Raw genomic sequence first — 56,316 nt, 5'->3', positions numbered from 1 at the left:
TATTCCAATTGGAACGAAAGTATCGATTGTGAAATCGAAAAAAACATTTCAGCAATTGGCGAAGGAAAAAGGGGCCATAGTATTTGGAAAAGTCAACGAAACGGTTGGCTTTTTCTTTTATTATAAGTTGTCTTGACATGTGTACATAACCATGCGTTAATGAGAATATATAAAGATAATTGAGTAAAGGGGTTGCTCATATGTATTTAAATCCAAAAATTTCTTACATGCAGTTTTGTGTTGGTTTTCTATTTGTTATTACATTCATATTGGCAACTTTTAATATATGTTCTTACGTTGTAGCGATTGTATTTATGGCATTACTCAATCTTACTTTTGTTATTGGGGCATTTCAGCAGAAACAATATACAAGTTTTGTAATAGCACTTGTAATGGCCTTTTCCTTTAGCATTGTAGCAATTGTAATATATATAAAATAAAATGTTCATTACAAGATAGACTATTTCGATTTCGAGATGGTCTATTTTGTATGTGTAAGCAGTAAAAAAAGGACGAGTGAATCGTCCTTTTTACCAAAACATACTTGCGCCAGTAAGTAATGTTGTTACAAGCATAGAAATTAGCATTATATAAACCATAATTTTTTGAGCTTTTTTATGCATCGTTAAACCTCCTTGCAAATCAGTACAATTTCATTGTAACGAGAAATGAAATTGTGGACAAGGGGAGAGAAAGGACAAAATTCGGGAAGGGGGTGCAAAATATTACAGGAAATTTGAGCATACGTAGAGAATATGTTAAAAGATAGATTATTAATTTTTTTTATGCAAGCTGAAGAATGGAGATACAATGATGAAAATATACGAGACAGATCGTTTACATTTAAGAGAAATTGATGAGTCGTATGCGGAAAAAGTTCTTCAATATTACGACAAAAATCGTGAATTTTTAAAAGCGTGGGAAGAGTATAGACCGGAGGGGTTTTTCACGTTAGATTATCAAAAGAAAAAGTTACAAAAGGATAGAAAAGAGTTCGCGGAAGGCAAGATTATCAGGCTTTGGATTTTTAAAAAGGGTGATGATACAAAAATTATTGGATGTATTTCATTTAATCTAATTGTTCGCGGAATTTATCAATCTTGTGTACTCGGTTATAAATTAGATAAGGAAGAATTGAATAAAGGTTACACAACAGAAGCGCTTAGAAAAGCAATTCAAGTTACCTTTGAAGAATTTCATTTACATCGTATAGAAGCACCAATTATGCCACGAAATTTAGCATCTATACAAGTAGTGACGAAGATAGGATTTCAATATGAAGGTGTATCTCGAAAAATGCTAATGGTAAATGGCATCTGGGAAGATCATATGCGCTGGGTATTGTTAAACGAGTAATAGAAGGCAGATGGGTATCTAGATGTGTTAACCATCTGTTTTTTGTCTTGTATTTCGAAACTTTTGCGAAATTCTGTTATAATTAATGTTGTTATATACATAATGGTAGTGCAGGAGGCGCAGTCTTATGATTAATCAAGAACGTTTAGTAAATGAATTTATGGAGTTAGTACAAGTAGATTCTGAAACAAAATTTGAAGCAGAAATTTGCAAAGTGTTAACAGAGAAATTTACTGCTTTAGGTGTAGAAGTATTTGAGGATGACACGATGGGTGTGACTGGTCATGGTGCAGGTAACTTAATTTGTACTTTACCAGCAACAAAAGACGGTGTTGATACAATTTATTTCACTTCTCATATGGATACAGTAGTTCCTGGTAATGGAATTAAGCCTTCTATTAAAGATGGATATATCGTATCAGATGGTACTACAATTTTAGGAGCCGATGACAAAGCTGGATTAGCATCTATGTTTGAAGCAATTCGTGTCTTAAAAGAGAAAAACATTCCTCATGGTAAAATTGAATTTATTATTACAGTTGGAGAAGAATCTGGTCTTATTGGCGCAAAAGCGTTAGATCGCGAGCGCATTACAGCAAAATATGGTTATGCATTAGATAGTGATGGAAAAGTTGGTGAAATTGTAGTTGCAGCGCCAACACAAGCGAAAGTGAATGCGATTATTCGCGGGAAAACAGCTCATGCTGGCGTAGCACCAGAAAAAGGTGTATCTGCAATTACTATCGCAGCAAAAGCAATCGCAAAGATGCCACTTGGTCGTATCGATTCTGAAACAACTGCAAATATTGGACGTTTTGAAGGTGGTACACAAACAAATATCGTTTGCGATCATGTTCAAATCTTTGCAGAAGCTCGTTCTTTAATAAATGAGAAAATGGAAGCACAAGTTGCAAAAATGAAAGAAGCATTTGAAACAACTGCAAAAGAAATGGGTGGTCATGCAGACGTTGAAGTAAACGTTATGTATCCAGGATTTAAGTTTGCTGCTGGCGATCACGTTGTAGAAGTTGCGAAACGTGCAGCTGAAAACATTGGTCGTACGCCTTCTCTTCACCAAAGTGGTGGCGGAAGTGATGCGAACGTAATCGCAGGACATGGTATCCCAACAGTTAACTTAGCAGTTGGTTATGAAGAAATTCATACAACAAATGAAAAAATTCCTGTTGAAGAATTAGCGAAAACAGCAGAATTAGTTGTAGCTATTATCGAAGAAGTAGCGAAGTAAGTAATAAAGTCAAAAAGACGTGTGAACCAATTATGGTTTACACGTCTTTTTTTATTTTGATTCAATTGCTTTCACAAGGCGGATAAGCCAATATAGGAAAATCCATGGCAGTATATAGGTTGTTAGGATACTTAGTAAGCGTGGAAGGAGCCCTGCTACGTTTATATCAAAAATAGGAAGTAATAAATAATTAATTAAGAGGACTAATATAATAATGAGAAATGTATAGTTGAGTTTACTATTTGATTTCACAATAGATCACCCTTTTTACAATAATATCCATATTCAATATAAAGTATAGCAAAAATAAGGATAAAAAAAAGAATAAGTAATTATTATATTGTACATGAATTTGATATAATGAAAGAACAAATGTTCTTTGGAAGGGGTGAGTATAATGCGAGAAATGTATCCGAAAAATGGACGTGTTATTTTACATGTAGATATGAATTGTTTTTTCGCATCTGTTGAAATTGCTCATGACCCATCATTACAAGGAAAGCCATTAGCGATTGCGGGGAATGAAAAAGAGAGAAAAGGGATTATCATAACATGTAGTTATGAGGCGAGAGAATATGGAATACGTACGACGATGCCTCTATGGGAAGCGAAGCGATTATGCCCGCAATTAGTTGTGAGGCACCCTAATTTTACATTATATCGAGAAGCTTCATTTCAAATGTTTCAAATTCTTTCCCGTTTTACAGAACAAATACAACCGTTTTCTATAGATGAAGGGTATTTAGATATTACAGATTGCTATGCGCTCGGTTCGCCTCTTGAAATAGCGAAGATGATTCAACAAGCGTTACTAACAGAGTTACAGCTTCCATGTAGCATTGGGATTGCCCCAAACCTTTTCCTAGCAAAGACTGCTTCAGATATGAAAAAACCTCTTGGAATTACAGTACTTCGAAAACGTGATATCCCAGAAATTATTTGGCCACGATCAGTTGCAGAGATGCATGGAATCGGAGAGAAAACAGCTGAAAAACTAAAAGACATTCATATACATACAATTGAACAGTTAGCAAAAGGAGACGAGCATATCATTCGCGCTAAAATTGGAAAGCACGGTGTTGATTTACAAAAACGTGCAAAAGGTATGGATGACAGGGAAGTTGATCCGAATCAAATGGGACAACATAAAAGCGTTGGAAATTCGATGACTTTCTCAAAGGATATGGACGAAGAAAAAGAATTACTTGATATGTTAGAAAGATTATCGAAATCAGTAAGCAAAAGGCTACAAAAACGAACTCTCGTTAGTTATAACATTCAAATTATGATTAAATACCATGATCGTCGCACGGTAACACGGAGTAAACAATTGAAAAATGCAATATGGGAAGAACGGGTTATTTTCCAAGCAGCATCACGTTTATGGAAGCAACACTGGGATGGTGATTCTGTTCGTCTGTTAGGTGTTACAGCTACTGAATTAGAGTGGAAGACAGAATCGGTGAAACAGTTAGATTTGTTTTCATTCGAAGAAGATGCGAAAGAAGAGCCGTTACTTGCTGTTATTGATCAAATTAATGAAAAGTATGGAACACCTCTTTTACAGAGAGGTAGTCAATTATTGCGTAAGCAAGAAAAGTCGTTTCAGCAAAAATTAGAAAATAAGTTTATGTAGAAGGTGGCATGAAGCAGTAAATATCATGCCACGATATACATTTGACCAGGGTCTATCTTCATGATTAGACTTTGCTGCTGCTGATGCTGCAAAGCTTGACAAGGCTATTCCTGCTGTTAAAGTTAGAACCGTTATTTTTTTCATTTATACTCCTCCTATTCTTTTACTTGTAAGCCCTTAAAAAATATAGCATATAAAACAAAATGATATATATATAGATTTTTAAATGTTAATATTTCTTTAATATTAACTATAACTTTTTAACAAATATCTTATAAAAAATATCATTACACAAAGTTTTTCAACCAATAAAAGCTGTTTTACTTATAGATATTAAATAAAAACAAGATATTTACAAAAAAAATACAATATAGTTGCTTCAATTGCGCTACAAGTAAAAGGATTATTTAATAAATCAAGTGAAAAGATAATTTTAGATGAATTTGATCGAAGTATGTATACAGATTTTCGGACAGAAGATGATTGTTTGTTAAGTAAGTATAAATAAAAAAGCACTGTAACCAGTGCTTTTTATTATAGATTATGAGATTGTAGGATTTTCAAAAATAACAATTTCTGAGTTACTTGTTGTTGAAACGCGTTGTGCGTAATATGTTAAAGCTGAAGAAATATATGTTGGTAACGTCTCATTTGTATGTGATGTTGTATATTCATGGATTAATTCTTTTAAAGTCGTCCATTCTAATTGTGCTGGGTGATCAGAAACGAAAGAACTTACCCAGCGATCAAATGAAGATGAAAAATCAGTTTGTAAACGAAATACTTCTTTCATAATAAAACGCTCCCTTAAAATGTAGTATAATCATTTTAACATAAAACACGAACGATTACTAAGTTTTTTGAATATAACGTTCGTGTTATATAGTTGTCTAGATGATTGGTTATGTAAATTCGATTTGCCATTTGAAATAACATTCCGTAAGATGAAAGATAGATTATATAAAGAGCTGGAGGAAAGAAAGTGGAATTTGTATTTTTAGGAACTGGTGCAGGTGTTCCTTCGAAAGGAAGGAATGTTTCAGCAATTGCTTTGCAGTTGTTAGAAGAACGAGGACAGACTTGGTTATTTGACTGTGGCGAGGCGACGCAACATCAAATATTACATACATCAGTACGTCCACGCCGCATTGAAAAAATATTTATTACGCATTTACATGGCGATCATATTTTTGGATTGCCGGGTTTATTGGGTAGCCGTTCGTTTCAAGGTGGAACAACAAAATTAACAGTGTACGGACCAAAAGGAATTAAACAATTTATTGAAGTGGCATTATTAGTAAGTACGACACATGTTAAATATCCACTTGAAATCGTTGAGATTACGGAAGAAGGTATTGTGTTTGAGGATAATGAATTTTGTGTAGAAACAAAAAGGTTATCACATGGAATTGAATGCTTCGGATATCGAATTGTAGAGAAAGATATACAGGGAGCTCTTTTAGTGGATAAGTTACTGGGAATGGGTGTGAAACCTGGTCCCGTTTTTAAACGCTTAAAAGATGGTGAAGTAGTTGAATTAGAGAATGGCACAGTGTTAGATGGAAAAGATTTTATTGGCCCGCCTCAAAAAGGAAGAGTTATTACAATTTTAGGCGATACACGATATTGCGAAGCGAGTAGAGAGCTTGCGCAAGATGCTGACGTACTTGTTCATGAAGCGACTTTTGCGGCAGAAGATGAACAACAAGCGTATGATTATTTTCATTCCACATCTAAGCAAGCTGCGAGTATTGCACTTCAGGCAAATGCAAAACGCTTAATATTGACTCATATTAGTTCTCGTTATCAAGGAGATACATATAAGGAATTATTGAAAGAGGCAAGAGAGCTATTTTCTAATACAGAAATAGCTACGGATTTAAAATCATTTCCAGTAGAAAGATAATAATGTTGTGAAAAAATGGTGACGATAGGTTGCCATTTTTTTTATTTCTAAAAAAAATTAAAAATAAAACTGTTATCATTTTATTTTTATATAGGATGACACAGAAAGTTTTAATGATGTGAAGATATAGGATAAAAATACATAATACCGATTATTTAGAAAAACTGTTATATAAGTCAGACGACATACGAGTGGTACAAGTAGCGAAAATGGATTTTTATTCAGAACTTTTAAAATTCATTAAAAGTAAGCGTTTTATTAAAAACAAGCTATAATGAGGGCAGATTATAATTTATTGTAGGCTACATGCGTTTTAGCCATTTGTCATAACAAGTGAAGTTGACTAAATCGTGAGAGAGCAACATGGAAATTATAATAGGAAGGATATTACTATTATTTGTACTAAGTCTTTTTTCACTTTTTAGCTTTAAAATATCAAAAGGTATGAAAGCAATGGGAGTTTCACTTGTTTATGCTATGCTTGTAAGGGGTTCTGTGTTAAACTTTGGATTGCTACCAGACTTTATTGTGGACTATCTTATATTATTTTTAAATGCAGGTAATGCTAAGTTTCTTATTTATTATTATAACTGGTATTATTTCAGGATATATTGCTTCACTGTTATTCAAAAACTATCCAATTCTTACAGCGGAACAAATTCGTGGTACGACTGGAACAGCAACCGATTCGGTAGCTTAATAGAATAGTAAATAATTTTTTCATAGAGGTTTAGGGGGAGTTATGATGAAGTATCGCTCAGTGTTTGATATTATTGGTCCGGTTATGATTGGTCCATCAAGTTCACATACAGCAGGCGCGGCAAGAATGGGGCAAGTTGCTCGTCAGCTGTTTCGTCATGAACCAGAGAGAGTTAGCATTTCATTATATGGTTCATTTGCAAAAACATACCGTGGTCACGGTACGGATGTAGCGCTAATCGGTGGAATACTAGGATTTGAAACAGATGATTTACGTATTCCAAGTGCGTTAGATATTGCAAAAGAACGCGGGATTGAAGTGGAATTCATTGAAGAAGATGCAAATGCTCCGCATCCAAATACAGCGAAAATTCGTCTGTATAAAGGTGAAGAGGAAATTGAAGTTGTTGCTTGCTCAATTGGTGGCGGTAAAATTGAAGTTGTAGAATTAAACGGATTCGATCTTCAATTAACAGGCACGAGTCCAGCACTACTTATTGTAAATAACGATCGCTTTGGTGCTATCGCAGCTGTAGCTTCAATCCTTGCTAAGCATGAGATTAACATAAGTACAATGAGTGTTTCTCGTAAAGAAAAAGGAAGAAGAGCGCTTATGGTCATTGAAACAGATGAATTATTAGCAGATGAAGTAATTGCGGAAATAAATGGGCAACAAAATATTTGTCAAGTAACTATTATGGATTAATTGCAGGGGGGACACACCATGTTTCGGAACGCAGCGGAACTAGTGGCGCAAGCTAAAGAGCAAAATGTAAAAATCGCAGAAATTATGATTCAATGTGAAATGCAAACAAGAAATATCTCACGTAAAGAAGTAATTGCTGGAATGGAAAAGAACTTAGTCGTGATGGAACAAGCAGTAGAACGCGGTATTCGTGGTGTAAAATCACCGACTGGTTTAACTGGCGGGGATGCTGTGAAAGTCCAAGCGTATATGCAGAGTGGAAAAGGCTTATCTGGAGATACGATTTTGGACGCAGTGAGTAAAGCTGTTGCGACAAATGAAGTAAATGCGGCGATGGGAATTATTTGTGCAACACCAACAGCAGGATCTGCTGGAACAGTGCCAGGTGTACTGTTTGCACTGCAAGAAAAATTACAGCCGACACGCGAAGAAATGATTGAATTTTTATTTACAGCAGGAGCTTTCGGTATGGTTGTTGCGAATAATGCTTGTATTTCTGGCGCGGCAGGAGGTTGCCAAGCTGAAGTAGGTTCAGCAAGTGGAATGGCAGCTGCAGCAGCAGTTGAGATGGCTGGTGGAACACAAGATCAAGCAGCTACAGCGATGGCGATTTCATTAAAGAATATGCTTGGTTTAGTATGTGATCCTGTTGCAGGGCTTGTAGAAGTACCTTGTGTAAAACGTAATGCAGCAGGAGCTGCGAATGCCATGATTTCAGCTGATTTATCATTAGCTGGTGTAACGAGTACAATTCCATGTGATGAAGTCATTGAGGCGATGTTTAGAATTGGACAAACGATGCCAGTAGCACTTCGTGAAACAGCAGAAGGTGGCCTTGCAGCAACACCGACAGGTCGTCGTTTGCAAGAAGAGATTTTTGGTAAGAGTAATAACTAAAAGCATATCATATGATTAAAGTAAAAACGGAGCTCAAATAAAGTTGAGCTCCGTTTTTTATTTTTCTTTTGCTATTTCTTCTAATGTTTTTCCAAGATCGTGTGATCGTTTCGTTGCTTGTGTAATACATGAGATTAATGCTTGTTGAAAATTATGCTCCTTTAATACTTCAATACCTGCTTCAGTTGTTCCGCCAGGAGAAGTAATTTCTTTTCGCAAAATAGAAGGGTGTTTTTCGCTTGCTTTTAGCATTTCAGCAGAACCAATCATTGTCTGAAGAATAAGAGATTTTGCAACATCTTCTTTTAAACCAATTTTTTTTGCTGCCTCTTCCAGTGCCTCTACCACGTAATAAATATAAGCTGGTCCACTTCCAGATAATGCAGTGATAGCATGCATATCTTCTTCTTCTACAACAGAGACGAGACCAATCGTTTCAAATAAAGATGTTGCAGTGCGAATATGTTCCTCCGTTGTGTGTTCTGAAGGTGAGATAGCGGTAGCGGATTTTAAAATGGCTGCAGATGTATTTGGCATTGCACGAATAATCGGAACGTCTTTTTGAAGTAGGTTTCTAATTGAATGAGTAGAAACACCTGCTAATAATGAAATAATAAGCAAGTCATTATTTATGTATTCTTTAAGAGGAATAACCGCTTCTGCGACATCTTTTGGCTTCATAGCTAGAAAAAGAATATTTGCATCAGCAAGTAATTCCTTTTTATTATGTGTACCTTTGACACCGTATTTTTTATGTAACTCCTGTAATCTTGTCTCGTTAGAACGATTACTTACAGTGACGTGTTCTCCCTTAACAACATTTGCGTTTAATAAGCCACCAATAATCGCTTCGGCAATAGAGCCTGCACCGAGAAAGGAAATGTTTTGCATAGACATGATGTGCCTCCTTTAAATTTGGTTAGAAATACTTATAAATGTACATACATTCGTTTTTTTATGGAAAAGACCTCTTTTTATCTGAAAATAATGACAAATTTATAGGGAAGTTGTAAACTGAAGAGGTATTCATTTTTGAACCGGAAAAAGACAGGGGGGGCTAAGCATGACGGCGATTCATCGAATGGAGATTCCTGTTCCATTTGCAGTTGAGACAGTGAATGTGTTTTTAGTTGAGGGGGAAACATTAACGTTAATTGATACAGGGACAAATACAGAAGAAGCAAAGAAAGCACTAGAAAGTCAATTAGGTGCATTAGGATATAAGATAGAAGATATTGAAACGGTAGTGATTACGCATCACCATGCGGATCATTGCGGACTTTTAAATACATTTTCTGAAAAAGTAAAGATTATCGGACATCCTTGGAATGAACCGTGGATTACACAGAATGCTGAATTTTTAAAGAGGTATCATGAATTTTTTAAAGAGACAGCCTTGCAGTTCGGCGTTCCAGCAGTATTTCTGAATGGTGAGGCGTTATTGACGACGAAGACACTTAAATATTCTTGTAATAGATCGTTAACACATACCGTGAGAGAGGGAGATCGTATAGATTCGTTACCTGGATTTACAGTGATTGAAACCCCGGGTCATGCTTCCACTCATATTTCATTATATAGAGAATCTGATGGAATATTAATTGGTGGGGATGCTCTCATTAGTCATATTTCTTCAAATCCAATATTAGAACCACCATATGAAGGGCAAACAGAAAGAGCGCATCCTTTATTGCAGTACAATCAAACGTTAAAACGTTTAAGTGAAATGAATATTTCACGGATTTTATCAGGGCATGGGGAAGATGTTCTGAATGTGAAACAACTTATTGAAACAAGATTACAAAAGCAAGAGACACGTGCTTTTAAAGTGCTTGAACTATTAAAGGAAAAGCCAATGACAGCATTTGAGGTGTGTGTAAAACTATTTCCGGTATTATATAAAGAGCAATTACCACTTACTATCTCAGAAACTGTTGGACAATTAGACTTTTTAGCATATAATCAACAGGTGATGATTGATGAATCTTCACAACAATTGATTTATTATGCAAAGTAGGTGACAGCAATGACGGGATGTTTACAAGAAAAAGTAATCGTCATTACAGGTGCTTCTAGTGGAATTGGAGAGCAAGTTGCAATGCAGGTTGCAGAGCAAGGGGCGACGCCGGTATTAATGGCTCGAACAGAAGAGAAGCTACAAGCATTAGCAGACAAAATTAAAGTAACGTATAATACGCCTTGCTATTACTATGTATTAGATGTAAGTGAAGAAACGGAAGTACAATCTGTTTTTTCAAAGGTATTACAAGAAGTAGGACGTATTGATATATTGGTAAATAATGCTGGGTTTGGTATCTTTAAAACGTTTGAAGATGCTTCAATGGATGAAGTAAAGGATATGTTTCAAGTAAATGTATTTGGATTAGTAGCTTGTACGAAAGCGGTATTACCTAATATGATAAAAAGGAACGAAGGACAAATTATTAATATTGCTTCATTGGCTGGAAAAATTGCAACTCCGAAGTCGAGTGCTTATGCAGCAACAAAACACGCTGTATTAGGATTTACGAATAGTTTACGTATGGAGTTATCTAACACAAATGTGTATGTAACAGCAATTAACCCAGGACCGATAGAAACGAACTTTTTTGAAATAGCCGATCAATCAGGTACATATGTGAAAAATATGGGACGTTACATGTTAAAACCAACATATGTAGCAGAACAAATCGTAAAGACGATGCAAACGAAAAAACGTGAAGTAAACTTGCCGAAGTGGATGGGAATGGGGCCAAAGCTCTACGCATTATTCCCAGGTTTATTTGAACGCGTTGCAGGCAAATCATTAAGTAAAAAATAGGAGATTTCCATATGGAAATCTCCTATTTTTTATTTTCCAGTCACATAATCGTAAACGATATCCTCAACAGCCTCGTATACATCAATTTCAGTATTTGAATGAATTATCATTTGAATATGTTTAATTAGCATTTCCTGATCCTCTTTTGAAACAGGATTACATTGATATTGCCGAAAACTTTTTATAATCATTTTCTCAATTAATTTTTTATTCATGTTTTTCCCCGCCTGTATGTATACATGTATTGTTTTATTGTACTTGAAGTGAAATAAAAATACTACTATGCACTATTTTTGCATAAAAATCCACTTGTGTATATTGCTTTTATAGCAAGAATAATATTTTGAAGTTTTTAAAAATTATAAATATTTAATTGACTTTATAATTATGCAATATTATAATCAAACTTAATTTAAAGAATAGATATGAGGAGGAGCTTATGAAAGTCGCAATTATTGGAGCAACTGGATATGGAGGTATTGAGTTAGTTCGGTTATTAGAGCAACATCCATATTTTTCGATAGCATCTCTCCATTCTTTTTCACAAGTCGGTGAATTTATAACAAATGTATACCCGCATTTTCGAAATGTTCTTGTCCATACGTTACAAGAAATTGATGCGGAGAAAATAGAGAAGGAAGCTGAAATTGTATTTTTAGCAACCCCAGCGGGAGTATCGGCAGAGTTAACACCAAAATTATTGGCAGTAGGTTTAAAAGTAATTGACCTATCTGGAGACTTTCGTATGATAGATCCCTCGTTATATGAATTGTGGTATAAAAGGCCAGCTGCACAGGAAGAACTTCTTAGGAAAGCAGTATATGGATTAAGTGAATGGAAAAGGCCTGAGATCCAAAATGCAAATTTAATTGCAAACCCAGGATGTTTTGCTACAGCTGCATTATTAGCGGTAGCGCCGTTAGTACGTAGCGGCATGATTGAAGAAGCTTCGATTATTATTGATGCGAAATCAGGAGTATCTGGAGCGGGCAAAACGCCAACAACAATGACTCACTTTCCTGAGTTATACGATAACTTACACATTTATAAAGTTAATCAGCATCAGCACGTTCCTGAGATTGAGCAAATGCTTGCAGAGTGGAATCGTGAAACGAAGCCAATCACGTTTAGTACACATTTAATACCGATATCACGAGGGATTATGATTACACTTTATGCGAAAGTGAAAAAGGAAATGAAAATAGAGCAACTTCAAAAGTTGTATGAAGAAACGTATGAATACTCAGCTTTCGTTCGAGTTCGCTCGCAAGGAGAATTTCCAAGTCCGAAAGAAGTAAGGGGCTCAAATTATTGTGATATTGGGATAGCTTACGATGAAAGAACAGAAAGAGTTACGGTCGTTTCTGTTATAGACAATATGATGAAAGGTGCGGCAGGGCAAGCAGTTCAAAATGCAAATTTATTAGCGGGACTAGAAGAGACAACGGGTTTACAGCATATGCCGCTTTATCCATAAGGGGGAAATTATGATTAAAGCATCGTCTATTACAAAATTAGCAAATGGTTCAATTGTTACACCAAAAGGCTTTTTGGCAATCGGTACTGCAAATGGTCTGAAAAAGGTGAAAAAGGATATGGGTGCAATCGTTTGTGAGGTGCCAGCATCATGTGCCGCTGTGTATACAACAAATCAAATACAAGCAGCGCCGTTGCAAGTAACGAAGGATAGCATAGCAGCAGAAGGGAAATTACAAGCAATTGTTGTAAATAGCGGCAATGCAAATGCTTGTACGGGGATGAAAGGATTGCAAGATGCTTATGAGATGCGAACATTAGGAGCGGAACACTTTGGAGTAAAAGAAAAGTACGTCGCAGTCGCTTCAACAGGTGTAATTGGAGTACCTTTACCGATGGATATCATTCGAAAGGGAATTGAATCTCTTGTGCCAACAAAGGAAGTAAGTGAAGCTTATTCTTTTTGTGAAGCAATTTTAACGACAGATCTTATAACGAAAGAAACTTGCTATGAGATGATAATTGATGGGGAAGCAGTGATCATTGCTGGGGTCGCAAAAGGATCAGGGATGATCAAACCGAATATGGCAACGATGCTTAGTTTTATTACAACAGACGCCAATATAGAGCATGAAGTATTGCAAACAGCATTATCACAAATTACGAATCATACGTTTAATCAAATTACGGTGGACGGAGATACTTCTACAAATGATATGGTCATCGCTATGGCAAGTGGATTATCAGAAACGAAAACGATGAATATGGAACATGAAGACTGGGAAACTTTCGTAGTTGCTTTACAAAAGGTATGTGAAGATTTAGCGAAAAAAATTGCACAAGATGGTGAAGGTGCTACGAAGTTAATAGAAGTAAACGTGTTAGGGGCTAGAACAAATGAAGAAGCAAAGAAAATTGCAAAACAAATAGTCGGTTCCAGTCTTGTGAAAACAGCGATATACGGTGAGGACCCAAATTGGGGACGAATTATTAGTAGTACTGGACAGAGTGAAGTAATTATTAACCCAAATACAATTGATATCACTCTTCAATCTATCGCCGTATTAAAAAATAGTGAGCCTCAAATGTTCTCTGAAGAGGAAATGACAAAGAAATTACAAGAACATGAAATAAAAATTGATGTGTGTTTACATTTAGGAGATGAAACGGGATCAGCTTGGGGCTGCGACTTAAGTTATGAATATGTGAAAATAAATGCTTGTTATCGTACATAAGGAGAGAGAAGATGAGTGATTATATTGTAGTTAAATGTGGCGGTAGCATGTTGAATCGATTAAATAGTGTCTTTTTTGATTGTATAAAGAAATTGCAAAATAAGTATAAGGTTGTTATTGTCCATGGCGGTGGCCCAGAAATTGATGCCAAGTTAGAAGACGCTAATATCGAGATAGAAAAGAAAGATGGATTAAGAGTAACGCCGAAAGAGGTTATGGATGTTGTTCAAATGGTGCTATGCGGAAGTACGAATAAAAAATTCGTAATGAATTTACAAAAACATGATTTACTTGCGGTGGGGCTTTCAGGATGTGACGGTAATTTACTTCAAGTTCAACCTGTTGGCGAAGCGATAGGATATGTAGGAGAAGTAAGTTATGTAGAAACAGCCCTATTGAAAGGGTTGATAGATATGAATTATATTCCTGTCATTGCCCCAATTGGGATAAATGGTAATGAGGTTTATAACATAAATGCAGATACCGCTGCAGCTGGAATTGCAGCCGCACTATCCGCAAAAGAACTCATTTTTATAACGGACGTAGATGGAGTATTACACGAAGGAAGATTGGTAAAGAAAACGGATGAATATGAAATTCTTACTTTTATAGAACAAGGCGTCATTACAGGTGGAATGATTCCGAAAGTACAGGCGGCACTTACATCGTTAAAAATGGGAGTGAAAAAGGCTAGTATCGTAAATGGTACAAAGGATTTTACTGAGGTTACAGGAGAGTGTGTTGGAACTACGGTAACAAAAGGAGTGAGTATCGTATGACAAGCCATCTTTTTCAAACATATGGAAGAAGAGAAATTGAATTTCTAAAGGGCAATGGGGCGAAAGTTATTGATAAAAGTGGTGAGCAATATTTAGATTTCACTTCTGGTATTGGAGTATGTAACTTAGGACATTGTCATCCTACGGTTGTAAAGGCAGTAGAAAAGCAACTTAGAAATATATGGCATATATCTAACTTATTTACGAACTCCTTACAAGAAGAGGTCGCATCATTATTAACAGAAGATACAGCATTAGATCATGTGTTTTTTTGTAATAGCGGGGCGGAGGCAAATGAAGCGGCTTTAAAGCTAGCACGTAAGCATACTGGAAAATCTCTCGTAGTAACATGTGAGCAATCTTTCCACGGGAGAACATTTGGAACGATGAGTGCAACAGGGCAAGATAAAGTGAAAGAAGGATTCGGTCCATTACTTCCGTCTTTTTTACATATACCATTTAACGACATACGAGCATTAGAGGAAGTAATGAATGAAGAAGTTGCGGCGGTAATGGTAGAAGTTATTCAAGGAGAAGGAGGAGTAATATTAGCTGATCCATCCTTTTTGAAGGAAATTGAAAAACTATGTAATCAGTACAATTCTCTTTTTATTATAGATGAAGTACAAACTGGAATAGGCAGAACAGGAACACTATTCGCTTATGAGCAAATGGGAATAATTCCTGATATCGTTACCATCGCAAAGGCGCTTGGGAATGGTATTCCAGTTGGAGCGATGATTGGCCGAAAAGAACTAGATTCTTCTTTTACTGCCGGGTCACACGGTTCAACTTTTGGCGGGAATTATATTGCGATGGCTGCAGCGAAAGAAGTATTGCAATTCATTAAGGAACAATCGTTTTTTAAAGAGGTACAGGAAAAGGGCGAGTACGTATTAAAGAAATTGCAAGAAGAATTACGACACGTTGAATGTGTTCAAAATATTCGTGGTAAGGGACTTATGATTGGAATCGAATGCAAGCATGAGGTTGCAAATGTCATAGAACAACTAGAAAAAGCAGGACTTCTCGTATTACAAGCAGGGCCTAATGTTATAAGACTATTACCACCACTTATTGTAACGAATGAAGAGCTAGAACAGGCAATATATATGATAAAAAGAGTGGTTTGTACAAAAAATGCATCAATAATATAAGGGGGAAATTTCATGTCAACTGTACAAGTACCGAAATTAAATACGAAAGATCTTTTAACGTTAGAAGAATTGACGCAAGAAGAAATCATTTCTTTAATTGAGTTCGCTATATATTTAAAAAAGAACAAGCAGGAGCCTTTATTACAAGGGAAAATATTAGGTCTCATTTTTGATAAACATTCAACCCGTACTCGCGTTTCTTTTGAAGCAGGAATGGTACAGCTCGGAGGACATGGAATGTTTTTAAGTGGAAAAGAGATGCAAATTGGCAGAGGAGAAACGGTGTCAGATACTGCGAAAGTACTATCTCATTATATTGATGGAATTATGATACGCACATTTTCGCATGCGGATGTAGAGGAGCTTGCAAAAGAGTCCAGTATCCCAGTTATTAACGGTTTAACTGATGATCATCATCCTTGCCAAGCATTGGCAGATTTAATGACGATATATGAAGAAGTTCATACGTTTAAAGGAGTTAAATTAGCTTATGTAGGTGATGGGAATAATGTATGTCATTCACTATTGCTAGCGAGTGCAAAAGTCGGAATGAATATGACTGTTGCAACTCCCGTAGGGTATGAGCCGAATGAAGAAATTGTTAAAAAAGCATTAGCGATTGCTGATGAAACAGGGGCTGAAATTGAAATTTTGCATAATCCTGAATTAGCGGTAAGTGGAGCAGATTTTATTTATACTGACGTTTGGATGAGTATGGGCCAAGAAGGAGAAGCAGAAAAATATACTTTATTCCAGCCTTTCCAAGTAAATAAAGAGCTTGTTATACATGCAAAGCAAACATATCGTTTCCTGCACTGCCTGCCTGCTCATCGTGAAGAAGAAGTAACTGGAGAGATTATAGATGGGCCACAGTCTATCGTTTTTGAGCAAGCTGGTAACAGGTTGCATGCCCAAAAGGCATTATTAGTGAGTTTGTTTCAAACTACTGGAAAACTTTCCTGAAAAGGAAGGTTTTTTTATATTGAAATGTCGGATGTATATTTGGTTAATCATCTCTATATCATTTATAATAAAAAGAGAAAACTAATTTTGGTTTTCATATCATGTAAGGACATACTATAAAAAAATATAGTTAAAGAGATGATGAATTTGAAAACAACTAAGAAAACATATTCGTTTTTTCAGCGAATGTGGAGAATATTAAAGTTTCAATATTTTAAGTTGCTTCGATCTCCAGAAGGAGCAAAGAAAGTATCGTTAGGTTTTGCTATTGGATTTGGTTTAGAAATGTTGGTAATTTATACGGCATCGCTCGTATATTTAATATTTTATCCAATTGTCAGGTTAGCAAAGGGATCTTTTCCAGCCGCAGTCATTGGTAATATTATTGGGAAAATATCGTTTCTCCCAGTATTTTTGTTTCCGTTTGCTTATGCGTTAGGGAAAACGATTTATCCATTTGATGTACAGAAAATACATCATAAACCATTTACGATATCAGATTTGTTTTCGAGCCATATTTTTACGATGTTAAAGAGCTTATTACAGAGTGAAGTATATGTATTAATTGGTATGACGATAATAGGGATTGTGTTTGGGGTAATTTCATATTTCGTTGTGCATTATTTATATGAAAAGAATCGTAAGTTACGTTTGAAGAAAAGAAAGAAACAAGTGAGAGAACCACTTGTGCAAATATAAAGAATGTCACATTCGTTTTCTCCTTTGAATATGTTTAAGAAAAAGGGGGAGAGAATGAATGTATTATTATTACGTACCTCAAGTATACTCGTATCCAACATATTATCCGATACATGATATGCGGAGACAATTTGGAGTGTATCAGCAACCACAGCAAATACCACAAATACCACAAATACCACAAATACCACAAATACCACAACAACAGCCTACGCAAGAACAAAAACCATATTTAACGACATGGCCGTATTCAAATGTATACTATGGTAATTATTACGAATCATAAAGCTGCTTCTATTTAGAAGCAGCTTTATGCGTTTGTTTTCAAAATTAAATTTTGAATGGTTTTAAGAGAATAAATGAGCTTTTCACGCTCTTCCTCAGATAATGTTTGAAAATTTTCTTTTAGTTTGCCTAAAATGAATTGCTGATACTGACTTACTAACACTTTCCCTTCAGTTGTTAGGGAAATTAAAATGACCCTTCGATCTTTTTCGCTATAATGACGCTCTATTAGCTCTTCTTGAATAAGTTTGTTTAATAGAGGGGTCATGTTAGGCCGTGAAATCGCTAGCCGCTTGCCAATTTCTGAAACTGCTAATGTACCATTTTCATGCAAAAGCAGTAACACTTGCGTATGTGATGGCGGCATATGTCTTTGAGAAGAAAACTCTCCAGGAAGCATAAATTTGCGATAAAAAAGAGGCACTAGCGAAAGAAGATGATCAACAATACGTTCCCACTCGCGTGATTCCATATAACGGCCCCCTTCCACTATCATTGTAACAAAAAAGACAAGGTATAAAAATAGAATTGTTTCATGGTAGCCTTAATATTTGTAGGATAACACTTGCTTTGTAAATGTATTGGCAATAATCGTATAACCGTTATCATTTGGGTGTACTTGGTCAAATAGTAAATCTTTTTTATCCTTAGATATTAATTTGCGAATTGGTAAAACAATCGATGGTTGATGTGCTTTTGAAATAGAATAAATAGAATCATTCCAACCATCTAAAAACATATCTGCATAACTTGCGATGGAGTCATCTAGTTGTAAAGGGTTATAGAGTTCAGATAGAATGAGTAAAGCATTCGGATTTTGATCTCGAACGGTCTTTACAATATTTTTTACATCCGTTTCAAAACGGGATTTTTCTTTATTTAACATTTTAATACCATCTATAACACCTACATCACGATTTAAGCGGAATAAATTATTTCCTCCAATATTAATAGTAATTATATTTGCTTCCCTAATTTTTTGTTGAACTTCTTCTGACTGGACTTTTTTAACGAGACGATCTGTAGTGAGACCATTTACACCGAGGTTTTCTACCGTAATTGTTTTATGAATTTGTCCTTCTAATTGTCTAGAAGCTAATTCGGCAAATCCCCCTTGTGTAGATCCATATCCTTTGGCAAGTGAATCACCTAATACGAGGTGATAAAAGGAGTTATTCGTTTGTTTATCAATCCAACTTAGAGCAGATGTTTTTTCTGTTTTTCCTTCAGTTTCTTTTTGTTTTGTCTCATCGTTCTTTTCAAAATTAGAATAAGAAATGATTAGAAGGAGGAGACAAACAATTATTAAGATGACTTTTTTCATAAATTCATCCTCCTTGTAATTGGTAATTGTATCATATTCAGCAGTATTAACAATGTAAGGGCATATTATATGTTTATGAAAAGTTTACAACAACTTTACAGAAAATTTGTAGAAGTATGTCAAAAAATATTGACGATATGAAAGTACATTATATATGATAATGTCAGATAAGGTGAAATTTTAATGAGTAGGGCTTTATTTCCCACTAATTAAAGTTTCACTAATCGGGCGTTTAAGGGGACTACTCATTAGCGCAGGATGAAATGAAAATCTTGTCTCTAATAGAAGAAAAAAGGTATGTGGTTAGAGGGAAATAGAGGTTTATTTCATTATTTTTGGTAATTGTATAAGGGGGATTTTTTGTGAAAAAGTCAAAAAAAATGCTAGCTGGAGCAACTCTTGCGATTGGTGTAATGGCACCACAGGTGTTGCCAACAACAGCTCATGCGGATGAGAATACTGGGGAGAGTACAGTTAAGTTACGAATTCTAGAAACATCAGATATTCACGTTAACTTAATGAATTATGATTATTATCAAACGAAAACAGATAATAAAGTAGGTCTCGTGCAAACGGCAACACTCGTTAATAAAGCACGTGAAGAAGTGAAGAACTCGGTCCTATTTGATGATGGGGATGCATTACAAGGGACGCCGCTTGGAGATTATGTAGCGAATAAAATAAAAAATCAGGAGAATTCTGTTGATCCTAACTATGTCCATCCATTATATCGTGTAATGAATTTAATGAAGTATGACGTCATCTCTCTTGGGAATCATGAATTTAACTATGGTTTAAAGTATTTAAAGGGAGTGATTAGTAAAACAAAAATTCCGGTTATTAACTCGAATGTCTACATAGATGACCACGATAATGATGATACGAACGATAAACATTACTTTGAACCATATCATATTTTTGAAAAAGAAGTAGAGGATGAATCTGGTCAAAAACAAAAAGTGAAAATTGGTGTAATAGGATTTGTTCCGCCTCAAGTTATGAACTGGGATAAAGCGAATTTAGAAGGAGAAGTAAAAGCGAAAGATATTGTTAAAACAGCAAGGGAATTAGTACCGAAATTGAAAGATGAAGAACATGCAGATATTGTCGTTGCACTAGCTCATTCAGGCGTTGATAAGAGTGGATACAGTGTTGATATGGAAAACGCATCGTATTATTTAACGGAAGTTCCTGGCGTAGATGCAGTATTAATGGGACATTCACATACTGAAGTGCAGGATATATTTAATGGTGTTCCAGTTGTAATGCCTGGCGTTTTTGGCAGTAATTTAGGTATTATTGATATGCAATTGAAAAAGGTAAACGGAAAATGGGAAGTACAAAAAAAGGATCAACCTAAGCCAGAACTTCGTAAGATTGCTGATAGTAAAGGGAATCCATTAGTACAGTCGGATCAAAAATTAGTTAATGAAATTAAAGATGAACATGAAAAGACAATCGAATATGTAAATACAGCTGTAGGAAAAACGACAGCGCCAATTAATAGTTATTTCTCATTAGTACAAGATGATCCTTCTGTACAACTTGTAACAAATGCACAAAAATGGTATGTAGAAAAGTTATTTGCTGAAAATGGACAGTATAGCAAATATAAAGGAATTCCAGTTTTATCTGCAGGCGCACCATTTAAAGCAGGTGGCCGAAACGGTGCTACATATTATACGGATATTCCAGCTGGAACGTTAGCAATTAAAAACGTGGCAGATTTATATGTATATCCAAATACGTTATATGCTGTAAAAGTAAATGGGGCACAAGTGAAAGAATGGCTTGAAATGTCTGCAGGGCAGTTTAATCAAATCGATCCAAAGAAAACAGAAGAACAACCATTAGTAAATATAGGCTATCCTACATATAACTTCGATATTTTAGATGGCTTAAAATACGAAATTGATGTAACACAACCAGCGAAATACGATAAAGATGGAAAAGTTGTAAATGCAAATACGAATCGTATTATAAATATGACATATGAAGGTAAGCCAGTAGCTGACAATCAAGAGTTCATCGTCGCTACAAATAACTATCGCGGAAGTAGCCAAACGTTCCCAGGTGTAAGTAAAGGAGAAGTTGTATACCAATCACAAGATGAAACACGTCAAATCATTGTGAAGTATATGCAAGAAACACCAGTTATTAATCCAGCAGCAGATAAAAATTGGACGTTTAAACCGATTGTTGCAGATAAATTAAATACAACATTCGATTCTTCACCAAATGCACAAAAGTATATAAAAAAAGATGGAAAAATCTCATACGTTGGACCATCTGAAAATGAATTTGCTAAATATGCAATTGATATAACGAAGAAGAATGATGATAAGGAAACTGGTGGAGAGAATCCAACGATACCGCCAACAGGTGAAGGCAATAACGGAGAGAATCCAACGACACCACCAACAGGTGAAGGCAATAACGGAGAGAATCCAACAACACCGCCAACAGGTGAAGGCAATAACGGAGAAAATCCAACGACACCACCAACAGGTGAAGGCAATAATGGTAATGAACCAAAACAAGATGGAAACAATGCTGGATCTGGACAAACTACAAAAGATGATCAAAATACAAAAGAAACAACAACAACTGTAAGTGAAAATAAAGAAGCTGAAAAAGATGAACGTGATTTACCGAAAACAGGTACAAGCGTCACTTCTACAATTGGAGCAGGACTTGCGTTTGTAGGAGCAGGTTTACTTATGTTATTTAGAAGAAAGAAAGCAAATAGATAGTAAAGTATTGTACAAAAAAAGGATTACCAATTATGGTAATCCTTTTTTATGTGTATATTATGAAACTGGTACTGCTTTTTCTTTTTTCCAAGAAAGACCGAATCCAGTAAATCCAACGATAATAGTTACGACTGGACAAGCTAAACAGAAGATTGCGTATGGAACATAATCGATTGTTGGAACGCTAAGGACGTTTGTTAAGAATACGCCACTTACACCCCATGGTACGAGCGGATTAATTACTGTACCAGCATCTTCTAGTACTCGTGATAAATTACGACGTTCTAAACCGACTTCATCGTATTTGTTAGCGAATGCTTGTCCTGTTAAAACGATTGATAGGTATTGCTCGCCGAGTAAGAAGTTTACACCAATTGCAGTGGAAGCGGTAGAAATAATTAAGCGTGTACTAGTTTTTACAAAGCTAGAGATGATATTCATCAGCTGTGCTATAATACCCATTCCTTGTAATAATCCTCCCATACAAAGAGCTAGGAAAATAAGAGCGATTGACATCATCATACTTTGTAAACCACCGCGAGATAATAAGCTATCAATATCTTTTATACCAGTTTTAGAAACGTAACCATCTTGCATAATTTTCATTAAATCAGCTAAAGAAGTGCTAGGTTTAAAAATAAAGAGAATAATAATTCCTACCACAATTCCTGCAAGCAATGTTGGAACTGCTGGAACTTTTTTAAATGCGAATAGGAACAGTAATAAAATTGGAATAAGTGTAACGATAGAAATCGTTGTGTTTTTTTCTAACGTGCTAATAAAGTTTGTGAAGTCAACGTCTCCACTAGTGCCGCTTCCTAAAATTAAAAATGCGATAAAAGCAATAATGAAAGCAGGAACTGTTGTCCAAAGCATGTTGCGAATATGCTCAAATAAATCTACACCCGTTACAGCAGGAGCTAAGTTTGTTGTATCAGATAAAGGAGACATTTTATCTCCAAAGAATGCACCAGAAATAATTGCACCAGCAATCAGAGCTGGATCGTATCCGAGAGCACTACCCATTCCCATAAAGGCAAGCCCTACTGTTGCTGCAGTTGTAAATGCACTACCGATACTCGTTCCAACAATTGCACAAACAACAAAAACAGTAGGAACGAAAATTTTAGGAGATACAAGTTGGAATCCGTATACCATTAAAGTTGGAATTGTTCCAGCTGCGATCCAAACACTAATTAATACGCCTACAAGTAAGAAAATAAAAATAGATGGAATACCAGCTGAAACACTACTTATCATTCCTTTTTCCATAGTAGACCAAGAGATTTTTTTCATAAATCCAAATGCTAATAAAAGAACGATACCAAATAAAATTGGGATGTGTGGTGAAACTTCTAATTTGATAACACTAAAGCCAATACAGAAAAAGATAAATAATGTTAAAAGAACAGATTCAATTTTTGAAACCATTGTTTTTCCCTCCTAAGTAATTTAAAATAGCTCTTTTTTATATAAAATTCGCCAATATTGTATATTTCCTTCTAAAATTTAGAATTTTGCGACAAATTACCGGTAATTGTCAACATCTCAATATGATACGGAAATGATTGGATAAAAAAACGCCCCTGCATATAATTATGCAGGGACGAAGAAATCGCGGTACCACCCTAGCTTGTGAAAGGAATGTATCACAAAATAAAGGGTCATATGATATGCGCTCATAAAATAAAAACGCCCCTGCAATATATGCAGGGACGAAAAATTCGCGGTACCACCCTAAATTGTGAAACAGTTTCATTTCACCACTCTTTAGACATAACGGTCTAAACCGTCTTTCACTACTCCTCACGTTTCGTAAAAGAAGCTCCAGGGGGTAATTCATAAATCGCTCTGTACTGGTTCGCACCGACCACCAGCTCTCTGAAATCAGAAAACGAAATACTACTAAATCCTATCAACGCCGATTCATATGATGTTAGTTAAATTTTTATCATATATTCATCATACATGTCAATAAAAACATTCGATATTTTTTTAGGGAAATAAAGGAGAAATGTTTTTCATACTGTAAAAATGTGCGTTATAATGAATTTGAAAGGGGAGGAAAGAGTGAAGAAAAAAATAATTCTTTTTACCACCTTACTAGTCGTTGGCGGAAGTGCTGGAATTTACACAGCTTTTGCAGCTGAATCAGAGCAGTCGAAACAAAAGCAAATACAGCAGTCAGAAGTGAAGAAAGTGAAAGAAACTGAAGAGAAGAAATCGATGGAAAAAGCAGCTACGAAACTAGGAGTTTCTACTGAGGGGAAAACAAAAGAAGAGGTTACAAAAGAAGTAGATAACGCTAGATTTGAGCAGCACCATGATTTGTTAATTGAGCATGCTAAGCAACTTGGAATTGATACAGAAGGAAAAAAAGATGAAGAGATTATTTTAGAAATTGGAAAGATACAACATGGAAAGTAGAACAACTTATCGTATGATAAGTTGTTCTTTTTTGAGAACTGTTTGATTTAAAAATAATTGACAGTCATTTGTTTTTAATGTTAACTATATTTATAAATAAGTTAACATTAGGGGTGACAATTGTGGCTGTTAATAGTAACACGAGTGAAAAATCGTCTTATACATATGAAGAATTATCGAAGAAGAATAAAGATTACGTATGGCACCCATTTACACAAATGAAAGATTATTTAGAAGAAGATCCTGTCATTATTGAACGTGGAGAGGGAAGAAAGCTATACGATGTAAATGGAAATGAATATTGGGACGGTGTTTCGTCTATTTGGTTAAATGTTCATGGGCATCAAGTACCGGAACTAGATGAGGCAATTCGTGAGCAATTAAATAAAATTGCTCATTCTACTATGCTAGGACTTGCTAACGTTCCATCTATTTTATTAGCAGAAAAAATAATTGAAGTTGTACCAGAAGGTTTGAAGAAAGTATTCTATTCAGACTCTGGTTCTAGCGCCGTTGAAATTGCAATTAAGATGGCCTTTCAATATTGGCAGCATAAAGGAAAACCGAAAAAACAAAGATTTGTTACATTAAAAGAAGCATATCACGGTGATACGATAGGTGCTGTTTCAGTAGGAGCAATAGACTTGTTTCACCAAGTGTATAGTTCACTATTATTTGAGGCAATTAAAATGCCGTATCCATATACATATCGTTCTCCTTATGGAGATAATAAGGAACAAATTGTAAAGAAACATTTAGAAGAAATGGAAGAAATGCTACAAGAAAAACATGAAGAAGTAGCAGCTATTATTGTGGAGCCATTAATGCAAGGTGCTGGTGGGATGATTACAATGCCAAAAGGATACTTAAAAGGGCTTCGCGATTTATGTACAAAATACAATGTATTATTTATTACAGACGAGGTAGCGACTGGATTTGGGCGTACCGGGAAAATGTTTGCATGTGAACACGAGGATGTGACGCCAGACATTTTAACAGCCGGAAAAGGTTTAACAGGTGGTTATTTACCGGTGGCAATTACGGTAACGACAGATGAAATTTATAATGCCTTTTTAGGAGGCTATGAAGAACAAAAAACGTTTTTCCATGGTCATAGTTATACAGGGAATCCGTTAGGGTGTGCCGTAGCAATTGCAAATTTAGAACTATATGAAAAAACTAATTTAATAGAAGATGTTGCGCATAAAGCAGAATATGTAGAGGCACAATTAGAAGCTCTTAATGAATATAAGCACGTAGGAGATATTCGTCAGTGTGGGCTAATGGTTGGTATTGAACTTGTGAAGAATAAGGAAATGAAAGAATCGTTTGAATGGACAGAAAGAGTCGGCGTTCAAGTATGTAAACGTTCAAGAGAGCTGGGCATGATATTGCGACCACTCGGTAATACGATTGTATTTATGCCTCCTCTTGCATCTACGGTGGCTGAGATTGATGAGATGTTACGCATTTTATATAAAGCAATCTCGGATGTTACGGAGGGAGAGTAATGAGTGGTTTCTTTATAGCAGCAACGGATACAGAAGTTGGCAAAACGGTAGTGACAGGAGCATTGGCAGGTATATTTCGAGAGCGTGGACATAATGTTGGTGTATATAAACCGTTGCAAAGTGGACATGTTGCATCAAATCCTGAGGGTGATGCAGCAAGATTAAAAGCATTATCGGGTGTACCGACAAAAGAAGACGAAATTTGTCCTTATTCCATTGAAGAACCACTTGCTCCGAGACTTGCTATGAAAAGAGCTGGAAGGACGGTAATGTTAAAAGAAATTACTGCTCACTATAATGAACTACTAAAAGAGTTTAATAGCCTATTGGTAGAAGGAGCTGGTGGGCTTGCCGTCCCATATACAGAAGACGCTTTAGTGATTGATTTTGCAAAAGAATTAGAGCTCCCTCTTATTGTAGTAGCGCGTCCGACACTAGGGACAGTTAATCATACTGTCTTAACAATTTCTTATGCAAAGGCACACGGTTTAACAGTAGCGGGTGTAATTTTGTCTGGTTGTAAAGAATGTGAAAAAGAAAGAGTGCAAGAAAACAAAGAAATGATTGAGGAGTTAAGTGGAGTACCTGTTTTAGGTTTATTACCATTCCTTGAAGGTGAGTTTACAAGGGGAGAATTATTGGAATCGGTAAAAGAACATATTATGATTTCAAAATTAGAGGAGCTCATCCAAAATGAATCAAATGTGGCGCACGCATCTTCAATCTAAAGTAGAACAATTAAAGGAGCAAGGGCAGTATCGTAATTTACATGTAACAGAGAAAGCGGAAGAGACCTGGCTTATTCGAAATGAGAAAAGGATGCTAAATTTAGCATCAAATAATTATTTAGGGTTAGCTGGAGATGAAAGGTTGAAAGAAGCTGCTATTGCCTGCACGAGAAAATATGGAACTGGAGCGACAGCATCTCGTCTCGTTGTAGGAAATTATCCACTGTATGAAGAGGTTGAGAGAAGTATATGTGATTGGAAAGGTACTGAAAGAGCATTAATCGTAAATAGCGGGTATATAGCAAATGTAGGTGCTATATCTGCTTTAGCCTGTCGTCACGATATGGTTTTTAGTGATAAATTAAATCACGCAAGTATTGTTGATGGAATTATATTAAGCGGAGCAGAGCATAAAAGATATCGTCATAATGATTTGGATCATTTAGAAAAGATGTTGCAAATAGCGTCACCAGAAAAGAGAAAATTAATCGTAACAGATACGATTTTTAGTATGGATGGAGATATTGCATATTTGAGAGGCTTAGTTCAGCTGAAAGAGAAATACGGGGCGATCATTATAGTTGATGAAGCACATGCAAGTGGAATATATGGAATCGGTGGAGCAGGATTATCTCATGTAGAAAAAGATATTGCTCAAAAAATTGATATACATATGGGGACGTTTAGTAAGGCTTTAGGGTGTTATGGTGCGTATTTAACGGGTGATTCCATTTATATAGAGTATTTACAAAATATGATGAGAAGCTTGATTTTTACTACAGCTTTACCACCAGGAACATTAGGGGCGATCCGAAAAGCAATTGAAATTGTGAAAGAAGATAACGAAAGAAGAGAGCGACTTATAGAGAATGGTGCATATTTCAGGACGCATTTACAAGAAGCTGGTTTTGATATTGGGAATAGCTCAACTCATATTGTACCGATTGTAGTTGGGTCAAATGAAAATACTTTACGGTTTAGTGAAAGGTTACAAGAGGTAGGTATCGCAGCCATTGCAATTCGTCCGCCGACTGTTCCAGTTGGTAGTTCTCGAGTCCGTTTTGCAGTTACGTCACAACATACAATAGCCGATTTAAAATGGGCTATTCAGCATATTATACGCATTGGCAAAGAAGAGGGGTTTTTAGTATGAAAGAGCTAAAGCTTATTTTTATTCCAGGATGGGGAATGGAAGAAGGTGTTTGGACTTTGGTTCTGCCGTATTTTAAAGGATATTCTGTTCAATGTATAGATTGGCGTAACGTGAAAGAACAAAGTGAATTTACGGGGCGAATAATAGATGTAGCGCAGGATGAAAATGTAATTTTAGTTGGATGGTCACTAGGAGCGTTAGCGGCAATACAAGCTTATAAAAAGATTAAGACCCAAGGTATGGTACTAATTGGTGGTACCGCTAAATTTACCAATACAAGTGACTATACAAGTGGATGGAATTCCTTGCATGTAGAACGTATGAAAAAGAATTTAACGAGAAAAAAAGAAGATACTTTGAAGCGTTTCTATGAAAATATGTTTACAAAAAGTGAGCTGAGGGAGAATACGAGTTTTGAAGAGATAGCGAAGAAGTTTAAAGGAGACTCGATTCAGTCTTTACAATTAGGCTTAGATTATTTAATAGAAACAGATATGAGAAATGAAGTAATAGATATGAAAGCCCCGCTGTTACTCCTTCATGGAGAGCAGGATGTAATATGTCCATTGTCTGCAGCCCATAGTATGGCGAATAATACGAATGCCAATCTAAAAGTAGTAAGCGGTGCTGGGCATGCATTATGTGTAACGAATTTTGAATATTGCGCAAATGAAATTATTCAATTTGTAGAGGGGGTACGACATGATCAACAAAACGTTACTGCAAAAACGGTTTAACGGGGCGGCTGTATCCTACGATCAATATGCAAATGTACAAAAAAAGATGGCGCATTCGTTACTTTCTACATTGAAGGAACGATATAGTGAAACATCATCGATACGTATTTTAGAACTTGGATGCGGGACAGGATATGTAACAGAGCAATTATCAAATTTATTTCCGAAAGCTCATATTACAGCTGTGGATTTTGCTGATGAGATGATTGCAGTCGCGAAAACTAGAAAAAGTTTGGGAAATGTGATGTTTCGATGTGAAGATATTGAACAATTAAAATTAGAAAATCCATATGATGTCATCATTTCAAATGCTACATTTCAATGGCTTAATGATTTAAAAGAGACAGTGAAAAATTTATTTAACTATTTGTCTGAAGAAGGAATATTATTATTTTCCACGTTTGGTAATACGACTTTTCAAGAATTGCATACGTCTTTTCAGCGTGCTAAGAAAGAAAAGGGGATACACAATTGTACTTCAATAGGACAACGATTCGTTTCGAAAGAACAGTTAGTGAATATATGCAAAAATCCATTAGGAAATGTACATGTTTCTGAAACGTGTTACATAGAAAGCTTTACAGAAGTTAGGGAGTTTCTACATTCTATTCGAAAAGTAGGGGCAACCAATAGTAATGAAGAGTCTTACTGTCAAAGCCCTTCACTCTTTCGTACGATGCTTCGTATATACGAAAGAGACTTCACGGGAAAAGAAGGGATAATGGCAACATATCATGCTTTATTTACGTATATAACAAAAGAGGGGAAGAGATGAAATGAAACAAGTACAAACAAAAAGGGATTGGAAAAAACTTGCATACGACGTAGTAGAAGAGAAAATGATTACGAAAGAAGATGCAATTGCAATATTAGAAGCTGATGATACAGAGGTTTTAGAAATTATGAATGCAGCTTACATCATTCGCCATCATCATTTTGGTAAGAAAGTAAAGTTGAACATGATTATAAATACGAAATCTGGATTATGTCCTGAAGATTGCGGGTATTGTTCACAGTCTATTATTTCAGAAGCACCGATTGATAAGTATGCATGGTTAACACAAGAGAAAATTGTTGAAGGAGCGCACGAAGCAATTCGTCGTAAAGCAGGTACATATTGTATTGTTGCATCTGGTCGTCGTCCGACGAATAAAGAAGTAAATCACGTTATTGGAGCAGTTAAGGAAATTCGTGAAACGACAGATTTAAAAATTTGCTGTTGTTTAGGATTTTTAAATGAAGATCAAGCAGGTCAGTTAGCAGAAGCTGGTGTGCATCGTTATAATCACAATTTAAATACGCATGCCAACAATTATGATAGCATTTGTTCAACGCATACGTATGACGATCGTGTTGATACAGTCCAAAAAGCGAAGCAAGCCGGTATTTCTCCATGCTCTGGAGCAATTTTCGGAATGGGAGAAACGATTGAACAGCGCGCTGAAATTGCATTTGAATTACAACGTTTAGATGCGGATTCTATTCCATGTAATTTCCTTGTTGCTGTAAAGGGTACTCCGCTTGAAGGACAAAAAGAATTAACACCTGTAGAATGTTTAAAAGTGTTGGCGATGATGCGTTTTGTAAATCCAACAAAAGAAATTCGTATTTCAGGTGGTCGAGAACTTAATTTACGTTCTGTACAGCCACTTGGTTTATTTGCAGCAAACTCTATCTTTGTCGGGGACTATTTAACAACAGCTGGACAAGAGCCGACTGCGGACTGGGGTATGATTGAAGATTTAGGATTTGAGATTGAAGAATGTGCGCTATAAGATAGATGAAAAGCAAACTCTTTAAAGGGGTTGCTTTTTTTTTGTAAATAAAATGTAATAAAAGTCCATTAACGCTTGATAGTAGTCACTTTTGGACGAGAAAAATAATTTTGTGGACGAATTTTCCAAGCCCTAATTGTACATAGTAAAAATGTAATTTATATCGGGTTGGAGGATTTTACATGTACAAATACATATTAACTATTATGACCTGTCTGATTTTAATAAAAGCGATAAGTGCTGATCCAGTTAAGGCGGCTGAAAATCCTGAACAAAAAGAAATGCAACAAAGAATTGAACAGCATTTTCGAACGAAAGCTGAACATTTTGGGCTTGAAACAGAAGGAAAAGATTTAAAAGAAGTGAGGAAGGAAATTTCTATTATAGAAGAAGCGGAAAAGAGAGAAAATGTGTGGAGAACAGCACAAGCTCTTCGTATAAAAACAGAAGGAAAAACGATGGATGAATTAATAGAAGATGTACGAAAAAAGGTGAGAAAATAAAAAAAGAGGCCGTAGCCTCTTTTTTAAGCCCATTGTTTTGATAAATGAGCCATTTCGATCGCAGCAACTGCCGATTCATATCCTTTATTACCAGCTTTTGTACCTGCACGTTCAATCGCTTGTTCAATTGTTTCTGTCGTTAATACACCGAAAATAACTGGAATGTCCGTTTGTAGTGATAAAGACGCAACACCTTTTGCTACTTCATTACAAACGTAATCGTAATGTGTTGTAGCACCGCGAATTACTGTACCTAATGTAATAACAGCATCATATTTTCCGCTATTGGCCATCTTTTTAGCGATTAAAGGAATTTCAAATGCACCAGGAACCCATGCAACATCAATATCATTCTCTTCTACACCGTGACGCTTTAATCCATCTAAAGCTCCGCCAAGTAACTTACTTGTAATAAACTCATTAAAACGTCCAACAACAACCCCAACTTTTAATCCTGTACCAACTAAATGACCTTCGAATACCATAATGTATCTCTCCCTTAATTATAAGTTTAGTAAATGTCCTAATTTGCTTGCTTTCGTTTGTAAATACGTTTTATTTTCTTCTTTTGTTGGCATTTGTAACGGTACACGCTCGGTTACTTCTAAATCGTAACCTTGTAAGCCAGCAATTTTTCGTGGATTATTCGTTAATAATCGTAAACTTTGTAAGCCTAAATCTTTTAAAATTTGAGCGCCAATACCGTAATCACGAAGATCAGCTGGGAACCCAAGTTTTTCATTTGCTTCTACAGTATCTAACCCTTCTTCTTGTAACTTATAAGCGCGAAGCTTATTCAGAAGGCCAATGCCTCGTCCTTCTTGTCTCATATAGAGAAGAACACCTTTTCCTTCACGCTCAATTTGAGCAAGTGCAGCATGTAGCTGTGGTCCGCAATCACAGCGGCACGAACCAAATACATCTCCTGTTAAGCATTCTGAATGAACGCGTACAAGTACAGGTTCGCCTGTTGAAATATCACCTTTTACGAGCGCGATATGTTCTTTCATATCTAATGAGTTAGAATAGCCAATTGCATGGAAAGTACCGAAATCTGTAGGTAATGTAATTTCCACTTCTCTCGTCACAAGTGTTTCGTGATGGCGGCGATAAGCAATTAAATCTTCTATTGTAATCATTTTTATATCAAATTGTTTTGCGCACTCTAGTAAATCAGGTACACGTGCCATCGTACCGTCCTCATTTATAATTTCGCAAATGACTCCAGCTGGTTCTGCTCCGCAAAGTTTGGCTAAATCGACAGCGGCTTCTGTATGACCAGCACGGCGCAGTACACCGCCTTCTTTCGCAATTAATGGAAAGATATGTCCAGGGCGATTGAAATCAGCGCCTTTTGATGCAGGGTTTAACAATTCTTGTATCGTAGTTGCACGTTCATGAGCACTAATCCCTGTTGTTGTAGAAACATGATCAATGCTCACTGTAAACGCAGTGTGATGTGAATCTGTATTATGAGATACCATTGGTTCTAACTGTAGACGTTCTGCGTACTCCTCCGTAATGGGTACACAAACGAGACCACGACCGTGTGTAATCATAAAATTAATCGTTTCTGGTGTAATGTACTCTGCTAAAGCAATAAAATCGCCTTCATTTTCTCGGTTTTCATCATCACATACGATAACAACTTTTCCTTGTTTTAAATCTTCTAGAGCTTCTTCAATACGATGAAACATTGTGCTTCCTCCTTATAGAAATCCGTTTTCTTGTAAAAAGCTTTCGGTCATTGAACCAGTTCTTTTTGCGGGCTTTGAGATAAAGCGTTCAATATATTTTCCAATCATGTCACACTCAATGTTTACGATGTCCCCGGCTTTTTTTTCTCCGATTATAGACTCGCTTACTGTGTGGGGGATGAGTGAAATTGTAATTGAAGATTCGTCTATATCAAATATTGTTAAGCTAGTGCCATCAACAGCAACGGATCCTTTATGCAAACAATAGCGTAGTAATTCATCAGAAATTGCTATTTTGTAATAGATGGCATTGTAATGTTGTTTTTTAGTTAAAATCGTACCGATGCCATCGATATGTCCGGTGACGAAATGTCCACCGAATCGTCCGTTTGCAGCCATCGCCCGTTCTAAATTCACTTTGGCACTTGGCTTTAGCATACGAAGTGATGTTGCTTTCATTGTTTCAGGCATTGCGTCGACAGTGAATGAAGTAGTCGTAAAAGTAGTTACTGTTAAGCAAATGCCGTTAACTGCGATACTATCACCTAATTTGACATCCGATAAAATTTGCTTTGCGCTAATAGTTAGCTTCATTGCTTCACCACTTTGAGTCATGCTTGATATCGTTCCTAACTCTTCTACGATTCCTGTAAACATTCCGTCACCTCGCTTTTTAAGGTTGCAACAATTTTTATATCATTACCGATTTGTTTCATCTCTTGAATTGTTAAGGAAAGTGCATCTTGTAACTTCGAAAAACCAGCTCCGCCAAATAAGGTGGGTGCATCTTTTCCACCAATTAATTTCGAGCTTATATAGGTCACGATTTCATTAAAACTATTTGTTTTTAAGAAGTTTGCATGCACCGTTTGACCACCTTCAACGAACAGAGAAAGAATTTGTTTCTCACCGAGTAGGGATAGGACATCTTGTATTTCAATTTGCTGTGTTTTCATTTGGAATACAGCTATATTGTTGGATTCATAAGACGCTATTTTCTCTTTGTTTACATCCTTACCGACAATAATCCATGTCGGAGTTAAGCCATCTGTTATGACATGAGAAGATGGCGGCGTTCGTAAGTGGGTATCTAAAATAACGCGTATAGGATGCTTACCTCCGTTTGGAATTCGTGTTGTTAAGTGTGGATTATCAGTTAGAACTGTATTCACACCGACTAGAATAGCATCATGTATATGACGATATTGGTGAACGTCAGCGCGTGCTTCTTCGCCTGTAATCCACTTACTTTCACCGGTTACAGTTGCTGTTTTTCCATCTAAGCTCATTGCTGTTTTTATTGTTACAAAGGGACGTTTCGTTTTCATATAGTGAAAAAAGTATCGATTTAATAAAGTGGCTTCCGCCTCAAGAACACCAGTAGTCACCTTAATTCCAGCTTCTTCTAATATTCTTTTTCCATTGCCGGAAACGAGTGGATTGCAATCAAGAGTAGCAATTACAACACGCTGAACTCCTTTTTCAATGAGTAATTCACAGCAAGGGGGTGTTTTTCCAAAATGGCTACACGGTTCAAGTGTTACATAAACGGTAGCGTCTTTTGCTCTTTCACCAGCCATGTGAAGAGCATGAACTTCAGCATGTTCTTCACCAGCACGCATGTGGGCACCCATTCCAACAATTTTTCCATCTTTAACAACAACGGCACCAACCATAGGATTTGGGCTTGTTTGTCCCGATGTTCCTTGTGCTAACTGCAAGGCAATCCTCATATATTCTTGATCTGTCATTCTTTTCACCTCTCCTGAAAAAATCAAAAAACCCCAAGGATTTTATATCCTTGGGGTTTGGGAGACGTGATTTCTAGAAATATAGTTCGAATACGAAAGTATAGGAAAGAAACCTAACGATGACTGATATTTTGGCATAAGGAAAAAACCTAGCAAAATATCAAATTCTTTCAACGCTAGTCGTATCTTTTTATTTCAGTATAGAAACATAAGTATACAAAATAAAACATATATAAAGATTCAAAATGAAACTTTAAAAATATGCATACTGAAATAAAAGTGTATTCGCTATATAAAATTACTAGAAAACATATCCTTCTCCCATCCAGACTATACTGTCGGCCCTAGAGTTTCACTAGATCCACCGTTTTCGCGTTGAAAACGGGTCACGGACTTAGAAGCTATCGCTTCATCACCGCCGGTTGGGAATTTCACCCGACCCCGAAGGATGTTGTTTGCTCACATTATAGCACAAAAAAGAAAAAAGCATAGTAAAAAATGTTCGAATGTGAAGAATTGTTTGAAAATATATGCCGATTTGAATGGGGACGAAAGTAATAGAAATGTTGAAAGGGGAAGGGCTGTATAGGCTTTGATCAAAAGAAAAAACATACACAAATAAATGTGCATGCTCTTTAAATATTTATTCTGCCTCTGGTGCTCTAACAACAGACTCGAATTTGCCTTTATGCGAAGCATCGCAATAAGGCATGTTTTTTGATAAACCACAACGACATAAAGAAAATGCTGGTTTTGCTGGGAATACATTCCCTTGTGAGTCAACTAATTCCACGTCCCCTGTAACGCGAAAAGAGCCATTATCATTCACTTTAATTTGTACTTTTGCCAACGTTATCCCTCCTTTCCAAACGCTTACTCTCATCATATAATTAGGGAGAGTACTTGACAATATAAAGTGAAACTTTAATCAGTGGGGGCATCCCCACTGATTATCAGCCCGCACCAATCGGGCGTTTACGGGCAGTTAATCTCCCACCTTACTTCTTTGCCTAAGCTGAATTTTGAGGTGGGAGTCTTACTGCCCGTTAATGCGGGATAAAAAGAGCACTTTGTTTGAAAGAGAAGAGAGTGTTATAATAGTTTTTATAACTGACTAGAGTAAGGTGACGAAAGATGGATAAAAAATTACACACACTACAAAATATTGCAAATGAGCGCACATGGGCATCATTTTTGAATGATAATCATCCATATAGTTTACTTCATTGGTCAATCGCAGGTGTAGGACAAGAACCGAAAGATGTTTGGTTACTTCAAGATGAGGTAACTTTTCAAACGATGGAATTCCCAACGCTAGACGAGGCAGTAAAGTGGATTTCTGAAAATATGGAACAAGTTACAGACGTTTTAGCGCAGTAAAAAAACAGGCTTATGCAAGCCTGTTTTTTGTTTCTTTTACATATGTGTTTAAAAATTGATCGATGGCATCTTCGTACTCTTCTTTATTTTCATTATAAGAGCAAGCGTGTGCACCATGTTCTGCAATATAAAGCTGTTTATTATTTTCTTTCGCTTCATAAAGTGATTTCGTCATATCAGATAAAATATAGTCATCATCTTTACTATGAATAAAGAGAACCGGATTGTTAATATTTTTTATACAATCAATTGGTGAAACTTCACGAATTGTATAGCCATCACGAACTTTTAAAAAGGCATTTGCTAAAGGTAATAAAGGCCATTTTGGCAAATGAAACTCAACTTTCAAACGATGTTGTAACTGTCCATAAAAATCAGAGAAAGGACAATCAGCAATATAAAAATCAGCACCATCTTCTACAAGTCCTGCATATTGAAGAATAGTTGCAGCACCCATAGATTCACCATGAATTCCGAGTGTAATATTCGTTCCGAAACGATCTTTTAGCCAGTCAACTACTGACTTTAAATCATGTTTTTCATAATAGCCATAACTTGTTGTTTTACCACCGGTTTTACCATGACGGCGATGATCATAAATAAATACGTTATATCCTCTATTTAAAAATAAGTTTGCATATTTAACGGAATTCATTTTATTTACAGTCACACCGTGGCAAAAAATCATAAATTTATTGGAATGACCAGCTGGCATGTAATATCCGTGAAGTTCGTATCCGAATTGAGAAGGGATGTGAACCTCTTCTTTTTGAATAGCCTTAAAATCGTCCAAATGAAAATGCTTTTTCGTTTCGCGTTCTAAAACTTCTTCCTCTGTTTTTTTCTTCAAGTACATAACTTTATTTGTAAAGAAAATCCCAATCGCAGTTAGTGCACCTAGTATAGTAAACAATGCTGTAAAAAAACGTTTCATACTTTACCTCATCCTCCAAATACCTCTACATGTGATACACTAACATTGTATCACAATGATGTGAAAAGGGGAGAAATCGTGTATGGTTCATATACAAAAAATCACACCAGAAATGAAAGAAGCAATTCAGGATTTTATGTGTGAAAACTGGGGAAGCTCAATGATGGTCTCGCGAGGCAGAGTACATCAATTAGAAGAATTACCTGGTTTTATTGCACTTATAAATAACAGAATAGTGGGAATTGTAACATATAAAGTAATAGAAAACATGTGTGAAATTGTATCGTTAAATAGTTTTGAGGAAGGGAAGGGGATTGGTACAAAACTGGTGGATGGTGTATTGCGAGTGGCAAAAGAGAACGAATGTAAAAAGGTGTGGCTTATTACGACGAATGATAATATGAACGCACTTCGTTTTTATCAAAAACATAACTTCATGATGACGAACTTGTATATTGATGCGGTAAAGGAAGCACGAAAAATAAAGAAAGAAATTCCGTTTATTGGTTATGATAATATCGCGATTTCACATGAAATTCAGCTGGAGTATATTTTCTGAGTAGAGTGGAAATTGTGTAACAATTTTCAGAAATATAAAACAATAACCTTGACGAATGTTATATTTTGGTTTAATTTAAAATTGTAATCTATTACCATATTAAGGGGTGACGATGTGGCAACTATACGTGATGTTGCAAAATTGGCCGGTGTTTCAGTCGCAACCGTTTCAAGAGTCATTAACGAAAAAGGATATGTCCATGAAGATACGGTGAAACAAGTAAAAAAAGCAATTGAAGAATTACATTATAGACCGAATGCTACAGCAAAGCCTTTATTTAAACAGCCTTCAACGGTGATTGCATTACTTGTAGATAATTTGCATAATCCATCATACATCACTTTGCTCCGTTTCGTTGAGGAAATAGCATACAAAGAAGGGTATCAAGTAATAGTTTGTAATATAGAAAATAAGAATAGATACATAGATATGTTGGAACAAAATAACATTGCAGGCGTTATAATGACGAAATCTGTTTTTCGAAGTATAGGAGAAATCTCACTTCCTTTCGCTGTGCTTGAAGAACGACAATCTCTTATGAGCTATTATGAAAGTGGACAGAAAGCTGTTTCTTTATTAAAAGAGAAAGGCTGCCAGTTTCTTGCTTATATCGGTGAGGGAGTAGAGAGTGAAGAAATGGAAGAGCATGTGGCAGGATTTCTAGATACTGCTTGGAAAGAAGGACTTTCTTATCGAGAGGAAATTGTACAAGGGTATACGAATCAACAGTTTCTTGAATTGTTACAAAAGCATCCATACATAGATGGGGTTGTAGCTTCAAGTGATAAGGTCGCTATTGAGCTAATCAGGGCGGCGAAAACTCTTAATATTCATATACCAGGTAAGTTACAAATCATTGGATTTAACGGGAGTGTAGAGGGTGAATGGATAAGTCCATCATTAACGACGATTGGAAGTTATATCGAAGAAAATGGGGAAATAGCTTTTCAACAGTTAATAGGAAAAATAAAGAAGAAACAAGTGCGACAAGAAGAAGTGGAAACAGAATTTAGGTGCATTGAGAGAGAAACAACAAAGTAAAAGGTGCGTTTTTAAAACGCACCTTTTATAGTGTAATTGCGGCAATAAAGCCGAATATAAGTAACGGTATATTATAGTGTAGAAATGTTGGGACACATGTATCCCATATATGATGGTGCTGACCATCAGCATTTAAACCGGACGTTGGTCCAAGTGTACTATCAGATGCTGGAGAACCTGCATCACCAAGTGCACCAGCTGTACCGATAATTGCGATTGTAGCCATGGGACTAAATCCGAGCTGGACGCATAATGGTACGAAAATTGTTGTTAAGATTGGGATGGTTGAAAAGGAAGAGCCAATTCCCATCGTAACGAGAAGTCCAATAATGAGCATAAGAAATGCAGCAAGCGGTTTATTATTTCCGATTATATGTGCACTCGTTTGCACAAGAGATTCAACATGTCCAGTTTTTCGAAGAACAGCGCCAAATCCAGCGGCAGAAATCATAACAAATCCGATAAAGGACATCATACGCATTCCACTCGTTAAAATAGCATCGGCTTCTTTAAGAGGGAGGCTACCGCTAACTGATAAGACGATAATACCTGCTAAAGCACCAAAAATCATTGATTCTGTTGCTAATTGCACAGTTAATGTAGCGAGTATTGATAATAAACCCAAAGTAATGCTTCTTTTCGTATAGGGAACGATTTCATTCTGTGCAGAATGAATTTGTTCTGTTTCATATGTACGTGGTTTTCGGTATGTAATGAAAACCGCTACACATAATCCGATAATCATACCGATTGCTGGAATAGTCATCGCTTTTGGAATAAGTGCGACATCAAATGTAAGACCGCTTTGCGCAGCATTTGTTTGCAATACGTCATGATAAATTTTTCCGAACCCTGCTGGAACCCACATGTAAGGGGTAATTAACCCAAATGTAATAAGACATGTTACAAGCCTACGATCCACCCTCAGCTCATTTAATACTTTTAAAAGTGCTGGAATTAAGATTGGGATGAAGGCGATATGAACAGGGATAATATTTTGTGAGAAACAAGCCATTGTTAAAATGATAAATAATATAAGTATTTTAGAATAGACTTGTTTTTTCGTGTCTTGTTCGTTGCCGATCCATTTTAAAGCTGATTGGATCATTGCATCAGGAAGTCCTGTTTTTGAAAGGGAAATAGCAAATCCACCGAGCATTGCGTAGCTTAATGCGATAGGAGCACTGTTCCCAAGACCGGCTGTAAAAGTACTAATTGTTTCTGAAATACCGAGTCCGCCGATAAGTCCGCCTGTTAAAGCTCCAACGATAATGGCGACAATGACTTGGACACGTAACAAACTAAGCAGTAGCATGACTGCTACTGCGATGAGTACAGCGTTCATAATAAATGTAATCTCCCTAATTTTTATTCTGTTAAGGCAAGCAAGTGTTTGTAGTGACATATACTTGCGACATATCATTATAAAATGTTTTCTATGAAATGTAAAAGCGCCTTTTGTTATTAATGCTGAAAAGATAGTTCTTGTTTAATTGATTGTAAAGATTTAGCGAATAACTCAGGCTCTTCTAAATCTGGAGAATGTGCCGAGTTTGGAAACCAAATCATCTTTTTAATAGGAGCTTGAATGATATCGCAATATTGTTGAACGAGTGCATAAGGAGTTTGATAATCATAGCGACCAGAACAAAAATAAACAGGAATAGATAAACTTGAAATAGATGAAAAGAAATCGATTGTCAGCATCTCTTCCCATAAAACTCCGGATTTTAAATTTCCTGCGAGAAATTTGAACCAATCTAATAGCGTATATTCAGGAGAAAAGAAGCCTTTTCGTATGAAAGAAAAGGAAGATCCATTTTGGATTGCTCCTCCGAATGTACCAAGCCACTTTCTTTGAATAATGAGGCGTCTCGTATCTAAAAAGGGTGGTTTCCCTAATTTTAAAAGAGAAGCTAATGCCTTTTTATGGTCATGTTTTTTGGCAGAGCTAATTAAATGTTGATATAGTAATTCTTCATTTTGCTTCATATGTACGATTTGACCGATGCCGATGTATGCTTCTATATATTCGGGACATTGATTAGCGATTTGTAGTCCGATAATACTTCCCCAAGAATGACCTGCGAGAAATAGTTTTTGCTTATTAAAGCGTTTGAGAAGATATTGAATAACCTTTTTTGCATCTGAAAAAAATTGATCAATCGTAAGATTTGTTTGGATGTCCCGCCATAAAAAGGATTTACCTGCCCCTCGCTGATCCCAATTAATAACGATAAAGTGTTTTTCTAACTCTTTTTGAAAATGGCGAATAAAGCCGATTTGTGCCATACCAGGGCCGCCGTGACAGCATAATAAAATAGGCTGTTCCACGTTTTGGCCGCGTATAAGGAGAGATTGTTTCCGGTCATTAATCATAACGCTTTCTATCGTAGCGATACTGTTAGGGATTAGTTGCTTCTTTTCGTTGTAAAACTGAGGGGTGTGGCTACGAAAAAGCATATGTAAACCTCCTTTTCTTAAATGGTATGAATCGCACAGGCTCTTTCTTTTGCATATACTACTAGAAAATCATTGTATCATAACATACTGGTTTGATTTCAAGTTTAGGCGATTAAGAGAGGAGGGAGAATGTGACGATTGGAGAAATTATTGATTCTTTAAATAGACGCGAATCAATCGCTATTATAGCGAAACGGCTTGAAATGAGCCCATATACATTATCAAAGAAATTAAGGGTGATTGGATATGAATATGATGGAGAGCAGAAAAAACGTATCTTTATAGGTGATGGCGAAGAGCCACGTCATTTGCAAATCCAAGAAGCTACTGCCCTTCAATATGCAAAAACAGACTATCAATTACTAATTTATGAACAATTACAAAGCATTTATGAATTGCTAAGAAAAAGAGAAGAAGTAAGTGTTCAAATTATAAGTAAGAGCACAGAGAAAAAGAAACGAACCTTTTCGATTAATATAGAAGTATTAGCAAGACTAGATGTTATATCGGAATCAAAAGGGATTCAAAAGTCTAAAATTGTAGAAGAAGCACTACAGGAATTTTTGCAACGGTATGATGTTAATCATGAAACGTATCCAGAGAAATAAAAGAAAGGATACTATGTTCCATATAAGAGCGTGTATCCTTTCTTTTATTTCATTTTTTGTTTTGTTTCGAAAAGTAATATAGGAACCAAACGGCATGATTTTGTTCATCAGCTGCTGCGCGCCGAAATGTTTCTTTCACTTGTTGATTTGTCGTTTCGTCAGCAATTTCTAAGTAAAAATCAACTGTTCGTTGCTCATCTTGCCGAATTTCAAGGATTTGAGTTCGTTCATTTATGTCTGGAGCTAAAGTAGCTAATCTAGCATAAAAATGAATGGCGCTATATTCTCCATTAATTGCTTTCTCAATACTACGAAAGTGTTTGTCGATACAATGTATCGTCATTGTTTGATAGAAATACATACAAATCTTCCCATTATAGTTTTCTATATACTACGAAGAAACAAGGGGCTATGTGCGTATCCTTTACTGTACTAGAAGAATGACAATACGTATGACTCTAAAAGAAGAAGCTCCTTGCATATAAAAGGAGCTTCTTCTTTCGAGTGTCACGCACTAGTTTGAATAGTATTTAATTGTTTTTTTGAATACGTCCATCAATAATCGGCTGAATTGGTTCTTTCACTTGTTTTACATAATCGACTAATGCTTCAAAATCGTTTGGACCAGTTTCAGCATTTTTTCCATTTTTAAAGGATACGAATCCATCACCGCCAGAAGCTAGGAAAGCATTTGCAACTACGCTATACGTTTTAGAGGGAACTAATTCTTCACCATTTGTTAAACGGATATTCGTAACCTTTTCGTTATTTGGTTTATTTGCATCCCAAGTGTATTGAATACCTGAAATTTGAAGCATTCTCGTTGCTCCTTTTTGCCATTGTTGATTTAATATATCACGAATATCTTGACCTGTTAGATCTACTTTAATTAATTGGTTTCCGAAAGGCTGAATGCCGTATAATTCGCCCCATGTAATATCTCCAGCGTCTAGATCATTACGAATTCCACCAGGATTCATAAGAGCGATTTGTGTTTGCATAGTTTGGCGCTGGGCATCCGCAACTAAATTTCCAAGTGTAGATTCACCAGCATCGTTTTGTTTACGGTCGATAGGTGCTGTGGATTTTCCGACTACTTCATTTACAAGAGGTGCGATTTTTTCTTTATATTGATCTAACTTTTGTTTTACTTGTTTATCAGGCTCTACACCTTCATGGTACGTTGTAATAACTTCAGCTTTTTTCTTCACAATATCTTTTGTTTTTCTATCAATCGTTACATCTACATCAGAGAAAGCCATCCCGTAAGAGTTCGCTTGCACGATAAGTTTATTATTTACAGTACCATTTACGTACGTATGACTATGTCCGCCGAAAATAACATCAACTTCGGGATCTGTTTCATTTGCAATGCGAGTAAGGTCACCGTTTGTTACACCAGTGTCATCAGTTGTACCTCCAACGTGTGCAAGGACTACGATAGATTTAACACCGAGACGCTTTAATTGCTGAGTAGATTTATTAATAGCTTCTACTTCATCAGTAATTTGTACATTCTTTAGCATAGTTGGCATAACGACATTCGGTGTATCCGTTGTAACAACTCCGATGAATCCTACAGGAACTCCATCTACCATTTTTACAGTAAATGGTGGTAAAAATAAGCGGCCAGTTGATTTATTATAGAAGTTTGCAGCGACATAAGGGAAGTTTGCTCCTTTGAAATTCCCTGTTTTTTCATGATATCCACCATAAATGAGGCGTCGCATTTCATCAATGCCTTCATCAAATTCATGATTTCCAATTGTACCAACATCAAACTTTAAGTCATTTAAAAATTCAATTGTTGGTTCGTCTTGTAATAATGCGGAAACTGGTGGGCTGGCTCCGACAATATCACCGGCATGTACGAGAAGTGTATTAGGGTTTTGTTTTTTGCGTTCTTTTAAATAAGTAGCTAAATAATCAGCGCCACCAGCTTCTTTATTGTTAACTTTTTTTACAGTATCTAGTTGACCATGTAAATCATTAATACCAAGCATTTGTACGTCTATGTATCGGTTTTGTTCGGCAGGAGTCTGAGATGGAGGAGCGGCGAATACGCTTGAAAAAGTAATAGTACTTAAAACAGCAACAGCAGGAATAATTTTTTTCCACATAATTAATTTCTCCTTTTTTTATAATCTGACATCATACGACATAATTTTAATAGATTACTAGGATTATATCTATATAAAAATTTAGTTTTTTCGAAAAATTAACATATTTACAAAAGATAAATAATAGAGTAGGGAACCTTTTTTATTGTCGATTTCATCATGTATCCTCTATAATGGAGAAAAAAGTAAAAGGTGAATAGTATGAAGAAAAAGAAGCAAAGACAAACACAAAGACACTCTCAAATGAATCAACCAGAGAAAGAATCACTTACACTAGGTGATCAATTGAACGATTCGTTAATGCAACAATTAAAGAATAAGAAAAAAGAGTTGCAAGTGAGAGAAGAGAAAAAAGAGGCAGCAGAACAAGAAAGAAAGCGTAAGGAACAAAAAGAACGTGAAAAGAATAAATCATTTGAAGAACTGTTAAGTGAAAGTAGCCTTACTTGGAAAGACTTTAAATAATAAAAAAATGATCAGTGAAATGCCGCTGATCATTTTTTTGACGAGTTTGTAAGAAAAGGGGAGTTAGAATGAGGAAAATTGTAGTCGTTCCGTATGAAAATCATTGGAGTGAGAAATTTCAAATGGAGGCCGAAAGATTAAAATCGGCGATGCCAGAAACGGTAAAAATCCATCATATTGGAAGTACGTCAGTGCCAGGACTAGCAGCTAAACCAATTATAGATATGATTATGGAAGTAGAGAGTATCGACAGAGTAGATCATTGGAATGAGCGATTTAAAGAGCTTGGTTACATCGTGAAAGGGGAAAATGGTATTTCAGGTCGTCGTTTTTTTATTCATGGAACTGAGGAGAAACGCTCGTATCATTTGCACGTATTTGAAAAAGGGAATCCTGAGATTACAAGGCATTTATCGTTTCGTGATTACATGATGGCTCATTGCGAAGAAGCAGAGGCATATGCAAATTTAAAGAAAGAACTAGCGGAAAAATATACATATGATGGCACGATGTATACGGAAGGAAAAAATGAGTTTGTACGTAATGTTGATGAAAAAGCGAAAGAATGGAAAGGAAATAACGTGAATGACTGAGTTCACGTTATTTTTTTAAATGTGTATAAAAGTATTATGTAAACTGTACGTATGTTTTGACTTTTTGGATGAATCTTGTTGAAATAAAGTTGTGGTTTATAAAAATGTAACAATGAAAGGGAGAAAGACTGTGCATATTCCAACAACTACACTTCATAATGGTGTGAAAATGCCGATGATTGGTCTAGGCGTTTATAAAGCGAAAGAAGGCAATGAGGTTAAACAAGCAGTAAAAACAGCATTAGAAGTTGGATACCGTTCGATTGATACAGCAACTGTATATGAAAATGAAAGCGGTGTCGGAGAAGCGGTTCGTGAATCTGGAATCTCGCGAGAAGACTTGTTTATTACAACAAAAGTTTGGAACGACGATCAAGGGTACGAGGAGACGCTCGAGGCGTTTGAAAAAAGTTTAAAGAAATTACAAATGGACTATGTAGATTTATATTTAATCCATTGGCCGATAAGAGGGAAGTATGTTGATACGTACCGTGCTCTAGAAAAGCTATATGAAGAAGGTAAAGTGCGTGCCATTGGTGTTTCTAATTTTCATAAACATCATTTAGAACTGTTATTACCAAATTGCAAAGTGAAGCCGATGGTAAACCAAGTTGAACTTCATCCAATGCTAGCGCAATTTGAATTGCGTGATTTCTGTCAAGGTGAGCAAATTCAAATGGAAGCATGGAGTCCTTTAATGAGAGGCGGCGAAGTATTCCAGCATCCAATTATTCAGGCTATTTCTAAAAAATATGAAAAGTCACCTGCACAAGTTATATTAAGGTGGGATATTCAAAGTGGGATTGTGACTATTCCTAAATCTGTTACGCCATCTCGTATTAAAGAGAACTTTACTATTTTTGATTTCTCATTAACTGAAGAAGAGATGGATCAAATTAATACGTTAAATCGTAATTTACATGTAGGAACGAATCCTGATAAATATGATACGTTATAAAAAAAGACTGCCGCCTAGTGTTGGGGGCAGTCTTTTGCTTTTATCGGTATCAATATTTTAGCGATGCAAAGCATATGAATCATACTTAACAATCTTTTGAAGTTGTACATATTCTTCTTTCGTTAAAGATAACTGTTGGCTAGCTTGTATATTTTCTTGCAACTGTTGAATAGAGCTTGCACCAGGTATAACAGATGCAACAGCTTCATTATGTAAGCAGTATTGAATGGCCGATCCAGTTAAAGATTTTTCTCCTATAATTTCTTTTACACTCGCGAGTGTTGTATGTAATTCATCATAAGAATAGGAGAGGTAATCTTTTTCCTTTACTCTTTCTATCTTGCTTGCATTGTTGTTAGTTAAAATGCCTTTCGCAAGTGGTCCGCGTGCGATGACACTAATTTGATATTCGTTAAGCGCCTGGAACCATTCTTCAGGACGACGATTTAAAAGGCTGTACTCCATTAATACACTAACGATATTTGAACGTTTTGCATACTCACGAATGACATTTGGACGTATAGAAGAGATACCATAATGACGAATAATCCCTTCTTTTTTTAATTCTTCAAAGGCTTCAACTGTTTCATCTATAGGATCTTCAATCGTCCCGCCATGCAGTTGATATAAATCAATATAATCTGTTTGAAGTCTACGTAAACTCTCTTTTACTTCGGCCTTTATATAAGCTTTAGAAGGATCCCAAGACCAACCGTTTTTTTCTTCTGTCCATCGATTTCCAACCTTTGTTGTAAGAACAATTTGGTCGCGTTTTCCTTTCAGAGCTTTTCCAACAAATTCTTCATTTAATCCATAATCGTATAAGTCCGCTGTATCAAAAAAATTAATTCCTAAATCGATTGCCTCATCGATAATACGCATAGCTTCAGCCTCAGATGCACCGAGAGACATACAGCCAAATCCAATTTCCGTAACATATAAATCTGAGTTTCCTAATTGACGTTTTTTCATAGGTCAACCTCCTTACCTTTATTGTACGAAAGGGGAAGGAGGTTGACAAACGTTTACTTTTTGCCCCGCTATTTGCGGGCAGTAAGACTCCCACCTTAAACTTCGGCATATGCGAGGAAGTTAGGTGGGAGATTAACTGCCCGTAAAAGCCCGATTGGTTCAACTAATAATCAGAGGGGATGCCCCCCTCTGATTAAAGTTTCACTTTATTTGCTGTAATCCACTCTTGTACAGTTGTATACTCTTTTCCATATTGTTTTAGCTTATGACGAATTTGCCATGCTTTGCCGACTAAAGTGACGCGATTTGGTAAAATGTAAACTTTCATTTCTATCACGCTCCTTTCAATGTGGTAAAATGTATGAAGAACGATTAGGAAATAGAACAGGGAGATGAAGTAGTATGAGTAATCTTGCAGAAAGAACAGTAAAAACTGAACCGATTTTTGATGGTAGAGTTATAAAAGTTCGTGTTGATGATGTAGTATTACCAAATGGAGAAATGAGTAAACGTGAAATCGTAAATCACCCTGGGGCAGTTGCTATTATTGCTATTACTGATGAGGGGAAAATTGTACTCGTTGAGCAGTATCGTAAAGCTCTCGAAAAGGCAATTGTGGAAATTCCTGCTGGGAAGTTAGAACCTGGGGAAAAGCCAGAGGTAACAGCAGTTCGTGAATTAGAAGAAGAAACAGGATATGTATGTGAAAATATGGAACTTATTACATCTTTCTATACATCACCTGGTTTTGCAGATGAGATTTTATATGTATATAAAGCGACAGGATTAAAACAAAAAGAAAATAAAGCAGCTTTAGATGAAGATGAATTTGTGGAATTAATGGAAGTGTCATTAGAAGAAGCGATTGATCTTATGAAAGACCTTCGCATACATGATGCTAAGACGATGTTTGCAGTACAATATTTACAATTACAAAAATAAACACTCGCCTAAGGCGAGTGTTTTTAGTTGATTTTTGCATATACACGTGCATCGCGTAAGCTGCCATCGGGTGCTAGGAAATCATTTTCCATTGTACCTTCTAAAATAAATTCTAGACGTTCTGCTAAGTTACATGCGTTTATATTTGTTGCATCAGTACGAATTTCAATTCTTCTAGCACCTAGTTTATCAAATGCAAATTGAATCGCACCTTTAATGGCTTCTGTCATATAGCCATGCTTTGTATAAGCGCTATGTAGCCAAAAGTGAAGTGAAAACTTTGGAATATCCCAGTTTTCAGGCTTGAGCGTAATAGCTCCGATGAATGTACCAGATACTTTATCGTATAAGTGGAAATCAAGTGTTTCACGAAGTAAAAACTGTCCGTGAGCTTCGCGAACAATTTCTTCAGCACGTTCTTCTGTTTCAGCTGTAATTGGCATCCATGGTAATAAGTCTTCTAGCGAAGCTTGGATTGCTTCATATACTTCTGTTCCATCACCTGGAAACGGCTTACGTACTTGCAAGCGCTCAGTTTGAAATAATGTTGGAAAATCTAATAATAATGGTTTCAAGAGAAATCCCTCCTATTCTCTACTTTTTAGTTTAGCAAAGTAGAGCGGAATTTCAATGCTAATTCGTCATACTTTTTTTCTTTCTTTCATACATTTTTAGTAAGAGTGTGAACGGAGGGAAGGAAAATGTGGCGAAAAACGTGGCAAGACCGTGTAATGTCTCACATACAGGAAAATTCTTCACTATATATATTTAATGCGGTTTTATTACTGATGGGAGTAATATTTGGAGCGATTCTTGTGAATAGTTTACAAATAAACCAAAAGCAAGATTTATCATTTTATTTACAGCGTTTTTTTGGACAAGTTTCTAAAGGAGAATTTGCTGTCGCAGGCGAAATGTTTCGAGAAAGTTACTTTTCGCAATTAAAATATATCGGCTTTATTTGGATTTTGGGGATTTCAATTATTGGGTTGCCGCTCATTTTTATCTTACTATTTTTAAAAGGGGTAGTTGTTGGATTTACAGTAGGTTTTTTAGTAAGTCAGCACGGATGGAATGGACTATTATTAGCATTTGTATCTGTATTGCCACAAAATTTAATTATAATTCCTGTATTTCTCGTAATGACAACAATTGCTGCAAGCTTTTCCTTACGCATGATTAGGCATCAATTTATTCGGAAAATAACTGAGCCACTATTACCGTTATTAATTCGCTATACATGCTTTTTTCTCGTGATTGGAGCGGTATTAGCTATTGCTTCCAGTGTCGAAGTGTATGCATCACCAGTTTTAATGAAAGAAGTTGTGGAGGCTATTAACAAACAATAAATATTTTTTGAGAATAATTATCAATTTGTTTTTATTGTTTTTCTTTTGACAGGAGCCCTTCTTCTGATATAATGGTGTAAGAGTGGCGAGGAGGGAGTAGTACCGAATGGAAGAAAGAATTGAACGAATTAAGAAGCAATTACATGCAGCGAGCTATAAATTGACACCACAACGTGAAGCAACAGTTCGTGTGCTGCTAGAAAATGAAGAAGATCATTTAAGCGCAGAAGATGTATACCTCCTTGTAAAAGAAAAGTCGCCAGAGATCGGATTAGCAACCGTTTATCGAACTTTAGAGTTATTGTCTGAGTTGAAAGTTGTCGATAAAATTAACTTTGGAGACGGTGTTTCGCGTTATGACTTACGCCAAGAAGGTGCACAGCGTTTCCATCATCATTTAATCTGTACACAATGCGGTGCTGTACAAGAAATACAAGAAGATTTACTTGGTGAAGTGGAGAATAAAGTGGAACGAGACTGGAGCTTTAAGGTGAAAGATCATCGTTTAACATTCCATGGGATTTGTAAAAATTGTCAAGAAAATGAAACGGATGAAAAATAACCTTTTCCTATTTAACTAGGAAGAGGTTTTTTATTTGAATAAGGTATAAATTGGTGAAAGCTTGGCATATGTTGTAATAACTTATATTTTGGAGGAATTTACAATGCGCCGAGCTTTAAAATTAACTTTTGATGGGATGAAAGTATTTTTATTATTTACAAGTTGTACGATTTTGTTTTATTTCGCTATACTATGGATAAATGAAGAATATGAAAGTTACCATCGTTATGAAAAGCCAAAAGAAGAGACTGTAGAAAAAGTATCAGGGAATGAGGAGCCGGAAAAGGATGCTTTCGTAAATAGAATGATGTTTTTCTATGAAAATGGGGAGTAGTGTAGATTGGAAGATCAATTAAAAGATTTTATTCATTATATGATTGTTGAAAAAGGTTTAGCGAAAAATACAGTTGTATCTTATGAACGCGATTTAAAAAGCTATGTGAAGTATTTGCAAAATGTAGAACAAACGAAGACGTTTCATGAAGTGACACGCTTGCATATTGTTAACTTTTTGCAGCATTTAAAAGAAAACGGGAAATCTTCAAAAACATTGGCGCGTCATATTGCATCGATTCGTTCGTTTCATCAATTTTTACTTCGTGAACGAGCAGTGGAGCATGACCCATCGGTACATATTGAAACGCCACAAGGGGAACGGAAATTACCAAAAGTATTATCGATCGACGAAGTGGAAGCATTGCTTCAAACACCGAAAACGGCAAGTGCTTTTGGGATTCGTGATAAGGCAATGTTAGAGTTGTTGTATGCAACAGGACTTCGTGTTTCAGAATTAATTGCATTAAATTTAGAAGATGTGCACTTAACGATGGGATTTGTTCGCTGTATCGGGAAAGGGAACAAAGAAAGAATTATTCCACTAGGAAGCTTAGCGACAGAAGCGATTCAAAAGTATATTGAAAAAGGAAGAAGAGAATTGATGGGTAAAAAAGCAGTAGATGCGCTCTTTTTAAACCATCATGGTAATCGATTATCGAGACAGGGATTTTGGAAAATTTTAAAACGGCTAGCGAAAGAAGCGAATATTGCAAAAGAGCTTACACCGCATACGTTGCGTCACTCTTTTGCTACGCATCTATTAGAAAACGGGGCAGATTTGCGTGCTGTACAAGAAATGCTTGGACATGCAGATATTTCAACGACGCAAATCTATACGCACGTTTCAAAAACTAGATTAAAAGATGTATATAAACAGTTTCATCCGAGAGCATAGTTACTATGCTCTTTTTTCATAGATTAAGAAGAGTGAACCATTTCACAGAAACTTCACAAACATTTCGTACATTGTTTTCAGCAGAAGACTAGAATATTACAATGTATTTCCTCTATACTAAGGAAAGTATGAAGGAGGAAATGAAGATGAAAAAACTTATTATTACATTATTTATCGCGATGCTAGCATTGGCTGGCTGTAATACAAACAAAGAAGAACCGAAAAAAGAACAAAAACTTGAAGCTGTAAAAGTAGCAGTTCAAACGAATCCGAAAGAAATTAAACCAGGTGAAAAAACAGAAGTACAAGCACTTGTTACACAAGGAAAAGAAAAAGTAACAGATGCTGATGATGTAAAGTTTGAAATTTGGAAAGATGGCGACGAGAAGCGCGAGATGCTAGATGGTAAGCATAAAGGGAAAGGTGTTTATGCTGTAGAAAAAACATTCGAAACGGATGGAGTATATCATGTTATTGCTCATACAAATGCACGTGAAATGCATGTTATGCCAGAAGTAAAAGTGGCTGTGGGAAATGCAAAAGTTGAAGATGCGAAAAAAGAAGAAGGTCATGGGGATCATAAAAGTGATACGATGATACATCTTATGGCTGGTGATATTAAAGCAAATGCTGAGTCAACAATGAAAGTTCATTTAAAACAAAAAGAAGAAGCGTTAACTGGTGCTGAAGTACAACTTGAGATTTGGAAAGACGGCGTTGAAAAACACGAATTTATTCCGGCGAAAGAAGGGAATAAAGGGGAGTATGAAAGTAAACATACTTTCAAAGAGAATGGTGCTTATAAAGTGAAAGTTCATGTAAGAAAAGGTGAACTACATGAACATAAAGAAGAAACAGTAGAAGTAAAATAAAAAGTAGCTCTTTAGAGCTGCTTTTTATTTTTATATTAGGAAATATGTTATAAAATGATTAGCACTTCTTTGCAGAATGGATTACAATAGAATGGTAAAGAAAATGAGAAATTCTACGAAAATGTATTAAAAAGAAAGCGTAAACATGGTATGATATCAATATCAGATGTCTGACATCTGACTTAGAAAAAACTAGAAATTTTTTTGATTCGTTTGAAAGTAAAACGAAAAAGTTAGAGACTGATTTAAAGCAGTACTGTTTGATAATGAGGACGAAAGATAATTCCCATTGATAACAGTTTCACTTTATAGCGTTTTGAACATACTACAAGAAGTAGAACTGAACATATAGGAGGTTGCAGTTATGAATAAATATAAACGTATTTTCCTAGTCGTAATGGACTCTGTGGGAATCGGTGAAGCACCAGATGCTGAGCAGTTTGGTGATTTAGGTTCTGATACAATTGGTCATATCGCTGAACATATGAATGGATTACACATGCCAAACATGGTGAAATTAGGCCTTGGTAATATTCGTGAAATGAAAGGAATCTCTAAAGTAGAGAAACCGCTTGGATATTATACAAAAATGCAAGAGAAATCTACAGGTAAAGATACAATGACAGGTCACTGGGAAATCATGGGCCTTTACATTGATACACCATTCCAAGTGTTTCCTGAAGGATTCCCGAAAGAATTACTTGATGAATTAGAAGAAAAGACAGGACGTAAAATTATCGGTAATAAACCAGCTTCTGGAACAGAGGTACTTGTTGAGCTTGGTCAAGAACAAATGGAAACAGGTTCTTTAATTGTTTACACTTCTGCTGATAGTGTATTACAGATCGCAGCTCATGAAGAAGTAGTACCACTTGAAGAGCTATATAAAATTTGTAAAATCGCACGTGAATTAACATTAGATGAGAAGTACATGGTAGGGCGTGTTATTGCTCGTCCGTTCGTTGGAGAGCCAGGAAACTTCACACGTACACCAAATCGTCATGACTATGCGTTAAAACCATTTGGTCGCACAGTAATGAATGAACTTAAAGATAGCGATTATGATGTAATTGCTATTGGTAAAATTGCTGACATTTATGATGGAGAAGGTGTAACTGAATCACTTCGTACGAAATCAAATATGGATGGAATGGACAAGCTTGTAGATACATTAAATATGGACTTTACAGGTATTAGCTTCTTAAACTTAGTTGACTTTGATGCCTTATTTGGTCATCGTCGTGACCCACAAGGGTACGGAGAAGCTCTACAAGAATATGACGCACGTCTTCCAGAAGTATTCGAAAAACTAAAAGAAGATGATCTATTATTAATTACAGCAGACCATGGTAATGATCCAGTACATCCTGGTACTGATCATACACGTGAATATGTACCGTTATTAGCATATAGCCCAAGCATGAAAGAAGGCGGACAAGAGTTATCACTTCGTCAAACATTTGCTGATATTGGTGCAACTGTAGCAGAAAACTTTAATGTTAAAATGCCAGAACATGGAACAAGCTTCTTAAATGAGCTAAAGAAATAGGGGGATAAACAGATGAATCGTGAACTAATTACAAAATCAGCTTCATACTTAAAAGAGAAATTTCAAGAGACACCACAAGTAGGACTAATCCTTGGATCTGGACTAGGTGTATTAGCAGATGAAATCGAGAACGCAGTAACAGTACCATACAGTGAAATCCCTGAATTCCCAGTTTCAACTGTAGAAGGACATGCAGGTCAACTTGTATTCGGTACACTTCAAGGTGTAACAGTAGTAGCAATGCAAGGACGTTTCCATTTCTATGAAGGATACGATATGCAAAAAGTAACATTCCCAGTTCGTGTTATGAAAGAACTAGGTGTAGAAACAGTTGTTGTAACGAACGCAGCTGGTGGTGTAAATACATCATTTGAACCAGGCGATCTTATGTTAATTTCAGACCATATTAACTTCATGGGTACGAACCCATTAATCGGACCAAATGATTCTGAAATGGGTGTACGTTTCCCTGATATGTCTACATCATATACGCCAGAACTTCGCGAAATGGCGAAACAAGTTGCAGCAGATTTAAATATTAAAGTACAAGAAGGTGTATATGTTGGAATGACAGGTCCTGTATATGAAACACCTGCTGAAATTCGTATGCTTCGTACACTTGGCGGAGATGCAGTTGGTATGTCAACAGTACCAGAAGTAATTGTAGCTCGTCATGCAGGTATGAAAGTACTAGGTATTTCTTGTATTTCAAATATGGCAGCTGGTATTTTAGATCAACCACTTCACCACGATGAAGTAATTGAAACGACAGAACGTGTTAAAGCTAATTTCTTAGCATTAGTAAAAGCAATTGTAAAACAAATGAAGGGGTGACTTCACAATGAGAATGGTGGACCTAATTGCAAAAAAACGTGATGGACATGCATTAACGACAGAAGAAATTAACTTTATCGTTGAAGGATACACAAATGGTAGTATTCCAGATTATCAAATGAGTTCATTTGCAATGGCAATTTTCTTCCAAGATATGAATGATCAAGAACGTGCAGATTTAACGATGGCAATGGTAAATAGCGGTGATACAATTGACTTATCAGCCATTGAAGGGGTAAAAGTAGATAAGCATTCAACGGGTGGAGTTGGTGATACAACGACACTTGTATTAGGTCCATTAGTAGCTGCTTTAGGTGTACCAGTTGCGAAAATGTCTGGACGAGGTCTAGGACATACGGGTGGTACAATTGATAAATTAGAAGCAGTACCAGGATTCCATGTGGAAATTGAAAATGATGAATTCATGCGTCTTGTAAATGAAAATAAAATCGCTGTTATTGGTCAAAGTGGAAACTTAACACCTGCTGATAAAAAGTTATATGCGCTTCGTGATGTAACTGCAACAGTAAATTCAATTCCTCTTATCGCTAGCTCAATTATGAGTAAGAAAATTGCTGCTGGTGCAGATGCAATTGTTCTTGATGTAAAAACTGGAGCAGGCGCGTTTATGAAAACGGATGAAGATGCAAAGCGTTTAGCAGAAGCAATGGTACGCATCGGTAATAACGTTGGTCGTAATACGATGGCGGTTATTTCTGATATGAGTCAGCCGCTTGGTGAAGCAATTGGTAATGCATTAGAAGTACAAGAAGCAATTGATACATTACAAGGTAAGGGACCGAAAGATTTAGAAGAGTTATGTTTAACACTTGGAAGTCAGATGGTGTACCTTGCTGGACAAGCTTCATCTTTAGAAGATGCACGTGAAAAGTTAATTGAAGTAATGAACAATGGTAAAGCGCTAGAATCATTTAAAACGTTCTTATCCGCGCAAGGCGGCGATGCATCTGTTGTTGATGATCTTTCTAAATTGCCACAAGCACAATTTAAAATTGAAGTGGAAGCGAAAGAAGACGGTTACGTATCGGAAATCGTTGCAGATGAAATCGGAACAGCAGCAATGCTTTTAGGAGCAGGGCGTGCAACGAAAGAATCTGAAATTGATTTAGCAGTTGGTCTAATGCTTCGCAAAAAAGTAGGCGATAGCGTGAAAAAAGGTGACTCTCTTGTTACAATTTACGCAAACCGCGAAAATGTTGAAGACGTAAAAGCGAAAATTTATGAGAACATGAAAATCGCTAAAGGTCACGTAGATGCACCAACTTTAGTACACGGTATTGTAACGAAGTAATAAAAAAAGCTGAGGAGATTTCTCCTTGGCTTTTTTTACTATTTTTTGTTTATAATAGTAAAGGGTGAAATTATGATTAGAATTTGTGCAATAACGAAAAAAAATGAAGTTTTATATGATGTGTCGCTAGAAGAAACGAGACAAGAAAACATCGTATGGTATTGGCTTGATTTATATAAGCCGACGAAAGAGGAGTATACATATATTTTACAAGATCACTTCAAATTCCATCCCCTTGCAATTGAAGATTGTGTAGAGTATGTACAGAGGCCAAAGGTAGATTTTTATGATGGATATAACTTTTTAGTTCTCCATGCATTCGGAGAAGACGGATTAGAACCGCATGAAATCGATTTATTTGTTAGTGATCGATATATAGTTTCTTTTCACTTCTCTCATAACAATGCGATTGAAAGAGTATGGAAAACGCTCGGTGAGAAGAAACGTATTAAGAAGAGTCCTTTAAATGTAGCACATACAATTATTGACCAAATTGTAGATGATTATTTCGCACCTGTATATTACATTGAAGACCATTTAAATGCAATTGATGATAATTTAACGGGTGAGACAGCAGGAAGTGTGCTAGAAGAGGTATTTGATATTCGGACAGATTTATCTAAGCTAAGGCGTACGATTATTCCGATGCGTGATTTATTGTATCGCATTTTAAATTCAACTCGTTTTTACGGTATAAGCGATCATGAAATTTATTTTAAAGACATACATGATCATTTGCTTAAACTGACAGAGATGATTGAAGCGAGCCGTGAATTGACGGCAGATATTCGAGATAGTTACTTTTCATTGAATTCCCACCATATGAACAATATTATGAAAACATTAACTGTTTTCTCAACTATTTTCATGCCGTTAACATTTATTGCAGGGGTATACGGCATGAACTTCGCACATATGCCAGAGCTTGGCGGGAAGTATAGTTATTTTATTTGCTTAATTTTAATGGCATTAATTGGCGGCGGAATGATGGCTTGGTTTTATAAAAAAGGTTGGTTTAAGTAAAAAAACACCGAGGATTTCCTCGGTGTTTTTTTCTTAGCCAATAGCGTGTAATACGAACATGGCTAAGAATAAGCATGTAATAATATACATGGACGGTGCGACTTCTTTACGCTTTCCAAGTGCAACTTTCAAGATAGGATAAGCAATAAATCCGAACGCAATGCCATCAGCGATACTATATGTGAGCGGGATCATAACGATAATTAAAAACGCTGGAAATCCTTCTGAAAAGTCGTTCAGAGGAATTTGTTGAATGCTTGTAATCATCAGACCGCCAATAATAATTAAGATTGGTGCAATGGCACTATCAGGAATTATTTTGACAAACG

Annotated in this window: 67 protein-coding genes, 1 riboswitch and 1 other annotated feature (2 of these 69 only partly in view); of the genes, 44 read left to right on the top strand and 23 right to left on the bottom strand. The window is 36.1% G+C overall.

All coding sequences use genetic code 11. The features are described from left to right. Positions 1-136, top strand: partial view of a L,D-transpeptidase gene (locus CQ058_RS10095; protein ID WP_002015103.1) — the 3' portion only. 425 nt of this gene lie to the left of the window's left edge; 136 of the gene's 561 nt are visible here — the last part of the coding sequence; the start codon falls outside the window, past its left edge; the stop codon is at positions 134-136. A gap of 64 nt (positions 137-200) precedes the next feature. Continuing rightward, entirely contained in the window at positions 201-440 is a 240-nt protein-coding gene (locus CQ058_RS10090; protein WP_002088543.1) for a DUF3894 domain-containing protein, read from the top strand. A 90-nt stretch (positions 441-530) separates the two neighbouring features. On the opposite strand, the gene prli42 is transcribed toward CQ058_RS10090, so the two are convergent. Continuing rightward, a complete protein-coding gene (prli42, locus tag CQ058_RS31795) occupies positions 531-623 on the bottom strand; it encodes a stressosome-associated protein Prli42 (protein ID WP_000549036.1) in 93 nt (30 codons plus the stop codon). Positions 624-810: 187 nt separating this feature from the next. On the opposite strand from prli42, the gene CQ058_RS10080 reads away from it, so the two are divergent. Next, a complete protein-coding gene (locus tag CQ058_RS10080; RefSeq protein WP_002015105.1) occupies positions 811-1,356 on the top strand; it encodes a GNAT family N-acetyltransferase in 546 nt (181 codons plus the stop codon). Positions 1,357-1,483: 127 nt separating this feature from the next. Further along, the gene (locus CQ058_RS10075; protein ID WP_002015107.1) at positions 1,484-2,602 is read left to right on the top strand and encodes a tripeptidase T; all 1,119 of its coding nucleotides are present in this window, start codon (positions 1,484-1,486) and stop codon (positions 2,600-2,602) included. A gap of 51 nt (positions 2,603-2,653) precedes the next feature. Here CQ058_RS10075 and CQ058_RS10070 read toward each other — a convergent pair whose 3' ends face one another. Further along, entirely contained in the window at positions 2,654-2,854 is a 201-nt protein-coding gene (locus CQ058_RS10070; RefSeq protein ID WP_078175444.1) for a hypothetical protein, read from the bottom strand. A 145-nt stretch (positions 2,855-2,999) separates the two neighbouring features. On the opposite strand from CQ058_RS10070, the gene CQ058_RS10065 reads away from it, so the two are divergent. After that, positions 3,000-4,238, top strand: coding sequence for a DNA polymerase IV (locus CQ058_RS10065; protein WP_002033973.1), 1,239 nt, complete (start codon positions 3,000-3,002; stop codon positions 4,236-4,238). Here CQ058_RS10065 and CQ058_RS31790 read toward each other — a convergent pair. Together CQ058_RS31790 and CQ058_RS10055 are read right to left on the bottom strand one after the other, a co-directional pair. Beyond that, the gene (locus CQ058_RS31790) at positions 4,218-4,382 is read right to left on the bottom strand and encodes a hypothetical protein (protein ID WP_165497896.1); all 165 of its coding nucleotides are present in this window, start codon (positions 4,380-4,382) and stop codon (positions 4,218-4,220) included. The genes CQ058_RS10065 and CQ058_RS31790 overlap by 21 nt on opposite strands. 397 nt (positions 4,383-4,779) lie before the next feature. Beyond that, a complete protein-coding gene (locus CQ058_RS10055) occupies positions 4,780-5,031 on the bottom strand; it encodes a DUF3932 family protein (RefSeq protein ID WP_000665712.1) in 252 nt (83 codons plus the stop codon). A 189-nt stretch (positions 5,032-5,220) separates the two neighbouring features. Between CQ058_RS10055 and rnz the strand changes: the two genes are divergently transcribed. From rnz to sdaAA, 4 genes are all read left to right on the top strand, one after another. Beyond that, the gene (gene rnz / locus CQ058_RS10050) at positions 5,221-6,144 is read left to right on the top strand and encodes a ribonuclease Z (RefSeq protein ID WP_002014952.1); all 924 of its coding nucleotides are present in this window, start codon (positions 5,221-5,223) and stop codon (positions 6,142-6,144) included. Positions 6,145-6,706: 562 nt separating this feature from the next. Beyond that, positions 6,707-6,844 (top strand): hypothetical protein, encoded by a 138-nt coding sequence (locus tag CQ058_RS32275; RefSeq protein WP_002066987.1) that lies wholly within the window; start codon positions 6,707-6,709, stop codon positions 6,842-6,844. A gap of 45 nt (positions 6,845-6,889) precedes the next feature. Continuing rightward, the gene (gene sdaAB / locus CQ058_RS10040) at positions 6,890-7,549 is read left to right on the top strand and encodes an L-serine ammonia-lyase, iron-sulfur-dependent subunit beta (protein WP_002088527.1); all 660 of its coding nucleotides are present in this window, start codon (positions 6,890-6,892) and stop codon (positions 7,547-7,549) included. A gap of 18 nt (positions 7,550-7,567) precedes the next feature. Further along, positions 7,568-8,446 (top strand): L-serine ammonia-lyase, iron-sulfur-dependent, subunit alpha, encoded by an 879-nt coding sequence (gene sdaAA / locus CQ058_RS10035; RefSeq protein WP_105589669.1) that lies wholly within the window; start codon positions 7,568-7,570, stop codon positions 8,444-8,446. 57 nt (positions 8,447-8,503) lie between these two features. Here sdaAA and proI read toward each other — a convergent pair whose 3' ends face one another. After that, complete coding sequence (proI, locus tag CQ058_RS10030; protein ID WP_002066991.1) at positions 8,504-9,343, bottom strand: pyrroline-5-carboxylate reductase ProI; 840 nt, start codon at positions 9,341-9,343, stop codon at positions 8,504-8,506. A 166-nt stretch (positions 9,344-9,509) separates the two neighbouring features. On the opposite strand from proI, the gene CQ058_RS10025 reads away from it, so the two are divergent. Together CQ058_RS10025 and CQ058_RS10020 are read left to right on the top strand one after the other, a co-directional pair. Then, entirely contained in the window at positions 9,510-10,463 is a 954-nt protein-coding gene (locus CQ058_RS10025; protein ID WP_002014957.1) for an MBL fold metallo-hydrolase, read from the top strand. Between the two features lie 9 nt (positions 10,464-10,472). Then, positions 10,473-11,267, top strand: a complete 795-nt coding sequence (locus tag CQ058_RS10020; protein WP_105589668.1) for an SDR family oxidoreductase — start codon at positions 10,473-10,475, stop codon at positions 11,265-11,267. Positions 11,268-11,296: 29 nt separating this feature from the next. On the opposite strand, the gene CQ058_RS10015 is transcribed toward CQ058_RS10020, so the two are convergent. Then, positions 11,297-11,482 (bottom strand): YqzH family protein, encoded by a 186-nt coding sequence (locus tag CQ058_RS10015; RefSeq protein ID WP_002014960.1) that lies wholly within the window; start codon positions 11,480-11,482, stop codon positions 11,297-11,299. 224 nt (positions 11,483-11,706) lie between these two features. Here CQ058_RS10015 and argC point away from each other — a divergent pair, with 224 nt between their 5' ends. From argC to CQ058_RS09980, 7 genes are all read left to right on the top strand, one after another. Then, positions 11,707-12,744: an N-acetyl-gamma-glutamyl-phosphate reductase gene (argC, locus tag CQ058_RS10010; RefSeq protein WP_105589667.1), complete on the top strand. Its 1,038-nt coding sequence runs from the start codon at positions 11,707-11,709 to the stop codon at positions 12,742-12,744. A gap of 10 nt (positions 12,745-12,754) precedes the next feature. Next, positions 12,755-13,978 (top strand): bifunctional glutamate N-acetyltransferase/amino-acid acetyltransferase ArgJ, encoded by a 1,224-nt coding sequence (argJ, locus tag CQ058_RS10005; RefSeq protein WP_002088515.1) that lies wholly within the window; start codon positions 12,755-12,757, stop codon positions 13,976-13,978. Positions 13,979-13,989: 11 nt separating this feature from the next. Beyond that, on the top strand, positions 13,990-14,757 hold the full coding sequence (gene argB / locus CQ058_RS10000) for an acetylglutamate kinase (protein WP_044442690.1): 768 nt from the start codon (positions 13,990-13,992) through the stop codon (positions 14,755-14,757). After that, a complete protein-coding gene (locus CQ058_RS09995; RefSeq protein ID WP_105589665.1) occupies positions 14,754-15,914 on the top strand; it encodes an acetylornithine transaminase in 1,161 nt (386 codons plus the stop codon). The genes argB and CQ058_RS09995 overlap by 4 nt, the downstream gene beginning before the upstream one ends. A gap of 12 nt (positions 15,915-15,926) precedes the next feature. After that, positions 15,927-16,877 (top strand): ornithine carbamoyltransferase, encoded by a 951-nt coding sequence (argF, locus tag CQ058_RS09990; protein ID WP_105589664.1) that lies wholly within the window; start codon positions 15,927-15,929, stop codon positions 16,875-16,877. 147 nt (positions 16,878-17,024) lie between these two features. Beyond that, positions 17,025-17,576, top strand: coding sequence for a DUF2062 domain-containing protein (locus tag CQ058_RS09985; RefSeq protein ID WP_070144780.1), 552 nt, complete (start codon positions 17,025-17,027; stop codon positions 17,574-17,576). A 58-nt stretch (positions 17,577-17,634) separates the two neighbouring features. Then, positions 17,635-17,862, top strand: coding sequence for a hypothetical protein (locus CQ058_RS09980; protein WP_105589663.1), 228 nt, complete (start codon positions 17,635-17,637; stop codon positions 17,860-17,862). Between the two features lie 24 nt (positions 17,863-17,886). Here CQ058_RS09980 and CQ058_RS09975 read toward each other — a convergent pair whose 3' ends face one another. Beyond that, the gene (locus tag CQ058_RS09975) at positions 17,887-18,333 is read right to left on the bottom strand and encodes a MarR family winged helix-turn-helix transcriptional regulator (protein ID WP_002129002.1); all 447 of its coding nucleotides are present in this window, start codon (positions 18,331-18,333) and stop codon (positions 17,887-17,889) included. Positions 18,334-18,405: 72 nt separating this feature from the next. Then, a complete protein-coding gene (locus tag CQ058_RS09970; protein WP_105589662.1) occupies positions 18,406-19,185 on the bottom strand; it encodes a GDSL-type esterase/lipase family protein in 780 nt (259 codons plus the stop codon). Positions 19,186-19,547: 362 nt separating this feature from the next. Between CQ058_RS09970 and cpdB the strand changes: the two genes are divergently transcribed. After that, positions 19,548-21,938, top strand: coding sequence for a bifunctional 2',3'-cyclic-nucleotide 2'-phosphodiesterase/3'-nucleotidase (gene cpdB, locus CQ058_RS09965; protein WP_105589661.1), 2,391 nt, complete (start codon positions 19,548-19,550; stop codon positions 21,936-21,938). A gap of 57 nt (positions 21,939-21,995) precedes the next feature. On the opposite strand, the gene nhaC is transcribed toward cpdB, so the two are convergent. Beyond that, positions 21,996-23,369 carry a Na+/H+ antiporter NhaC gene (gene nhaC, locus CQ058_RS09960; protein WP_105589660.1) on the bottom strand — a complete coding sequence of 458 codons (1,374 nt, stop codon included), beginning with the start codon at positions 23,367-23,369 and terminating at the stop codon, positions 21,996-21,998. Between the two features lie 277 nt (positions 23,370-23,646). Further along, positions 23,647-23,866 (bottom strand) — a binding site (T-box leader). 142 nt (positions 23,867-24,008) lie between these two features. Between nhaC and CQ058_RS09955 the strand changes: the two genes are divergently transcribed. The 8 genes from CQ058_RS09955 to CQ058_RS09920 all read left to right on the top strand — a co-directional run bounded on the left by CQ058_RS09955 (position 24,009) and on the right by CQ058_RS09920 (position 30,772). Further along, complete coding sequence (locus CQ058_RS09955; RefSeq protein ID WP_142396340.1) at positions 24,009-24,365, top strand: hypothetical protein; 357 nt, start codon at positions 24,009-24,011, stop codon at positions 24,363-24,365. A gap of 77 nt (positions 24,366-24,442) precedes the next feature. Further along, positions 24,443-25,876 (top strand): adenosylmethionine--8-amino-7-oxononanoate transaminase, encoded by a 1,434-nt coding sequence (gene bioA / locus CQ058_RS09950; RefSeq protein WP_105589701.1) that lies wholly within the window; start codon positions 24,443-24,445, stop codon positions 25,874-25,876. After that, positions 25,876-26,604, top strand: a complete 729-nt coding sequence (gene bioD, locus CQ058_RS09945; RefSeq protein WP_002192579.1) for a dethiobiotin synthase — start codon at positions 25,876-25,878, stop codon at positions 26,602-26,604. The genes bioA and bioD overlap by 1 nt, the downstream gene beginning before the upstream one ends. Beyond that, complete coding sequence (bioF, locus tag CQ058_RS09940; RefSeq protein ID WP_002088498.1) at positions 26,570-27,757, top strand: 8-amino-7-oxononanoate synthase; 1,188 nt, start codon at positions 26,570-26,572, stop codon at positions 27,755-27,757. The genes bioD and bioF overlap by 35 nt, the downstream gene beginning before the upstream one ends. Then, on the top strand, positions 27,754-28,494 hold the full coding sequence (locus CQ058_RS09935) for an alpha/beta fold hydrolase (protein ID WP_105589658.1): 741 nt from the start codon (positions 27,754-27,756) through the stop codon (positions 28,492-28,494). Before bioF ends, CQ058_RS09935 begins: the two co-directional genes overlap by 4 nt. Then, entirely contained in the window at positions 28,460-29,269 is an 810-nt protein-coding gene (gene bioC, locus CQ058_RS09930; RefSeq protein ID WP_012261666.1) for a malonyl-ACP O-methyltransferase BioC, read from the top strand. Before CQ058_RS09935 ends, bioC begins: the two co-directional genes overlap by 35 nt. Position 29,270: 1 nt before the next feature. Then, positions 29,271-30,269: a biotin synthase gene (bioB, locus tag CQ058_RS09925; RefSeq protein ID WP_002014986.1), complete on the top strand. Its 999-nt coding sequence runs from the start codon at positions 29,271-29,273 to the stop codon at positions 30,267-30,269. Between the two features lie 182 nt (positions 30,270-30,451). Continuing rightward, positions 30,452-30,772 (top strand): hypothetical protein, encoded by a 321-nt coding sequence (locus tag CQ058_RS09920; protein WP_002088493.1) that lies wholly within the window; start codon positions 30,452-30,454, stop codon positions 30,770-30,772. 23 nt (positions 30,773-30,795) lie between these two features. Here CQ058_RS09920 and ribH read toward each other — a convergent pair whose 3' ends face one another. The 5 genes from ribH to CQ058_RS09895 form a co-directional block, all read right to left on the bottom strand. Beyond that, a complete protein-coding gene (gene ribH, locus CQ058_RS09915) occupies positions 30,796-31,257 on the bottom strand; it encodes a 6,7-dimethyl-8-ribityllumazine synthase (RefSeq protein WP_000230892.1) in 462 nt (153 codons plus the stop codon). An 18-nt stretch (positions 31,258-31,275) separates the two neighbouring features. After that, on the bottom strand, positions 31,276-32,469 hold the full coding sequence (gene ribBA / locus CQ058_RS09910) for a bifunctional 3,4-dihydroxy-2-butanone 4-phosphate synthase/GTP cyclohydrolase II (RefSeq protein WP_002167711.1): 1,194 nt from the start codon (positions 32,467-32,469) through the stop codon (positions 31,276-31,278). A gap of 12 nt (positions 32,470-32,481) precedes the next feature. Next, positions 32,482-33,126, bottom strand: coding sequence for a riboflavin synthase (ribE, locus tag CQ058_RS09905; RefSeq protein WP_002088492.1), 645 nt, complete (start codon positions 33,124-33,126; stop codon positions 32,482-32,484). After that, positions 33,108-34,220, bottom strand: coding sequence for a bifunctional diaminohydroxyphosphoribosylaminopyrimidine deaminase/5-amino-6-(5-phosphoribosylamino)uracil reductase RibD (ribD, locus tag CQ058_RS09900; protein WP_002138225.1), 1,113 nt, complete (start codon positions 34,218-34,220; stop codon positions 33,108-33,110). Before ribD ends, ribE begins: the two co-directional genes overlap by 19 nt. A gap of 309 nt (positions 34,221-34,529) precedes the next feature. Further along, a riboswitch (FMN riboswitch) is annotated at positions 34,530-34,673 on the bottom strand. A 190-nt stretch (positions 34,674-34,863) separates the two neighbouring features. Then, complete coding sequence (locus CQ058_RS09895) at positions 34,864-35,070, bottom strand: CDGSH iron-sulfur domain-containing protein (RefSeq protein WP_001151582.1); 207 nt, start codon at positions 35,068-35,070, stop codon at positions 34,864-34,866. Between the two features lie 284 nt (positions 35,071-35,354). Here CQ058_RS09895 and CQ058_RS09880 point away from each other — a divergent pair, with 284 nt between their 5' ends. Next, on the top strand, positions 35,355-35,600 hold the full coding sequence (locus CQ058_RS09880; protein ID WP_105589657.1) for a DUF2552 family protein: 246 nt from the start codon (positions 35,355-35,357) through the stop codon (positions 35,598-35,600). Positions 35,601-35,610: 10 nt separating this feature from the next. Here the strand turns inward: CQ058_RS09880 and CQ058_RS09875 are convergent, their stop codons facing one another. Next, the gene (locus CQ058_RS09875) at positions 35,611-36,534 is read right to left on the bottom strand and encodes an alpha/beta hydrolase (protein ID WP_044442712.1); all 924 of its coding nucleotides are present in this window, start codon (positions 36,532-36,534) and stop codon (positions 35,611-35,613) included. 82 nt (positions 36,535-36,616) lie between these two features. Between CQ058_RS09875 and CQ058_RS09870 the strand changes: the two genes are divergently transcribed. Further along, positions 36,617-37,093, top strand: a complete 477-nt coding sequence (locus CQ058_RS09870) for a GNAT family N-acetyltransferase (protein ID WP_105589656.1) — start codon at positions 36,617-36,619, stop codon at positions 37,091-37,093. A 114-nt stretch (positions 37,094-37,207) separates the two neighbouring features. Continuing rightward, positions 37,208-38,134, top strand: a complete 927-nt coding sequence (locus CQ058_RS09865) for a LacI family DNA-binding transcriptional regulator (protein ID WP_002014951.1) — start codon at positions 37,208-37,210, stop codon at positions 38,132-38,134. 25 nt (positions 38,135-38,159) lie between these two features. Here the strand turns inward: CQ058_RS09865 and CQ058_RS09860 are convergent, their stop codons facing one another. After that, on the bottom strand, positions 38,160-39,479 hold the full coding sequence (locus CQ058_RS09860; protein WP_002014950.1) for a Na+/H+ antiporter family protein: 1,320 nt from the start codon (positions 39,477-39,479) through the stop codon (positions 38,160-38,162). Positions 39,480-39,598: 119 nt separating this feature from the next. Further along, positions 39,599-40,597 carry an alpha/beta fold hydrolase gene (locus tag CQ058_RS09855; protein ID WP_002128974.1) on the bottom strand — a complete coding sequence of 333 codons (999 nt, stop codon included), beginning with the start codon at positions 40,595-40,597 and terminating at the stop codon, positions 39,599-39,601. A gap of 131 nt (positions 40,598-40,728) precedes the next feature. Between CQ058_RS09855 and CQ058_RS09850 the strand changes: the two genes are divergently transcribed. Further along, positions 40,729-41,205, top strand: coding sequence for a ribbon-helix-helix domain-containing protein (locus CQ058_RS09850; RefSeq protein ID WP_002014948.1), 477 nt, complete (start codon positions 40,729-40,731; stop codon positions 41,203-41,205). A gap of 49 nt (positions 41,206-41,254) precedes the next feature. On the opposite strand, the gene CQ058_RS09845 is transcribed toward CQ058_RS09850, so the two are convergent. Together CQ058_RS09845 and CQ058_RS09840 are read right to left on the bottom strand one after the other, a co-directional pair. Beyond that, a complete protein-coding gene (locus CQ058_RS09845; protein WP_105589655.1) occupies positions 41,255-41,566 on the bottom strand; it encodes a ferritin-like domain-containing protein in 312 nt (103 codons plus the stop codon). A gap of 169 nt (positions 41,567-41,735) precedes the next feature. Continuing rightward, positions 41,736-43,325, bottom strand: a complete 1,590-nt coding sequence (locus CQ058_RS09840; RefSeq protein ID WP_060749659.1) for a bifunctional metallophosphatase/5'-nucleotidase — start codon at positions 43,323-43,325, stop codon at positions 41,736-41,738. A 201-nt stretch (positions 43,326-43,526) separates the two neighbouring features. Between CQ058_RS09840 and CQ058_RS09835 the strand changes: the two genes are divergently transcribed. The 3 genes from CQ058_RS09835 to CQ058_RS09825 all read left to right on the top strand — a co-directional run bounded on the left by CQ058_RS09835 (position 43,527) and on the right by CQ058_RS09825 (position 45,341). After that, a complete protein-coding gene (locus CQ058_RS09835; RefSeq protein WP_002014945.1) occupies positions 43,527-43,790 on the top strand; it encodes a YqkE family protein in 264 nt (87 codons plus the stop codon). A gap of 68 nt (positions 43,791-43,858) precedes the next feature. After that, complete coding sequence (locus tag CQ058_RS09830) at positions 43,859-44,383, top strand: GrpB family protein (protein WP_060749660.1); 525 nt, start codon at positions 43,859-43,861, stop codon at positions 44,381-44,383. 130 nt (positions 44,384-44,513) lie between these two features. After that, positions 44,514-45,341 (top strand): aldo/keto reductase, encoded by an 828-nt coding sequence (locus tag CQ058_RS09825; protein WP_002192596.1) that lies wholly within the window; start codon positions 44,514-44,516, stop codon positions 45,339-45,341. A 57-nt stretch (positions 45,342-45,398) separates the two neighbouring features. On the opposite strand, the gene CQ058_RS09820 is transcribed toward CQ058_RS09825, so the two are convergent. Both CQ058_RS09820 and mciZ read right to left on the bottom strand, forming a co-directional pair. Next, a complete protein-coding gene (locus tag CQ058_RS09820; RefSeq protein WP_105589654.1) occupies positions 45,399-46,313 on the bottom strand; it encodes an aldo/keto reductase in 915 nt (304 codons plus the stop codon). 193 nt (positions 46,314-46,506) lie between these two features. Continuing rightward, positions 46,507-46,641 carry a Z-ring formation inhibitor MciZ gene (gene mciZ, locus CQ058_RS09815; protein ID WP_000870297.1) on the bottom strand — a complete coding sequence of 45 codons (135 nt, stop codon included), beginning with the start codon at positions 46,639-46,641 and terminating at the stop codon, positions 46,507-46,509. 74 nt (positions 46,642-46,715) lie between these two features. On the opposite strand from mciZ, the gene CQ058_RS09810 reads away from it, so the two are divergent. Further along, positions 46,716-47,255 (top strand): NUDIX domain-containing protein, encoded by a 540-nt coding sequence (locus CQ058_RS09810; RefSeq protein WP_002014941.1) that lies wholly within the window; start codon positions 46,716-46,718, stop codon positions 47,253-47,255. Positions 47,256-47,278: 23 nt separating this feature from the next. On the opposite strand, the gene CQ058_RS09805 is transcribed toward CQ058_RS09810, so the two are convergent. Continuing rightward, positions 47,279-47,830, bottom strand: coding sequence for a GNAT family N-acetyltransferase (locus CQ058_RS09805; protein WP_002033881.1), 552 nt, complete (start codon positions 47,828-47,830; stop codon positions 47,279-47,281). Positions 47,831-47,956: 126 nt separating this feature from the next. Between CQ058_RS09805 and spoIIM the strand changes: the two genes are divergently transcribed. From spoIIM to corA, 9 genes are all read left to right on the top strand, one after another. Next, entirely contained in the window at positions 47,957-48,604 is a 648-nt protein-coding gene (gene spoIIM, locus CQ058_RS09800; protein WP_002014939.1) for a stage II sporulation protein M, read from the top strand. Positions 48,605-48,710: 106 nt separating this feature from the next. Continuing rightward, positions 48,711-49,166, top strand: coding sequence for a ferric iron uptake transcriptional regulator (fur, locus tag CQ058_RS09795; RefSeq protein ID WP_000392654.1), 456 nt, complete (start codon positions 48,711-48,713; stop codon positions 49,164-49,166). Between the two features lie 103 nt (positions 49,167-49,269). Further along, on the top strand, positions 49,270-49,500 hold the full coding sequence (locus CQ058_RS09790) for a YqzK family protein (protein ID WP_002088473.1): 231 nt from the start codon (positions 49,270-49,272) through the stop codon (positions 49,498-49,500). A gap of 6 nt (positions 49,501-49,506) precedes the next feature. Next, complete coding sequence (gene xerD / locus CQ058_RS09785; protein WP_002067028.1) at positions 49,507-50,397, top strand: site-specific tyrosine recombinase XerD; 891 nt, start codon at positions 49,507-49,509, stop codon at positions 50,395-50,397. 140 nt (positions 50,398-50,537) lie between these two features. After that, positions 50,538-51,269, top strand: coding sequence for a FixH family protein (locus tag CQ058_RS09780; protein ID WP_087945154.1), 732 nt, complete (start codon positions 50,538-50,540; stop codon positions 51,267-51,269). Positions 51,270-51,633: 364 nt separating this feature from the next. Further along, positions 51,634-52,818, top strand: a complete 1,185-nt coding sequence (deoB, locus tag CQ058_RS09775) for a phosphopentomutase (protein ID WP_002014935.1) — start codon at positions 51,634-51,636, stop codon at positions 52,816-52,818. A gap of 12 nt (positions 52,819-52,830) precedes the next feature. Continuing rightward, positions 52,831-53,652: a purine-nucleoside phosphorylase gene (locus CQ058_RS09770; protein ID WP_001078443.1), complete on the top strand. Its 822-nt coding sequence runs from the start codon at positions 52,831-52,833 to the stop codon at positions 53,650-53,652. 7 nt (positions 53,653-53,659) lie between these two features. Beyond that, positions 53,660-54,964, top strand: a complete 1,305-nt coding sequence (locus CQ058_RS09765) for a pyrimidine-nucleoside phosphorylase (RefSeq protein WP_105589653.1) — start codon at positions 53,660-53,662, stop codon at positions 54,962-54,964. 72 nt (positions 54,965-55,036) lie between these two features. After that, entirely contained in the window at positions 55,037-55,987 is a 951-nt protein-coding gene (gene corA, locus CQ058_RS09760) for a magnesium/cobalt transporter CorA (RefSeq protein ID WP_002033891.1), read from the top strand. 33 nt (positions 55,988-56,020) lie between these two features. On the opposite strand, the gene CQ058_RS09755 is transcribed toward corA, so the two are convergent. Beyond that, positions 56,021-56,316, bottom strand: partial view of an NCS2 family permease gene (locus CQ058_RS09755; protein WP_002192601.1) — the end only. 994 nt of this gene lie beyond the right edge of the window; the window shows 296 of its 1,290 coding nt (coding positions 995-1,290); the start codon falls outside the window, past its right edge — the gene reads right to left on this strand; its stop codon occupies positions 56,021-56,023.

The organism is Bacillus sp. MYb56 (assembly GCF_002976445.1).
Lineage (GTDB): Bacteria > Bacillota > Bacilli > Bacillales > Bacillaceae_G > Bacillus_A > Bacillus_A mycoides.
The sequence above is the reverse complement of the archived record's forward strand: the minus strand, read 5'-3'. Positions and strand labels throughout refer to the sequence as shown.

Excerpts from the sequence above, each read along its gene's own strand:
- CQ058_RS09875 (WP_044442712.1), bottom strand. The coding sequence starts at position 36,534 with ATGAAACGTTTTTTTACAGCATTGTTTACTATACTAGGTGCACTAACT.
- CQ058_RS09975 (WP_002129002.1), bottom strand. The coding sequence starts at position 18,333 with ATGGAATCACGCGAGTGGGAACGTATTGTTGATCATCTTCTTTCGCTA.
- CQ058_RS10025 (WP_002014957.1), top strand. The coding sequence starts at position 9,510 with ATGACGGCGATTCATCGAATGGAGATTCCTGTTCCATTTGCAGTTGAG.
- nhaC (WP_105589660.1), bottom strand. The coding sequence starts at position 23,369 with ATGGTTTCAAAAATTGAATCTGTTCTTTTAACATTATTTATCTTTTTC.
- ribD (WP_002138225.1), bottom strand. The coding sequence starts at position 34,220 with ATGACAGATCAAGAATATATGAGGATTGCCTTGCAGTTAGCACAAGGA.
- proI (WP_002066991.1), bottom strand. The coding sequence starts at position 9,343 with ATGTCTATGCAAAACATTTCCTTTCTCGGTGCAGGCTCTATTGCCGAA.
- ribH (WP_000230892.1), bottom strand. The coding sequence starts at position 31,257 with ATGGTATTCGAAGGTCATTTAGTTGGTACAGGATTAAAAGTTGGGGTT.
- sdaAB (WP_002088527.1), top strand. The coding sequence starts at position 6,890 with ATGAAGTATCGCTCAGTGTTTGATATTATTGGTCCGGTTATGATTGGT.
- CQ058_RS09835 (WP_002014945.1), top strand. The coding sequence starts at position 43,527 with ATGAAGAAAAAGAAGCAAAGACAAACACAAAGACACTCTCAAATGAAT.
- ribE (WP_002088492.1), bottom strand. The coding sequence starts at position 33,126 with ATGTTTACAGGAATCGTAGAAGAGTTAGGAACGATATCAAGCATGACT.
- ribBA (WP_002167711.1), bottom strand. The coding sequence starts at position 32,469 with ATGTTTCATCGTATTGAAGAAGCTCTAGAAGATTTAAAACAAGGAAAA.
- argJ (WP_002088515.1), top strand. The coding sequence starts at position 12,755 with ATGATTAAAGCATCGTCTATTACAAAATTAGCAAATGGTTCAATTGTT.
- CQ058_RS10015 (WP_002014960.1), bottom strand. The coding sequence starts at position 11,482 with ATGAATAAAAAATTAATTGAGAAAATGATTATAAAAAGTTTTCGGCAA.
- argB (WP_044442690.1), top strand. The coding sequence starts at position 13,990 with ATGAGTGATTATATTGTAGTTAAATGTGGCGGTAGCATGTTGAATCGA.
- CQ058_RS09995 (WP_105589665.1), top strand. The coding sequence starts at position 14,754 with ATGACAAGCCATCTTTTTCAAACATATGGAAGAAGAGAAATTGAATTT.
- CQ058_RS09780 (WP_087945154.1), top strand. The coding sequence starts at position 50,538 with ATGAAGATGAAAAAACTTATTATTACATTATTTATCGCGATGCTAGCA.
- CQ058_RS09830 (WP_060749660.1), top strand. The coding sequence starts at position 43,859 with ATGAGGAAAATTGTAGTCGTTCCGTATGAAAATCATTGGAGTGAGAAA.
- bioF (WP_002088498.1), top strand. The coding sequence starts at position 26,570 with ATGAATCAAATGTGGCGCACGCATCTTCAATCTAAAGTAGAACAATTA.
- corA (WP_002033891.1), top strand. The coding sequence starts at position 55,037 with ATGATTAGAATTTGTGCAATAACGAAAAAAAATGAAGTTTTATATGAT.
- CQ058_RS09970 (WP_105589662.1), bottom strand. The coding sequence starts at position 19,185 with ATGAAAAAAGTCATCTTAATAATTGTTTGTCTCCTCCTTCTAATCATT.
- CQ058_RS10020 (WP_105589668.1), top strand. The coding sequence starts at position 10,473 with ATGACGGGATGTTTACAAGAAAAAGTAATCGTCATTACAGGTGCTTCT.
- CQ058_RS10055 (WP_000665712.1), bottom strand. The coding sequence starts at position 5,031 with ATGAAAGAAGTATTTCGTTTACAAACTGATTTTTCATCTTCATTTGAT.
- argC (WP_105589667.1), top strand. The coding sequence starts at position 11,707 with ATGAAAGTCGCAATTATTGGAGCAACTGGATATGGAGGTATTGAGTTA.
- CQ058_RS31790 (WP_165497896.1), bottom strand. The coding sequence starts at position 4,382 with ATGAAAAAAATAACGGTTCTAACTTTAACAGCAGGAATAGCCTTGTCA.
- CQ058_RS32275 (WP_002066987.1), top strand. The coding sequence starts at position 6,707 with ATGCTAAGTTTCTTATTTATTATTATAACTGGTATTATTTCAGGATAT.
- CQ058_RS09880 (WP_105589657.1), top strand. The coding sequence starts at position 35,355 with ATGGATAAAAAATTACACACACTACAAAATATTGCAAATGAGCGCACA.
- CQ058_RS09765 (WP_105589653.1), top strand. The coding sequence starts at position 53,660 with ATGAGAATGGTGGACCTAATTGCAAAAAAACGTGATGGACATGCATTA.
- CQ058_RS09770 (WP_001078443.1), top strand. The coding sequence starts at position 52,831 with ATGAATCGTGAACTAATTACAAAATCAGCTTCATACTTAAAAGAGAAA.
- CQ058_RS09920 (WP_002088493.1), top strand. The coding sequence starts at position 30,452 with ATGTACAAATACATATTAACTATTATGACCTGTCTGATTTTAATAAAA.
- mciZ (WP_000870297.1), bottom strand. The coding sequence starts at position 46,641 with ATGAAAGTTTACATTTTACCAAATCGCGTCACTTTAGTCGGCAAAGCA.
- CQ058_RS09855 (WP_002128974.1), bottom strand. The coding sequence starts at position 40,597 with ATGCTTTTTCGTAGCCACACCCCTCAGTTTTACAACGAAAAGAAGCAA.
- CQ058_RS09790 (WP_002088473.1), top strand. The coding sequence starts at position 49,270 with ATGCGCCGAGCTTTAAAATTAACTTTTGATGGGATGAAAGTATTTTTA.
- argF (WP_105589664.1), top strand. The coding sequence starts at position 15,927 with ATGTCAACTGTACAAGTACCGAAATTAAATACGAAAGATCTTTTAACG.
- CQ058_RS10090 (WP_002088543.1), top strand. The coding sequence starts at position 201 with ATGTATTTAAATCCAAAAATTTCTTACATGCAGTTTTGTGTTGGTTTT.
- CQ058_RS09980 (WP_105589663.1), top strand. The coding sequence starts at position 17,635 with ATGTATTATTATTACGTACCTCAAGTATACTCGTATCCAACATATTAT.
- bioC (WP_012261666.1), top strand. The coding sequence starts at position 28,460 with ATGATCAACAAAACGTTACTGCAAAAACGGTTTAACGGGGCGGCTGTA.
- fur (WP_000392654.1), top strand. The coding sequence starts at position 48,711 with ATGGAAGAAAGAATTGAACGAATTAAGAAGCAATTACATGCAGCGAGC.
- bioA (WP_105589701.1), top strand. The coding sequence starts at position 24,443 with ATGTTAACTATATTTATAAATAAGTTAACATTAGGGGTGACAATTGTG.
- deoB (WP_002014935.1), top strand. The coding sequence starts at position 51,634 with ATGAATAAATATAAACGTATTTTCCTAGTCGTAATGGACTCTGTGGGA.
- spoIIM (WP_002014939.1), top strand. The coding sequence starts at position 47,957 with ATGTGGCGAAAAACGTGGCAAGACCGTGTAATGTCTCACATACAGGAA.
- CQ058_RS09820 (WP_105589654.1), bottom strand. The coding sequence starts at position 46,313 with ATGAAAAAACGTCAATTAGGAAACTCAGATTTATATGTTACGGAAATT.
- bioB (WP_002014986.1), top strand. The coding sequence starts at position 29,271 with ATGAAACAAGTACAAACAAAAAGGGATTGGAAAAAACTTGCATACGAC.
- CQ058_RS10080 (WP_002015105.1), top strand. The coding sequence starts at position 811 with ATGATGAAAATATACGAGACAGATCGTTTACATTTAAGAGAAATTGAT.
- sdaAA (WP_105589669.1), top strand. The coding sequence starts at position 7,568 with ATGTTTCGGAACGCAGCGGAACTAGTGGCGCAAGCTAAAGAGCAAAAT.
- CQ058_RS09935 (WP_105589658.1), top strand. The coding sequence starts at position 27,754 with ATGAAAGAGCTAAAGCTTATTTTTATTCCAGGATGGGGAATGGAAGAA.
- CQ058_RS09840 (WP_060749659.1), bottom strand. The coding sequence starts at position 43,325 with ATGTGGAAAAAAATTATTCCTGCTGTTGCTGTTTTAAGTACTATTACT.
- CQ058_RS09860 (WP_002014950.1), bottom strand. The coding sequence starts at position 39,479 with ATGAACGCTGTACTCATCGCAGTAGCAGTCATGCTACTGCTTAGTTTG.
- CQ058_RS09870 (WP_105589656.1), top strand. The coding sequence starts at position 36,617 with ATGGTTCATATACAAAAAATCACACCAGAAATGAAAGAAGCAATTCAG.
- prli42 (WP_000549036.1), bottom strand. The coding sequence starts at position 623 with ATGCATAAAAAAGCTCAAAAAATTATGGTTTATATAATGCTAATTTCT.
- bioD (WP_002192579.1), top strand. The coding sequence starts at position 25,876 with ATGAGTGGTTTCTTTATAGCAGCAACGGATACAGAAGTTGGCAAAACG.
- CQ058_RS09810 (WP_002014941.1), top strand. The coding sequence starts at position 46,716 with ATGAGTAATCTTGCAGAAAGAACAGTAAAAACTGAACCGATTTTTGAT.
- CQ058_RS09845 (WP_105589655.1), bottom strand. The coding sequence starts at position 41,566 with ATGTATTTCTATCAAACAATGACGATACATTGTATCGACAAACACTTT.
- CQ058_RS10065 (WP_002033973.1), top strand. The coding sequence starts at position 3,000 with ATGCGAGAAATGTATCCGAAAAATGGACGTGTTATTTTACATGTAGAT.
- CQ058_RS10075 (WP_002015107.1), top strand. The coding sequence starts at position 1,484 with ATGATTAATCAAGAACGTTTAGTAAATGAATTTATGGAGTTAGTACAA.